Origin of the sequence: Maribrevibacterium harenarium (genome assembly GCF_006385675.1) — a bacterium.
GTDB classification, from domain to species: domain Bacteria; phylum Pseudomonadota; class Gammaproteobacteria; order Pseudomonadales; family Marinomonadaceae; genus Marinomonas; species Marinomonas harenarium.
This window is the reverse complement of the sequence record NZ_VFRR01000006.1, coordinates 1-57,671: the sequence shown is the minus strand read 5'-3', so window position 1 is coordinate 57,671 and position 57,671 is coordinate 1. Positions and strand designations below refer to the sequence as shown.

54 protein-coding genes (1 of these 54 running past the window's edge) are annotated in these 57,671 nt (G+C 45.6%); 30 read left to right on the top strand and 24 right to left on the bottom strand.

The window, feature by feature from the left end; all coding sequences use genetic code 11:
- The 6 genes in view from FJM67_RS05010 to FJM67_RS04985 are tightly spaced (at most 51 nt apart) and all read left to right on the top strand, a layout consistent with a single transcriptional unit that may run on beyond the window.
- Positions 1-1,192: the 3' portion of an HlyD family secretion protein gene (locus tag FJM67_RS05010; protein WP_181161432.1), read on the top strand. The gene continues 44 nt to the left of window position 1, outside the view; only the last 1,192 of its 1,236 coding nucleotides appear in the window; the start codon falls outside the window, past its left edge; it ends in the stop codon at positions 1,190-1,192.
- Positions 1,193-1,195: 3 nt separating this feature from the next.
- Positions 1,196-1,615, top strand: a complete 420-nt coding sequence (locus tag FJM67_RS05005) for a hypothetical protein (RefSeq protein ID WP_140587578.1) — start codon at positions 1,196-1,198, stop codon at positions 1,613-1,615.
- A gap of 10 nt (positions 1,616-1,625) precedes the next feature.
- Positions 1,626-2,084, top strand: coding sequence for a hypothetical protein (locus tag FJM67_RS05000; RefSeq protein ID WP_140587577.1), 459 nt, complete (start codon positions 1,626-1,628; stop codon positions 2,082-2,084).
- 39 nt (positions 2,085-2,123) lie between these two features.
- The gene (locus FJM67_RS04995; RefSeq protein ID WP_140587576.1) at positions 2,124-3,977 is read left to right on the top strand and encodes an EAL domain-containing protein; all 1,854 of its coding nucleotides are present in this window, start codon (positions 2,124-2,126) and stop codon (positions 3,975-3,977) included.
- On the top strand, positions 3,970-4,863 hold the full coding sequence (locus FJM67_RS04990) for a hypothetical protein (protein WP_140587575.1): 894 nt from the start codon (positions 3,970-3,972) through the stop codon (positions 4,861-4,863). Before FJM67_RS04995 ends, FJM67_RS04990 begins: the two co-directional genes overlap by 8 nt.
- Positions 4,864-4,914: 51 nt before the next feature.
- Positions 4,915-6,858: an ATP-binding cassette domain-containing protein gene (locus tag FJM67_RS04985; protein ID WP_140587574.1), complete on the top strand. Its 1,944-nt coding sequence runs from the start codon at positions 4,915-4,917 to the stop codon at positions 6,856-6,858.
- A 73-nt stretch (positions 6,859-6,931) separates the two neighbouring features.
- Here the strand turns inward: FJM67_RS04985 and FJM67_RS04980 are convergent, their stop codons facing one another.
- Both FJM67_RS04980 and FJM67_RS04975 read right to left on the bottom strand, forming a co-directional pair.
- Positions 6,932-8,434 (bottom strand): hypothetical protein, encoded by a 1,503-nt coding sequence (locus tag FJM67_RS04980; RefSeq protein WP_140587573.1) that lies wholly within the window; start codon positions 8,432-8,434, stop codon positions 6,932-6,934.
- Positions 8,435-8,635: 201 nt separating this feature from the next.
- On the bottom strand, positions 8,636-9,238 hold the full coding sequence (locus tag FJM67_RS04975) for a transposase (protein WP_140587572.1): 603 nt from the start codon (positions 9,236-9,238) through the stop codon (positions 8,636-8,638).
- A gap of 315 nt (positions 9,239-9,553) precedes the next feature.
- Here FJM67_RS04975 and FJM67_RS04970 point away from each other — a divergent pair, with 315 nt between their 5' ends.
- Both FJM67_RS04970 and FJM67_RS04965 read left to right on the top strand, forming a co-directional pair.
- A complete protein-coding gene (locus tag FJM67_RS04970; protein WP_219845892.1) occupies positions 9,554-9,886 on the top strand; it encodes a nucleotidyltransferase domain-containing protein in 333 nt (110 codons plus the stop codon).
- Positions 9,883-10,374: a hypothetical protein gene (locus FJM67_RS04965; protein WP_219845890.1), complete on the top strand. Its 492-nt coding sequence runs from the start codon at positions 9,883-9,885 to the stop codon at positions 10,372-10,374. Before FJM67_RS04970 ends, FJM67_RS04965 begins: the two co-directional genes overlap by 4 nt.
- A 111-nt stretch (positions 10,375-10,485) precedes the next feature.
- Here the strand turns inward: FJM67_RS04965 and FJM67_RS04960 are convergent, their stop codons facing one another.
- Positions 10,486-10,908, bottom strand: a complete 423-nt coding sequence (locus FJM67_RS04960) for a type II toxin-antitoxin system HicB family antitoxin (RefSeq protein ID WP_140587571.1) — start codon at positions 10,906-10,908, stop codon at positions 10,486-10,488.
- 372 nt (positions 10,909-11,280) lie between these two features.
- Positions 11,281-13,095: an MBL fold metallo-hydrolase gene (locus FJM67_RS04955; protein ID WP_235889987.1), complete on the bottom strand. Its 1,815-nt coding sequence runs from the start codon at positions 13,093-13,095 to the stop codon at positions 11,281-11,283.
- Positions 13,096-13,554: 459 nt separating this feature from the next.
- Between FJM67_RS04955 and FJM67_RS04950 the strand changes: the two genes are divergently transcribed.
- Genes FJM67_RS04950 through FJM67_RS04855 form a run of 20 tightly spaced genes read left to right on the top strand, consistent with a single transcriptional unit; the run spans position 13,555 to position 34,803 of the window.
- Complete coding sequence (locus FJM67_RS04950; RefSeq protein ID WP_140587570.1) at positions 13,555-13,908, top strand: MarR family EPS-associated transcriptional regulator; 354 nt, start codon at positions 13,555-13,557, stop codon at positions 13,906-13,908.
- Between the two features lie 7 nt (positions 13,909-13,915).
- Positions 13,916-15,034, top strand: a complete 1,119-nt coding sequence (wecB, locus tag FJM67_RS04945; protein ID WP_140587569.1) for a non-hydrolyzing UDP-N-acetylglucosamine 2-epimerase — start codon at positions 13,916-13,918, stop codon at positions 15,032-15,034.
- A gap of 33 nt (positions 15,035-15,067) precedes the next feature.
- Complete coding sequence (wecC, locus tag FJM67_RS04940; protein ID WP_140587568.1) at positions 15,068-16,333, top strand: UDP-N-acetyl-D-mannosamine dehydrogenase; 1,266 nt, start codon at positions 15,068-15,070, stop codon at positions 16,331-16,333.
- Complete coding sequence (rfbB, locus tag FJM67_RS04935) at positions 16,333-17,403, top strand: dTDP-glucose 4,6-dehydratase (RefSeq protein WP_140587567.1); 1,071 nt, start codon at positions 16,333-16,335, stop codon at positions 17,401-17,403. Before wecC ends, rfbB begins: the two co-directional genes overlap by 1 nt.
- Before the next feature lie 3 nt (positions 17,404-17,406).
- The gene (rfbA, locus tag FJM67_RS04930; RefSeq protein ID WP_140587566.1) at positions 17,407-18,282 is read left to right on the top strand and encodes a glucose-1-phosphate thymidylyltransferase RfbA; all 876 of its coding nucleotides are present in this window, start codon (positions 17,407-17,409) and stop codon (positions 18,280-18,282) included.
- Positions 18,273-19,163, top strand: coding sequence for a dTDP-4-dehydrorhamnose reductase (gene rfbD, locus FJM67_RS04925; RefSeq protein WP_140587565.1), 891 nt, complete (start codon positions 18,273-18,275; stop codon positions 19,161-19,163). Before rfbA ends, rfbD begins: the two co-directional genes overlap by 10 nt.
- Before the next feature lie 5 nt (positions 19,164-19,168).
- Entirely contained in the window at positions 19,169-19,702 is a 534-nt protein-coding gene (gene rfbC / locus FJM67_RS04920; RefSeq protein ID WP_140587564.1) for a dTDP-4-dehydrorhamnose 3,5-epimerase, read from the top strand.
- A complete protein-coding gene (locus FJM67_RS04915) occupies positions 19,699-21,000 on the top strand; it encodes a flippase (protein WP_140587563.1) in 1,302 nt (433 codons plus the stop codon). Before rfbC ends, FJM67_RS04915 begins: the two co-directional genes overlap by 4 nt.
- On the top strand, positions 20,997-22,076 hold the full coding sequence (locus FJM67_RS04910) for an EpsG family protein (protein ID WP_140587562.1): 1,080 nt from the start codon (positions 20,997-20,999) through the stop codon (positions 22,074-22,076). The genes FJM67_RS04915 and FJM67_RS04910 overlap by 4 nt, the downstream gene beginning before the upstream one ends.
- Entirely contained in the window at positions 22,073-23,032 is a 960-nt protein-coding gene (locus tag FJM67_RS04905) for a glycosyltransferase family 2 protein (RefSeq protein WP_140587561.1), read from the top strand. The genes FJM67_RS04910 and FJM67_RS04905 overlap by 4 nt, the downstream gene beginning before the upstream one ends.
- Positions 23,002-23,847, top strand: coding sequence for a glycosyltransferase family 2 protein (locus FJM67_RS04900; RefSeq protein WP_140587560.1), 846 nt, complete (start codon positions 23,002-23,004; stop codon positions 23,845-23,847). The genes FJM67_RS04905 and FJM67_RS04900 overlap by 31 nt, the downstream gene beginning before the upstream one ends.
- Before the next feature lie 12 nt (positions 23,848-23,859).
- Positions 23,860-24,993, top strand: a complete 1,134-nt coding sequence (locus tag FJM67_RS04895; protein WP_140587559.1) for an N-acetyl sugar amidotransferase — start codon at positions 23,860-23,862, stop codon at positions 24,991-24,993.
- Entirely contained in the window at positions 24,990-25,604 is a 615-nt protein-coding gene (hisH, locus tag FJM67_RS04890) for an imidazole glycerol phosphate synthase subunit HisH (RefSeq protein ID WP_140587558.1), read from the top strand. Before FJM67_RS04895 ends, hisH begins: the two co-directional genes overlap by 4 nt.
- A gap of 2 nt (positions 25,605-25,606) precedes the next feature.
- On the top strand, positions 25,607-26,371 hold the full coding sequence (locus tag FJM67_RS04885) for an AglZ/HisF2 family acetamidino modification protein (RefSeq protein WP_140587557.1): 765 nt from the start codon (positions 25,607-25,609) through the stop codon (positions 26,369-26,371).
- Between the two features lie 40 nt (positions 26,372-26,411).
- A complete protein-coding gene (locus FJM67_RS04880; protein WP_140587556.1) occupies positions 26,412-28,544 on the top strand; it encodes a bi-domain-containing oxidoreductase in 2,133 nt (710 codons plus the stop codon).
- 2 nt (positions 28,545-28,546) lie between these two features.
- Positions 28,547-30,193, top strand: coding sequence for a heparinase II/III family protein (locus FJM67_RS04875; protein WP_140587555.1), 1,647 nt, complete (start codon positions 28,547-28,549; stop codon positions 30,191-30,193).
- A 4-nt stretch (positions 30,194-30,197) separates the two neighbouring features.
- Positions 30,198-31,370 carry a glycosyltransferase family 4 protein gene (locus FJM67_RS04870; RefSeq protein WP_140587554.1) on the top strand — a complete coding sequence of 391 codons (1,173 nt, stop codon included), beginning with the start codon at positions 30,198-30,200 and terminating at the stop codon, positions 31,368-31,370.
- Complete coding sequence (locus FJM67_RS04865; protein ID WP_235889986.1) at positions 31,360-32,304, top strand: UDP-glucose 4-epimerase family protein; 945 nt, start codon at positions 31,360-31,362, stop codon at positions 32,302-32,304. The genes FJM67_RS04870 and FJM67_RS04865 overlap by 11 nt, the downstream gene beginning before the upstream one ends.
- Positions 32,305-32,319: 15 nt before the next feature.
- Positions 32,320-32,871, top strand: a complete 552-nt coding sequence (locus FJM67_RS04860) for a sugar transferase (protein ID WP_140587553.1) — start codon at positions 32,320-32,322, stop codon at positions 32,869-32,871.
- A gap of 3 nt (positions 32,872-32,874) precedes the next feature.
- The gene (locus FJM67_RS04855) at positions 32,875-34,803 is read left to right on the top strand and encodes a nucleoside-diphosphate sugar epimerase/dehydratase (protein ID WP_140587552.1); all 1,929 of its coding nucleotides are present in this window, start codon (positions 32,875-32,877) and stop codon (positions 34,801-34,803) included.
- A 103-nt stretch (positions 34,804-34,906) separates the two neighbouring features.
- On the opposite strand, the gene FJM67_RS04850 is transcribed toward FJM67_RS04855, so the two are convergent.
- The 11 genes from FJM67_RS04850 to FJM67_RS04800 form a co-directional block, all read right to left on the bottom strand.
- Positions 34,907-36,049 carry a glycosyltransferase gene (locus tag FJM67_RS04850; protein WP_140587551.1) on the bottom strand — a complete coding sequence of 381 codons (1,143 nt, stop codon included), beginning with the start codon at positions 36,047-36,049 and terminating at the stop codon, positions 34,907-34,909.
- A 162-nt stretch (positions 36,050-36,211) separates the two neighbouring features.
- Positions 36,212-37,528, bottom strand: a complete 1,317-nt coding sequence (locus FJM67_RS04845) for an O-antigen ligase family protein (RefSeq protein WP_140587550.1) — start codon at positions 37,526-37,528, stop codon at positions 36,212-36,214.
- A gap of 10 nt (positions 37,529-37,538) precedes the next feature.
- Positions 37,539-38,585, bottom strand: a complete 1,047-nt coding sequence (locus tag FJM67_RS04840; RefSeq protein ID WP_140587549.1) for a glycosyltransferase family 32 protein — start codon at positions 38,583-38,585, stop codon at positions 37,539-37,541.
- Positions 38,586-38,727: 142 nt separating this feature from the next.
- Positions 38,728-39,045 carry a hypothetical protein gene (locus FJM67_RS04835; protein WP_140587548.1) on the bottom strand — a complete coding sequence of 106 codons (318 nt, stop codon included), beginning with the start codon at positions 39,043-39,045 and terminating at the stop codon, positions 38,728-38,730.
- 203 nt (positions 39,046-39,248) lie between these two features.
- A complete protein-coding gene (locus FJM67_RS04830; protein WP_140587547.1) occupies positions 39,249-39,845 on the bottom strand; it encodes a Wzz/FepE/Etk N-terminal domain-containing protein in 597 nt (198 codons plus the stop codon).
- A 266-nt stretch (positions 39,846-40,111) separates the two neighbouring features.
- Complete coding sequence (locus tag FJM67_RS04825; protein WP_140587546.1) at positions 40,112-40,408, bottom strand: HigA family addiction module antitoxin; 297 nt, start codon at positions 40,406-40,408, stop codon at positions 40,112-40,114.
- Positions 40,408-40,686, bottom strand: coding sequence for a type II toxin-antitoxin system RelE/ParE family toxin (locus FJM67_RS04820; RefSeq protein WP_140587545.1), 279 nt, complete (start codon positions 40,684-40,686; stop codon positions 40,408-40,410). The genes FJM67_RS04825 and FJM67_RS04820 overlap by 1 nt, the downstream gene beginning before the upstream one ends.
- A 199-nt stretch (positions 40,687-40,885) precedes the next feature.
- The gene (gene mntA, locus FJM67_RS04815; RefSeq protein ID WP_219845888.1) at positions 40,886-41,287 is read right to left on the bottom strand and encodes a type VII toxin-antitoxin system MntA family adenylyltransferase antitoxin; all 402 of its coding nucleotides are present in this window, start codon (positions 41,285-41,287) and stop codon (positions 40,886-40,888) included.
- A gap of 191 nt (positions 41,288-41,478) precedes the next feature.
- Entirely contained in the window at positions 41,479-41,748 is a 270-nt protein-coding gene (locus FJM67_RS04810) for a type II toxin-antitoxin system prevent-host-death family antitoxin (protein ID WP_140587544.1), read from the bottom strand.
- A gap of 110 nt (positions 41,749-41,858) precedes the next feature.
- The gene (gene fic / locus FJM67_RS04805) at positions 41,859-42,962 is read right to left on the bottom strand and encodes a protein adenylyltransferase Fic (RefSeq protein ID WP_140587543.1); all 1,104 of its coding nucleotides are present in this window, start codon (positions 42,960-42,962) and stop codon (positions 41,859-41,861) included.
- 210 nt (positions 42,963-43,172) lie between these two features.
- On the bottom strand, positions 43,173-43,874 hold the full coding sequence (locus FJM67_RS04800) for an FKBP-type peptidyl-prolyl cis-trans isomerase (protein WP_140587542.1): 702 nt from the start codon (positions 43,872-43,874) through the stop codon (positions 43,173-43,175).
- 277 nt (positions 43,875-44,151) lie between these two features.
- On the opposite strand from FJM67_RS04800, the gene FJM67_RS04795 reads away from it, so the two are divergent.
- The gene (locus FJM67_RS04795; RefSeq protein ID WP_140587541.1) at positions 44,152-44,334 is read left to right on the top strand and encodes a type II toxin-antitoxin system HicA family toxin; all 183 of its coding nucleotides are present in this window, start codon (positions 44,152-44,154) and stop codon (positions 44,332-44,334) included.
- 46 nt (positions 44,335-44,380) lie between these two features.
- Positions 44,381-44,785, top strand: a complete 405-nt coding sequence (locus FJM67_RS04790) for a type II toxin-antitoxin system HicB family antitoxin (protein WP_140587540.1) — start codon at positions 44,381-44,383, stop codon at positions 44,783-44,785.
- Positions 44,786-45,282: 497 nt separating this feature from the next.
- Here FJM67_RS04790 and FJM67_RS04785 read toward each other — a convergent pair whose 3' ends face one another.
- The 9 genes from FJM67_RS04785 to galE all read right to left on the bottom strand — a co-directional run bounded on the left by FJM67_RS04785 (position 45,283) and on the right by galE (position 57,475).
- The gene (locus FJM67_RS04785; protein ID WP_140587539.1) at positions 45,283-46,839 is read right to left on the bottom strand and encodes a TnsD family Tn7-like transposition protein; all 1,557 of its coding nucleotides are present in this window, start codon (positions 46,837-46,839) and stop codon (positions 45,283-45,285) included.
- Between the two features lie 30 nt (positions 46,840-46,869).
- Complete coding sequence (locus FJM67_RS04780) at positions 46,870-47,190, bottom strand: helix-turn-helix domain-containing protein (protein WP_140587538.1); 321 nt, start codon at positions 47,188-47,190, stop codon at positions 46,870-46,872.
- Positions 47,191-47,512: 322 nt separating this feature from the next.
- On the bottom strand, positions 47,513-49,108 hold the full coding sequence (locus tag FJM67_RS04775; RefSeq protein ID WP_140587537.1) for an ATP-binding protein: 1,596 nt from the start codon (positions 49,106-49,108) through the stop codon (positions 47,513-47,515).
- Positions 49,109-49,119: 11 nt separating this feature from the next.
- Positions 49,120-51,180 carry a Mu transposase C-terminal domain-containing protein gene (locus tag FJM67_RS04770; protein WP_140587536.1) on the bottom strand — a complete coding sequence of 687 codons (2,061 nt, stop codon included), beginning with the start codon at positions 51,178-51,180 and terminating at the stop codon, positions 49,120-49,122.
- Entirely contained in the window at positions 51,170-51,988 is an 819-nt protein-coding gene (locus FJM67_RS04765) for a TnsA endonuclease N-terminal domain-containing protein (protein WP_140587535.1), read from the bottom strand. Before FJM67_RS04765 ends, FJM67_RS04770 begins: the two co-directional genes overlap by 11 nt.
- A gap of 135 nt (positions 51,989-52,123) precedes the next feature.
- Complete coding sequence (glmS, locus tag FJM67_RS04760; protein ID WP_140587534.1) at positions 52,124-53,953, bottom strand: glutamine--fructose-6-phosphate transaminase (isomerizing); 1,830 nt, start codon at positions 53,951-53,953, stop codon at positions 52,124-52,126.
- A 483-nt stretch (positions 53,954-54,436) separates the two neighbouring features.
- Positions 54,437-55,798 (bottom strand): bifunctional UDP-N-acetylglucosamine diphosphorylase/glucosamine-1-phosphate N-acetyltransferase GlmU, encoded by a 1,362-nt coding sequence (gene glmU, locus FJM67_RS04755; RefSeq protein ID WP_140587533.1) that lies wholly within the window; start codon positions 55,796-55,798, stop codon positions 54,437-54,439.
- Between the two features lie 193 nt (positions 55,799-55,991).
- Complete coding sequence (locus FJM67_RS17940) at positions 55,992-56,318, bottom strand: DUF3800 domain-containing protein (RefSeq protein ID WP_407943568.1); 327 nt, start codon at positions 56,316-56,318, stop codon at positions 55,992-55,994.
- Positions 56,319-56,455: 137 nt separating this feature from the next.
- A complete protein-coding gene (gene galE, locus FJM67_RS04745) occupies positions 56,456-57,475 on the bottom strand; it encodes a UDP-glucose 4-epimerase GalE (protein WP_140587531.1) in 1,020 nt (339 codons plus the stop codon).
- Between the last annotated feature and the right edge of the window lie 196 nt (positions 57,476-57,671).

Here is a 57,671-nt window from a genome sequence, read left to right as displayed (position 1 = left end):
TCTGTACCTGATCTTTGTGCAGCGTATCGAAGTCGTGGCACCGGGGCAGGGACTAACCGGCATTCGGGAAAGTAACGTTGCCCTCAAGAGCCCATCTAACGGCTATGTGGTACAAATGTTCGCCTCTGTCGGAGCCGACGTCAAACAAGGGGACCCGCTACTGGAGTTTCGCAATTTGCAGGACGAGTACCAACTGCAAGAAGTTTCGGAGAGTTTGGAGCTAGATCGGGCACTCTTGTATGGCTACCGAGAAGAAAAGTGCTTTCTTACCAGCGCGACCTTTAACGACGGCAACAACGCCAGCGACAAACAGTATCACCAACAAGAGTGTGCTAACCAAGGCACGCCCGTAGGCAGCGGCGGCCAATACATCCTGAACTTTTACCAAGACTATTTGCAGGAAAAAGGCTACATCCTGCAATTAGAGCGGGAACAAAAACGCCGCCAAGAAGAGCTACTCAACAAAAAAGAAGTACTCAGCAAAAAACGCGGTATCCTAATCCGTGGTGGTGGCGAAACCCTACGCCTGTATGATCTGGATACCGAGTTGACTGACCTCAATAGCGAAATTATTTCCTTTGAAATCAGTAAAATAGACACCCAGAAAAAGCTAAACGATAAGTTTATGACGTTCCAACTGCGACGTTCGGAACGGATGCTGACATTGGATGAAAAAATTCGTGAACTCAGTAGTGACATCGTCCAGAAGAAATACCAAAAAGAACTGTTAGAAGAGAAGAAAAAGAACGCTATTATGCGATCGCCGGTGGATGGTAGTGTGTTGGAGCTTACCGAAGGCATCTCTATCGGTACCTTTGTACAGGAAGGCACACCGATTTATACCCTTAAAAAACAAGGGGCGTCCCAAGAGGTGGTGGCGAAATTCGACTCCCGCTATCGCTACTTTTTGCAGCTTGATCGGCAGGTCAAAATCATGACCAACTCCACGGGCTTTAGTAAAGTCTTTACGGGCACGATCCAAGATATCAGCTCGGACTCATTACCCTACGAGCCAGGACAAGAAAACAGTAAACGCTACTACCGTGTGACCATAACCCCCAACCAGCAATTCCTAGATTTGCAATTGAACTTGGGTATCGATGTGAATGTGATGGTCGTAGAAAATGAAATCACCGCTTTTCAATATATGCTAAGCGTGATCCCTGATGTCTTTAATTTTAAAGTCTGGTAACACATGATTGGATTCGTATCAGCCATATCCGCTTCCCTAGCGATCATTATTTTGGTGGTTATATCTTCATTGATTGGCTATGTTCAGTCTATTATGCCAGCTAAGGGTTTAATTAAAGTCGATGAACTAAAGTACCGCTATGTGATGGAAGGTAAATTTATCGAAGATAAACTTATCGAAGAAGTGGTGGTGCAAATTGAAAATGCCGGTCTTGCTAGTCGAGTGGTTTCCTATCAGACTGGCTGTAACTATGGATTTAATACTGTCGAGCGGGAAATGCTGGAAGTCTCTACCTATAACTATTTAGTGTTGAATCAATATTTCCAAGATTCCATGAAAATCGAAAAAACCAACAACTATGTAGCAATTGAAGTCATCAACACTTGCTACATCGATATTAACCTACGCCCACTGATTAACTAGAGGTAACACTATGGATGACGATACGTTAGCCCCCTTTGTGGATGCCTTGGCCTCCGCTTTGATTATGATGGTACTGGTGTCTATTTTCTTTTTGGTGCAGACCGCGACTTCTATAACAGCAGCAGCGAAGCTAACCACCATTAGTGATAAAGAGGTTGATGAGCAGAAGCCCCTGTTTACCCCGATTATTTACCGGGATGTAGTGGAATATCAGCTTGATAATAATCGCTTTCGCTATATCGTTAACTTTAAACTGGATGACGTACACAAAGATATTATTAAAGATCGATTGAAAGATGCAAAAGAAATCAAAGTGACGATAAACAGTAACGATAGTCAAAAGAAAAGTGTGGTGAACATTATCGCCTTTATTAACGCCATGAAACTCGGTGAAAAAGTAAAGGTGAACAGTGAAATATTACCCTCTGAATCAGTGCTCTCTAGTCTGAGTTGGACGGTTGTAAAATAAAATTAAATAGCAGTAAATTAGAAACAAAGGGAACCTAAAATGTATATCATCGGTTTGCTATTTTATATTGGTATTCCAATATTTGCATACTACCTAGAATCAGCGTGGGAATTTATTGTTACCTCGTTCAACCTATCCCCAGAAATTACAGTGTTGATCGGTATCGCTTATATTTACCCCTTGTCAGTGTTCTTAATGTCCGTGGTGTTTAAAAGCAAGGGCTTTGCCAATATTACCTATTTCCGTTCCCAGGTAACCTTATCTTCCACCTTGTCGGTATCTTTCGGTCTGATCGGTACCTTTATCGGTCTATCACAAATGATCGCCGGTATCGCCGCCGGTATGGGGGCGGATGGGGACTTCACCAGCAAAATGGCGTCCTTGCTAGGGGCCATCAGTACCGCCTTGGATTCCATGTCCCTCGCCTTCTTGACCTCGATTTTGGGGGTAGGGGCATCGGTCGCCATCTTATTCTCCTCTAACTACTTAGCCTCTTTCTTCCGGGAAAATGACCAGCTGAAGCAGAACGAAGGCCAAACCGGTGGCGCTGGGGTAACCGGCTTTAGCCCCACGGAAGAACAAGCAGCGGGCTTTGACAGTATCAAAGAGCACCTAGACAAAACCTACGAGCTCACCGCCGATAAAGAAAAAGTTTGGTCGGACTTATACCTATTGCTAGAAAACAGCACCGGTAACGAATTGGTGCAGGGCATTAATAACACCCTGAATGCCAACACGGGTGCCATGTCGGCGGTGAAAGAAGAAATCAACAGCCTACGTGCCGCCCAAGAAAAACAAGCCAAAGCCCAAGAACAACAAACCGCTGCCACCCAAGCTAGCTTGCAAACCATGTCTGACCAAGTGGCGGACAGTATGCAAAGCATGTCCGAGCAAGTGGCTCAGAGCCTACAAACCATGGCCAACCATGTGGCGGATAGCATGGATAGCAACAACCAATCCATGTCAGAAATGCGTCACGCCATTATGCTGATGGCGGAAACCAACCAGCAAGGTCATGAAGCCCTACGTACTACCATTAATGAAACCACCAGTCAGCTCACCGCCATTGCCCGCATCTTGCACGACCTACGTATCCAAATGGCAATTCCATTAGAAGAGTCGTTAAGCAACGCCCTGCGGGATAACGCCCTAGACTTGGTTTACCAAGTGAAGAAAAACCTAGAGGGCGAAGTGGCCGGTGCGGAAGCCTATGTGCGTTGGAATGAGCCAGTGCGCGGCTTAGTGCCTAACTCAGTGCTGTTCGATATTGCCGAAAAACACGACATGCTAGTTCCCCTAGACCGTTGGGTGATGAAAACCACCTTTGCCCAAGTAAGCGCATGGCACAAACAAGGCAAATGGCAAGATGACCAAGTGATGTCCATCAACATTAGCCATAAGAGCCTAGTTGATCCCGGCTTCCTCAACCATGTGGAAGTTCTACTGGAAGACCACGAGCTGAAACCGGAGTACTTCGCCTTCGAAGTCACCGAAAACACCATCATGAACTATCCCGAAGAGTCCCGGGACAAAATCCGTCAGATCGCAAGACTTGGAATTCGCGTGTACATCGACGATTTTGGCACCGGCTACTCTTCTTTGATGAACCTGAAAAACTTCAAGATCAACCAGCTTAAAATCGATAAAGAAATCGTACAGGATGTGTTGGAATACTCTGATCAAAGCGAATCCATCATTCGCTCGATCATGAATATTGCCCGCGAACTGAAAATCCAAGTGTCCGCCGAGGGCATTGAAACTCAAGAGCAAATGGACTTGTTATCTAGTGTCGGTTGTACCCTGTTCCAAGGTTACTTCCTAGGCCGCCCAGAAAGTGCAGAACAATTCCAAACGCTATATTTCCAAACTGATAGCGAAGACCTAGATGCATAGACTGATACACAAACTTGAGCGTCGGGTAGGCCTGTTCTGGGCTTACCTATTGCTGTTTATGATTACCTGGATGTTGATGGCGGTGGTGTGGTCCTTTTTGGAAGTGAACAGCACCGTCAAACAGTACCGCAAGCAGACCCAGGGTTGGCAACAACACTGGCAAGATGGACTGGTGCAAGAGCTACAAGGCTACCAACAGTCCCCTTGGCATATTGACGCCATGGAAAGCTGGTTTAAACAACAGGCGTCCCCATTACTGGTGGGCATTGGGCGCATTGGTGGTGCAGGTAAACCCCTATTGAGCGTCACCACCCACGATAGCTACCCCAATTTAAATGTCTTTACGTCCAGTCGTGGCGGGCAACAACGCACCGTCACTGAAATTTACCCCCATACCGGCATGGGAACGCTATTTTTTGGTGCTGATTTCAACCAGCTCAAAACCCAACCGATGCAAACCGCCAATGGCGCTTTATCGGATCACCGCTATAGCATCCTATATACCGAAGAGCGCTATTTCTTATTGGTCACGGCACCCATGGGGGGCATATACCAACGGCTTTACCTCTATAACTTAGATGACCTGTTTAGCCAATTTATACAGTCCACCTTTGCCCAGCGGGCCCAGTATATCCTGCGGGAAAGTCGCTTTGCCGAGCAAGTGCTACTCGACAAGCTGACCCATAATCTCTCGTTAACGGAACACAGCTTCGATTTTAGCGGCATGGATATTCCAGTGCGTTATCAGGTACGTGTTCCCGTGCTGATTAAACACCTGGATTGGATAGGAGTATTCTGGCGAGCCACCATGACCAGCCTGATGCTCTACCTATTTTTATTTTTCTATAACCGCATGGAAGTGCGTAAACTACGCCCCCAAGGGTAAGATACAGCCAATACACACCAGCGGGACGTTGCGCCAAGGGTTCAAACACAGATGAAAGACAAACTCACGTACTATATCCAGCAGTCAGGTAGCGAGTTTGATTGGCACAGCTACCAATACATTAAAGAGCACGCCATCGACAAACTGTTGTCGGAGGTGAACCCGCTCTTTAATGACCCGCTATTTAGCGTGAGCCTGCACCGGGGACAGCTAGCCGACCTACGCCACGTGCCCGATATTTTCTTGATCAAAACGGACGAGTGGCACTTTGTACGCCGGGCCGATGACAATTACCTACTAGACGACAAAACCCCGGTTAAAGCGGCGGAACTGGCCCAGCATGAAGTGATTTACCTAGAAGAAGTGCCCAAGAAACTCGCCTCCCGCGACTTTATGCTGGTGCTGCTCAGCTTCTTCCCAAGGGTGAATGCGCTGTTATTGTTGGCGGCCCCCTTTGCCTTGATCCCAGCCTTTTATGCCAACCTGTTCAACACCCGCATGATCTACAACGACTCCGCTTACACTCTGGTCTTTTTGACCGTGTGTTTCAGCGTGCTATGGAGTGGCGAGTTTTTCCTAAAAAAATGGGTCAAATTCCAACATATTCGCCAAGTTGACCAAAAAGCCATCAAAATAGAAAAATACCTCTTTGCTCTGATGCCCTTTAGCCGCTTGCCGGATAACCTGATCAAAATGCGCCAAATAGAAAGCAACCGCCGGGGCATTTGGGATAACGGCGCTAGCCTGATTGCAGACATCGCCATCTTCTTTATCGCCTACTTGGCACTGGCTGCCGTATTGGGACTAGCCTCGGTTTACTTGCTGGTGTTTTACCTAGTGATGGGGGTGATCTTGGTGTGGGCCCGCTACCGCAATTACAAAGCCTACCTGGAGCACGAAGCGGCACAGCAAGAAATGCTTACCGAGCGCTTATCCATCTGTGGCAATGGCCAACAACTGCGCTTCTATGACTTTGAATCCTCCTTCTCTCAATTCGAAGGGGCCAGCAAAGCCATCTTCCTAGCGGATAAGAAAATCTCCCATGTGAACTTCAACTGGGATGAATTAGTGCGCTACAGCTCCTTCTTAGCGAGCTTTAGCCTCTTTATCGTGATGTTTTACCAAGCCAAAATCGACGTAGCGATCTTTTCCGTATTAATCGCCTTACTGGTACTAAACGGGCGCATCTCCGCCGCCGTTACCGCCATCGTGAGCAAGGGCTTCCAACTGCTAATTGCCCGTTACCATCTGCAACAGTCGGTAGAACCTTTCTTAGACAGCATTACCGGCAACTGCTATACCCGTGGCGTGAGCTTGGACGAAATCGATGCCATCGAACTGAAAAACACCAACATTCTGGTGGGGGAAACGCCACTGCTACAAAACGTCAACCTGACTCTACGAAAAGGGGAAACCTACGGCATCACCGGAGGCATTGGCGCGGGTAAATCCACCTTGGTCAAAACACTCGTTTCCCTAAACGACGCCTACCAAGGCAGCATTCTCTTTAACCGCCTGTATGAAGCTAACAACCTGGACCGCCACGTCTTTGCCGACTGCGTGGGGTACCTTGACATGAACTCCCAGTTTATCCGTGGCAGCCTATTCCACAACTTCTACATCCGTGGGGTACGGGACAAAGACACCATCATCCGCCTCGTGCGCTCCGTCTTCCCCAACATCAACCTAGACTACGAATTTCTCTACAAAACCGACATACACCACATCCCTATGTCATCCGGCCAGCGCCGCAAACTGCAGCTCTACATGACCATCACCCCCAACAAATCCCTACTGGTACTCGACGAAGCCCTGACCAACCTATCCCTAGAAGAAATAATGGCGGTACGCAAATACATCGCCATGACCGCACCCAGAGCCATCCTACTCATCGTCACCCACGACCGCACCCTAATAAACATGATGCCCAACATCATCAAAGTTGACCAAGGCACCGTCACCCTCGCCAAAACCGCCACCGTCAAAATCTCATAACATCTTCGGTATTGGGGTCAGACCCCTCACCCCCCTCGGGGGGAGAGGGGTCTGACCCCATTAGTTTCGGTGGTTATTTACGCACTACCGCTAGCATTAGGGCGGCAAATAAACCGATAAACAATCCAGCCACTAAGCCAAGGCCAGCGAATTTCACTAGGGCTTTGACCTGTGCCATAAAGTTATTCACTACAACTGGCTCGCTGTTAAGCGCATACAAGCTAGAAGATTGTCCCAAGATACGATCAGCACGCAGTGCGGCGATGCGCTCGATGGATGCTTTAGTGGACTGAAGTTTTTCAGAAACGTAGCTAATTTCTTTACGTACGCGGGCTTCATCTATATCTGACGTAGTCTGGTTCTTAGCTTGATCAAACTGGGCTAAGTTGCGTTTTAAGCGGGAGATATCGGTAGAGATATTTTCTGCTTCCAAACGCAATTCAAGAGAGCGGTTCAATAACGCTTGCTTGAATTTGGCATCGGATAACTGATCACCAATAGACATCAAGCGAGTCAAAAACTCATCGCCGTATTGGGCGGTTATATTTTGACTCGCAGAAGAAGCCGCGCCAGGCATTTTTAAGTCCTGCTCGCCATTAATGTAGCGATTGTAAGCATCTTGCAACACCACCGCGCGGCGTTGGGTTTCGTCTAGCTGCTCTTCTTTGGAAAGGATTTCGTTGTTCAGGTAGAACTTGGCTTCGTTCAAATCCTTCGCCACTGGGCTAATAGAAAAAGCACGAGTTAATACATCTAGGTGGAATGCTTTGACATCACCTAAATCATTTTCCAAGGTGGAGACAGTAGCACCAGTCTCTGGGTCGACCTGCAACCGAGCAACATCATCTGCTGCTAGCGTTTTTAAAATGCCTTTCAACATGTCCAAATAGTCGGCTAGGTAGCGAGTGCTAATAAGATATTCATAACCCTCAACAAGACCGCTATCGAATTCATTTGGCTTGGCATTAGAGATATTTAATACGCCGTAGCTCTCTACCGCTTCGTTAGCCCAAGTCTGTGGAATCGCCCCGAGAATATCGACTTGAGTTGACGTAGAAATAGCAACGGAAGCAGGCAAAGATAAACTCAACTTAGCAAAGCGACGAGTCGAAGCATTCAACTCACGACTGTAGTTATCATTTAGCTCTGCAATTTCCGCCGGCGTAATATTTTTGGCAGATAGGGCATCTTTAAAACGTGCTTCAATAAACTCACGGTTGGTAGAGAAGGGCGCAATAGACACCGCCGAAGCAAAGTCCTGTTGCGTCAAACCGTACTGAGCCAAGTTCTTCTGCTCGAAAACCTTGTTCAACACATTGGTAGAGATAATATCGTTGATCGAAAACGGCTGCCCGTTCGGGTAGCGGCCATCTTGCACGCCGTTGAAGTTAAAACGCAACTCCACCGCCGCCTGATTCTCTAGCGGTTGAGCCATCCAACTTTTCAGGAATACCGCCCCACCGGCTAAAAAGCCCAACAGCGCAACCAACACCACCACCAAGCGCTTACGCCACAACTTGGCAAACAACTCCGCTAAATCGATCTCATCATCCCGCGTCTGAGGAAACTGCTCCATTACACATACCTTTTGTTAAAAGTGACTAAGTACAAAACTGCCCGTAATGCTAACAAAAATACCCGCAAAAAGTTACAAAAATAATGGGGTCGGCTACATGGGGTCAGACCCTCCTAAGTGAGGTAATCCCAAAAGGGGTCAGACCCCCATCACCACGATAAAGCGCCAAAACCAGCGGTAACCCAAGGGGGTCTGACCCCTTTACTCCAGCTCGCCTTTTCTCATGGCCAAGCGGATCGCGTTGAGATCATCATCGGGTAGGGCGTCGGCAAACAGGCGCTGATAGCGCTCGGTGCGGCTTGCGTGGTCTTTACCTAATGCTTCGTACAGTGGGTGAGGGGTGACAAAAGTCAGGGGCTTGATCCCGGTATTATGACGGTAGCTAGACCACCGATAGAGGGCTGGGTCCTGCACCATATGCGCCCGCACTGGGTTCAGCTCGATATAGCGCATCACCGTGAGAAAATGCCGATCAGACTTGATCAAGCTGCTGCGAAAACGCCCTTCCCAAAGGGTGCCGCTGCGCTCGTACTTCTTATTAATATAAGGCACATAATGGCGCCCGATATGCTGCATAAACTGGCTAAAACACGCTCCTTCGGCCGCTGATGCCAAAATATGCACATGATTCGTCATCAGCACAAAGGCGTGAATATCCACCTGATACTGGGCTGCGGACTCCTTCATCCAATAGCCATAGGCCTTATAATCCGCATCCTCAAAAAACACTGCCTGGCGACCCACGCCACGCTGCACCAAATGAACCGGTACACCCGGCAAAAACAAACGTTTTCTTCTTGGCATCCTTGCCTCCTTCCTTGTTGGGGGTCAGACCCTCCCTTGTTGGGGGGCAGACCCTCCGATAATGGGGTCTGACCCCTTGATATAATTGATAAATATTACACATTGCTGTTTATATGTACAGTTTTTATCCATGTCGGGGTCAGACCCCTTGACCCCGAGGGTCAGCAGACCCCATCAGTGGTGTTCTTTAAAGCGTTATGGGTTCATGTTATCTTGATGGTTGTTTAGCAATGCTCGGGGTCAGACCCCCGCCATCGAGATAAACCGCCAAAACCAGCGGTAACCCAAGGGGGTCTGACCCCTTGAGTGGACCCCTTGAGTGCAGATAATCACAGCGAGACAACCAAAGTGAGATTGACTGACAAACAACTGCAAGCGATTAAACAAGTTGTGGCCGCCGTAGTCGGCGAAGAGGCAACGATCACGCTATTTGGATCTCGTGTTGATGATAGCCAAAAAGGCGGAGATGTAGATTTGCTAATTAGCCTAAACTATGAAGTGGAGCGCCCTGCTTTAGTGTCAGCAAAAATAAGCGCACGCCTTGTTCGAGTGTTTCAAGGTCGTAAGGTAGATGTTCTGCTTTCTGCCCCAAACCTGCAAAGCCTACCCATACATCAGATAGCGAAAAGCAAAGGAGTTGCCTTGTGAAACGGAAGACCAACGCCATCGATAAACTAGAAAGATTGGCCTTTTTAAGGCGAGTGGTCGACAGGGAAATACATCATTTAAACTATTCAGCTGGTAAAATGTTCAGTCAGCCTTTCACTATTGAGTCGGCCGAGCAATTAAGTAGCAATGAAGAGTTAGCGGAGCAACTAGAGGCCTTTATTAGTCGGTTTTGTCGCCTGCAAGATACGGTCGGCGATAAGCTGCTGCCTGCTTGGTTGGACTTTTTGGAAGAGAAAACCAACGTAGCAATCGATAACTTGGATAAAGCCGAAAAAATTGGTGTATTACCCTCTGTGGATAGATGGCTGGAGTTGCGTCAACTCAGAAATCAGATGATCCACGAATATATCGAAGACCTGAATATACTCGTAGACGCTCTACAGACAGCGCATGACAATCTCGATTTCTTGATCAGCGTAGCTGAGGCGATAAATACAGATCTAGATAATAGAGGATTGCCAAGATAACACTCACCAAGGGTCAGACCCTCCCTTGCCCGGGGTCAGACCCCCGCCACCTCGGTAAGCCGCCAAAACCAGCGGTAACCCAAGGGGGTCTGACCCCCTGACCCTCTTAACCTAACTATTCTGCATAAAGCGATCCGCTGCTTTGGCTAAGAAGTCGGATCGATCTTTAAACTCATTATGAAATCCGACATAGGCATCCACTCGCGCCAGCAATGGCTCTGGAAGGGTAATGTTCACCCGTTTCTGTTTCCCTTTTAGCCCCTCGACGGGTACCTCTACTGCCAACCATCGTTCAAAACTAGGGTAATCCGCTTGATAATCGGCGAATCCACGATCCAAAGCCGAGATCATATGGCCATCAGCGATGACTTCCTCGGCCATCGTCAAAATCGCTTCCTTGGCGCGGTACAACAACTCAGCTTGACTGTCTGCCGCGGAAACACAGCCATAACCTAACTCTTCAAAAACGGGAACAACAATGCCCCAGGCACTGTTTTTATTCTCAGGTTTTTCGATACCAACCATAAACAACATAACCACCTCACGTAAGTACCGTCCGGGGTCAGACCCCCACCACCAGGGTAAACCGCCAAAACCTGCGATAAGCCAAGGGGGTCTGACCCCTAGCCCACTTGCCGTGGCGGACGAAAACACACCCGTTGGCAAGCAAAAGCTTGATCAGATCTTTTGAGTTCATAACGATATCCTTCTCGTTGAACAAATAAATTATACACACGCGTAAGTATATGTCGAGGTTGGCTACAGTTTATGCGTGGGGTCAGACCCCCGCCACCACGGTAAACCGCCGTTACCCGGGGTCAGACCCTCCTAGGTGATGTAATCAGCCATCACCAACTTATCTAGCTGGAGGGTCTGACCCCATGAGTGGAGGGTCTGACCCCTTGTTTACACCACCACCTCTGTCCCCGGCAACTCCCGTTGCAACACCCCCTGCAACGCCCGCTTAGCCTCACCATCCCCATGTACCAGTTTCACCTGCACCGGCTTATACCGAATGCGCTTCACAAAGTTGACCAGATCTTTCTGCCCCGCATGGGCGGAGTACCCACCCATTTGCCACACTTTGGCGTTGATGGTGTACTTCTCCCCATCCAGCATCACATAGCCCCCAGGCCGATCGTGGTATTTGAGAATATCCCGCCCCGGCGTGCCCTGAGCCTGATACCCCACAAACACCACATCGTTGCGGGCATCCCCCAGTAGGGCCTTTAGGTAATTCACCATACGCCCACCGGCACACATGCCCGATGCGGCGATAACAATGGCCGGGCGCTTTTGCTTCGCCAAATACGCCACCGTCTGCAAGTGCAGCTCGTGGCTGTCGATGGTGGTCAACTGCTCGAAACTCAGCGGATGCCGCCCACCTTCCACCCGCCGCTTGGCTTCCTTATCCCAATAGGGCTTTAGCTCCCGATATACCTCGGTAAACTCGCTCGCCAACGGCGAATCAATAATAATATCCAACTCCGACCAATTCACCGCCCGCCCATAGGCCGTATGGCTGATATCCTTCTCCGCATTGGCATGAATAATCGCCTCGATCTCGTACAGTAACTCCTGAGTACGACCAATAGAAAACGCCGGCACCAGCACCACACCCCCATCCGCCAACGCCCGCTCCATACAGCCTTGTAAACGCTTGCGCCGGGAACGGCGATCCTCATGATTCTTGTCCCCGTAGGTACTCTCCAACACCAACTGATCCGCCCGATAGGGCGACCGCGGCGCAGACAACAAAGGCGCATACGGTGCCCCCAAATCCCCCGAAAACACCACATCCCATCTCTTGGGCGATTCTCTCAATCCATCGGCTACATCATTGTACGAGCCCAATCCCTTGGGCGACTCTCCCAATCCATCAGCCACATCATTGTACGAGCCCAATCCTTTGGGCGACTCTCCCAATCCATCAGCCACATCATTGTACGAGCCCAATCCCTTGGGCGATTCCCCCAATCCATCGGCCATAGAATGGCCTCGTACGAGCTCAATCCCTTGAGCGATAGATCCATCGGCCATAGAATGGCCTCGTACGAGCTCAATCCTTTGAGCGATAGATCCATCGGCCATAGAATGGCCTCGTACGAGCTCAATCCCTTGAGCGATAGATCCATCGGCCATAGAATGGCCTCCTACATCGTACGAGCCCAATCCCTTGGGCGATAAACCCAATCCTTTGGGCGATAAATCCCTTCTAACCCGACAAGTCACATAAGCCGACCCCAATATATGCCCCGCCGGGCTCAACCGAACTTGCAAACGATAGGGTGACTCAACCAACCCCACCTCAACCCACTCATAATATTCCACCGGCACCAACTGCTCCGCCAGCCGCGCCAAGCAGGCATCAATAATCCCTTGATTGCGCGTCACCCCTACCTTTAGGGCATCCTCGATCACCAACGGCAACAACCTAGCACTCGGCACACTACAAATAATCGGCCCCGCAAACCCCGCCGCCAGCAAATAGGGCAGCCGCCCCACATGGTCGATATGCACATGGGTGATCACCAACGCCCGCACCGTCGCAATATCAAACTCCACCGCCAACTGCGCCGCACCCGCCCCAGAGCCAGACACCTCCGCCCCCTGGAACAACCCAATATCCACCAACACACTATTCCCAGCATCCACCACCAACTCATGGCAAGACCCAGTCACACCGTCTACCGCACCATGGTGCTTAACCTCAAACATCATCCTTCTCCTTCTTCCTCGCGCGGGGTCAGACCCCCGCCACACGCTCGGGGTCAGACCCTCCTAAATGAGGCAATCAGCCAAAACCAACCCAACTTGCAGGAGGGTCTGACCCCATTACCCCTTAGCAAAAATACCCAACCCTCCCCACTTTTCCTTGCCCCCAATCAAAACTCCCCCCATATCCACAAAAATCCCTTGCGCTTTATTTACACAACATTACCTCCTGTAATATCATTGTTCACCTCTTGAACACACAGCAAGTAGCAAACACAACCGCCAACTGGCAAGGAAGTACCCCGTGGCCCGCGTTTTTGACACAACCGTTACCCATCTGCCCACCACTCCGGCAGCATCTGCGCGCGTTCACCAAACTGTCACATTCGCCATTTACTCTTCTACGCTTTTTACACAGCCACACCAGCACAGCCAACCGCCAGCCCAATACTGCAAAGGCCAACTATGCTAACGGAAGAGTACCGCTACAAAATTTTAAAAGAACTAGAAGCCGACCCGCAGCTAAGCCAGCGGGAGCTAGCCAAGCGCCTTGGCATCAGCCTAGGCAAGGCCAACTACTGCCTAAAAGCCCTAATGGAAAAGGGCCTAGTCAAAGCCGAAAACTTCAAAAACAACCCACAAAAAAGCGGCTATTTATACCTCCTGACCCTACATGGCTTAGAAGAAAAGGCAGTACTAACAAAACGCTTTTTAAAGCGAAAAATAAAAGAACACGAAGAACTGACTGCCGAGATAGAAATGCTTAGGCGGGAAGTGCAGGATAACACTAAAGATACTGGAACTATTAGTTACCGATAAGGCAAGCATGAGAAAAGTACTCACTGTATTTGGCACACGCCCAGAAGCTATCAAAATGGCTCCGCTAGTTCACGCGCTAGCCGCTGACGAGCGTTTCGAGGCAAAAGTATGTGTAACAGCACAGCATAGGGAAATGTTAGATCAGGTTTTAGAACTATTTGAGATTACTCCTGATTATGATCTAAACCTAATGAAGGCTGGGCAAACATTGCCAGAAGTGACCAGTCGAATCCTTAGGGAGTTAACGCCTGTACTGAAGGAATTTAAACCAGACGTAGTTTTGGTGCATGGAGATACTGCTACGACATTTGCAGCGAGCTTAGCCGCTTACTACGAGCAAATTGCAGTAGGTCACGTAGAAGCAGGTTTGCGAACCGGAAACATCTACTCACCTTGGCCAGAAGAAGCTAATCGTAAGCTTACAGGAGCACTAACTAAGTATCACTTTGCTCCCACCGAAACGTCCAAACAAAACCTCCTCAAAGAAAACTACTCTGAAGACAGCATATTCGTTACTGGCAATACCGTAATAGATGCGTTGCTAATGGTGAAGTCCAAGATAGACGCTAATCCAAGCCTAAAGGCAGAACTAGCAAGTCTATTCCCATTTTTAGATGAGTCTAAAAAGCTCATACTAGTTACGGGGCATCGCCGTGAGAGTTTCGGTGGTGGTTTTGAGCGTATATGTGAAGCGCTTGCTCAGACTGCAAAGCATCATCCAGATGTTCAGATATTGTATCCAATGCATCTTAACCCAAATGTGCGTGAGCCAGTAAATCGTATATTGGGTGATATAGATAACATTATTTTAATTGAGCCACAGACCTACCTGCCGTTTATCTATTTAATGGATAGAGCTTATGTCATTTTGACTGACTCAGGTGGTATTCAAGAGGAAGCGCCTTCACTCGGCAAACCGGTGTTAGTTATGCGCGATACTACGGAACGGCCCGAGGCAGTTTCGGCTGGTACGGTTAAATTAGTTGGAACAAATATTCAAGCTATAGTTTCCCAATTAGATACGTTACTCACTGATAACGCAGCATATACAGAAATGAGCTTTGCACATAACCCTTATGGTGACGGGCAAGCGTGTAAGCGTATTTTGGATTCTTTAGAGCTTTAAACTATTAAAATTTAATTAGGGTTATATTCAATAATGTCATTTGAAACTATTTCAGTTATTGGTCTAGGTTACATAGGCTTACCAACAGCAGCAATGTTTGCTTCACGTAAAAAGAACGTTATAGGTGTCGATGTCAACCAAAAAGCAGTTGATACTATTAATCGAGGTGAAATTCATATTATTGAGCCAGATTTAGATATGATGGTTCATGCAGCTGTAACGGAAGGCTATTTAAAGGCAACGACCAAACCTGAGTCAGCTGATGCATTCTTGATTGCTGTACCGACACCATTTTTACCTAACGAGGAAGGTAATATCCCAGAGCCCGATCTTTCTTATATAGAAGCAGCAAGCAGAGCGATCGCGCCAGTACTTAAAAAAGGCGATTTAGTTATTTTAGAATCGACTTCTCCTGTTGGCGCAACCGAGAAAATGGCCGAATGGCTATCTGCTGCACGCCCTGATTTAACTTTCCCGCAATCAGCAGGAGAAAATGCAGATATCAATATCGCCCACTGTCCAGAACGTGTTTTGCCAGGTCATGTGGTACGTGAATTGGTAGAGAATGATCGCGTAATAGGTGGTATGACGGCAAAATGCTCTGCTCGCGCTGTTGAATTATATAAAACCTTTGTTCAAGGTGAATGCGTTATTACCAATGCTCGCACTGCAGAAATGGCAAAGCTAACGGAAAACTCATGCCGTGACGTGCAAATTGCCTTTGCTAATGAGCTTTCTATTATTTGTGACAAGCTTGATATTGATGTGTGGGAATTGATTTCACTCGCGAACCGTCATCCACGAATCAACATTTTACAGCCAGGGCCTGGCGTAGGTGGTCATTGTATCGCGGTTGATCCTTGGTTTATTGTTAGCAAAACCCCAGATGAAGCCAAACTTATTCATACCGCCCGCAAGGTAAACGATGCCAAGCCAGACTGGGTGATTAATAAGGTTAAGATTACGATTGCAGACTTTCTACAAGCGAATCCAGATAAAACAGCTAAGGATGTAACGATAGCTTGCTACGGCCTAGCGTTTAAACCAGATATTGATGATTTGCGGGAAAGCCCTGCTATGGCCATTGCACAGCAACTTATTGCGCTGCATAACGGTAATGTGCTGCTTGTTGAACCGAATATCACACAATTACCAGCAAAACTGGCTGGGCAAATGTTGTTCAGTGCTGAACAAGCTTTTTCGGAGGCTGATATTCATGTCTTGCTGGTAGACCATAAAATGTTCAAGTCCATCAAGCCTACCGCTGGACTAGTAGTTGATAGTAGAGGGATCTGGTAATGAAATTGTTAGTAACAGGAGGTGCTGGCTTTATTGGTTCGGCGGTTGTACGGCACATTATAAAAAATACCGCTGACTCGGTAGTGAATGTCGATAAACTTACCTATGCTGGTAACTTAAATTCGGTTGCCGATGTTGCGCAAGATAGCCGCTATGTGTTTGAAAAAGCAGATATTTGTAATGCTGAAGCAATGACAGAGTTATTTGCTAAACACCAGCCAGATGCGGTTATGCATTTAGCGGCTGAAAGCCACGTAGACCGATCAATCGATGGTCCTGCGGCCTTTATTGAGACCAATGTCATTGGCACTTACACACTACTGGAAACTGCGCGAAATTACTGGAAAGGTTTACCCGAAGCACATAAGCAGGCATTTCGCTTTCACCATATCTCTACTGACGAAGTGTATGGCGATCTTCACGGCACTGATGATTTGTTTACTGAAACTACGCCTTATGCCCCCAGCAGCCCCTATTCGGCTAGTAAAGCTAGTTCAGACCATTTAGTGCGTGCCTGGCAGCGCACCTACGGTTTGCCGGTTATCGTCACTAACTGCTCTAATAATTATGGCCCTTACCATTTCCCTGAAAAATTAATACCGCTGATGATCTTAAATGCTCTGGCAGGTAAGCCGCTTCCAGTATACGGCAAAGGCAACCAGATTCGCGATTGGCTGTATGTAGAAGATCACGCCCGCGCCTTATATAAGGTAGTAACCAAAGGTGTGGTCGGCGAAACCTACAATATTGGCGGTCATAATGAAAAACAAAATATTGATGTGGTAAAAACCCTCTGCGCCATCTTGGAAGAGCTTGCGCCTATTTCTCACTCAACTCTGAATATCTCAAACTACGAGAGCTTAATCACTTACGTACAGGATCGGCCGGGTCACGACCTGCGCTACGCCATTGATGCCAGTAAAATAGAGCGTGAATTAGGTTGGAAACCAGAAGAAACCTTTGAAACAGGTTTACGCAAAACGGTGCAGTGGTTTTTAAACAATAAAGATTGGTGGCAAGCCGTGCTGGATGGCAGCTACAAATTGGAACGTTTAGGGCAGGGAGCTTAAAGTATGGCATATAAAGGTATTGTATTGGCAGGCGGATCAGGTACACGGTTGTACCCCATTACCCGCGGTGTATCTAAGCAACTACTGCCTATTTACGATAAACCCATGGTGTATTACCCAATATCAACATTAATGCTGGCGGGTGTCCGTGACATTTTAATTATTTCCACCCCCAATGATATAGACGGTTTTAAGCGTTTGCTGGGTGACGGTAGTGCTTTTGGTGTCAATTTTAGTTATGCAGTACAACCCAGCCCGGATGGCCTGGCGCAGGCATTTTTAATTGGTGAAGGATTTATTGGTAACGATAATGTCTGTTTGGTACTGGGCGATAACATCTATTACGGTCAATCATTTTCAAAAACACTAAAAAATGCTGTGGAGCGTGATAGCGGTGCAACAGTATTTGGTTATATGGTCAAAGACCCTGAGCGCTTTGGTGTGGTCGAGTTTGACAAAGACATGAAAGCCGTCTCTATTGAAGAAAAGCCAGCTAGACCTAGGTCTAATTATGCCGTTACTGGCTTGTATTTCTATGATAATGATGTAGTGGAGATGGCAAAACAGGTTAAACCTTCTGTCCGTGGCGAGTTGGAAATAACCGCGCTTAACCAAATGTATTTAGAAGCTGGCAAGCTAAATGTCGAAATTTTGGGGCGTGGTTTCGCTTGGTTAGATACCGGCACCCACGAAAGTCTGCACGAGGCCTCGTCTTTTGTACAAACCATCGAGCATGTACAAGGCCTTAAAATTGCTTGCTTGGAAGAAATTGCCTGGCGTAATGGTTGGTTAACCACCGAGCAGGTGCTGCAGTTAGCCAAACCGATGCTAAAGAACGAATACGGTCAGTATCTAACCCGGTTAGTATCATGCAGCTAACGCCACAGTTAAAAGTTGCGCTAACAGGCGCGAACGGCCAGTTGGGTTATCAGTTAGTTAAAAAGCTTGTTGATAAGGTTACCTTATTAGCGTTAGATCGTGCAGCTCTTGATATTGCCAATAATGCACAGGTTGAACAAACCCTGTTAGCTTTTGCCCCTGATGTCATAATCAATGCCGCCGCTTATACCGCGGTAGATAAAGCTGAGCAAGAGCAAGAACTCGCCAAGGCGATCAACGAAACAGGCCCACAAAACTTGGCGAAAGTCGCAGCTAAGTTAGATGCAGTGTTAATACATGTGTCTACCGATTATGTGTTCGATGGCCAAAGCGATAAACCCTATGTAGAAACTGACGCCACTAACCCGCAAAGCATCTATGGCAAAACCAAATTAAATGCCGAACAGGCAGTTGTAAAATATTGTGCAAAACACATTATTCTGCGCACCGCCTGGGTATTTGCCGAGCATGGCAACAACTTTGTCAAAACCATGCTGCGCCTGGCGCAAAGTCGCCCGGAGCTTGCTGTTGTTGCCGACCAAGTAGGTGGGCCAACTTATGCAGGCGATATTGCTGATGCCATTATCAGCATTGTGTGTCAACTGAGTGCTGAAAATGAACCACGCTTTGGTGTTTACCATTACAGCGGTGCGCCTTATGTAAGCTGGCATCAGTTTGCCTGCAGTATTTTTCAGCAAGCGGCTGACCAGCAGCTTGTCGCACATGCGCCGAGGGTAAATGCAATAACCACATCCCAATACCCAACGCCTGCTAAGCGCCCGGCATTTTCTAAGCTTAACTGCAGTAAAATAGAGCAAGCCTTTGGCGTTATGCCGTCCAATTGGCAAGCAGCTTTAAACAACTTAACGTTATACAAGTGAACGCTATGAAAATTATAGATACAGAAATTGCAGAGGTAAAAATTATTGAGCCTGCTGTTTTCGGAGATGAGCGTGGATTTTTTCTTGAAACTTTTCATCTAAAACGTTACCAGGAAATGTTGGGAATAGATCTAGATTTTGTTCAAGATAATCATTCTCGTTCATGTAAGGGTGTTTTGCGTGGTCTACATTTTCAAAAAACTAAACCACAAGGAAAACTAGTAAGGGTTGTACGTGGTGAGGTGTTTGATGTTGCTGTAGACATTAGAAAAGGATCGCCCACATTCGGTAAATGGGAGAGCGTTATACTATCTGAAGAAAATAGAAAGCAGTTCTGGGTGCCCCCGGGATTTGCACACGGATTCTTAGTTTTGTCGGATACTGCAGACTTCGAATATAAGTGCACAGATTACTATGATGCAGCGGATGAAGGTTCAGTACTTTGGTCAGATCCTGAGCTAAATATAAATTGGCCTAATATTTCTGAAATTAAAACGTCACCAAAAGACTCTGCTGCAGGTTTAGTGTCAGATTTATGAGTATATGGTTGAAGGCAAAAGAGGTTGGTAGGCATAGGCTAATAAATAGTTTAATCTGGAATTTTTCTGGCCAAATACTACCTTTGTTAGCCGCATTGATTTGTATTCCGATACTCGTAGAGCAGCTCGGAGATGAAAGGTTCGGTTTTCTTTCTATTGCCTGGGTTGTTATTGGTTATTTTAGTTTATTCGATTTAGGTTTAGGTCGAGCGATTACGTTTATAGTTGCAAAGAGAAATGCTGAGAAACTATCTTCTATTAAGATAATAAATACAGCTTTAAAGTTTTTACTTTATATAAGTTGTTTTGTGCTGTTGATTTTTTTTATAGCTTCAGATGTCCTAACCAAAGATGTATTGTTGGTATCAGTTGAGCTTAAAAGTGAAGCATCATTGGCAATAAAAGTGCTTAGTGTAGGTCTGCCATTCGTAATACTATCGATAGGATTGAGAGGAGTATTGGAAGCTTATCAGTTATTCAAGAGGATAAGTTTCGTGACAATTCCAAGTGGAATCTTGCTTTTTGTGGTTCCGGCAATTGTTTCCTATTTTACAAATTCACTTGTTTTGATTTTTGGCTCCCTAGTTTTTATAAGGTTTTTGCAGTTTTTATTGTTCTTTATATCAGTTAATCTAGTTGTAAAGATTAGCTTCTTTGAAACTATAGATAAAAACGAACTTAAGCTGCTGTTGTCATTTGGTGGCTGGATGACAGCGACAAATATCATTAGTCCAATAATGGTAAATATGGATAGATTTTTCATTGGAGCGAAAGTGGCAGTAAGTGCAGTAACAAATTATGTTGTACCTTTTGATCTGATTACAAAAGCACTGGTTTTGCCTTCTGCAATTAGTGGTGTGCTATTTCCGGAGTTTTCTAAGCTGCAAGCCACAGGCAAAACACAGTCAGCATTTAAACTGTTGATTAAATCTCTACTATTACTTGCAATGGTTTTTTCAATCCCATTAATCATAGTCTTTATTTTTTCATACGAGCTTTTGTCGATTTGGGTTTCAGTTAGTTTTGCATTATCAAGTTATGAAATTTTAAAAATTCTTTGTGTAGGTGTTTTTTTTAATGGTCTGGCTTATTTGCCATTTTCCTATGTCCAGGGCTTTGGTAGATCAGATGTAACTGCTAAGTTACATCTGATTGAGTTAGTCGTATATCTGCCGTTATTATATGGGATGATAACGTCATATGGTGTTATTGGAGCAGCTTATTCTTGGGTTTTTCGTGTTTTTATGGATTTTTTATTGTTGATATTTATGTCATTTCGGCTAGGACGAGAAAGATGATTTTTTTCAATTTGCCAGTGTTTTTTGTCTGTCTTTCTTTTTTTGCTGATTTTTTTAAAAGTTCAAAATTGGTAATCTCTTTATTGATTTTTCTTGCAACAACTCTAGTTGCCGGTACTAGATATTATGCGGATGTTGATTATGGCCCTTATGTTGATTTGTTTAATGAAACACCCTCAATTTCAGATCTAAGTTTAACTGATGTTTTTGTTTTGTATGGTGAGCCTGGTTATCTTTTGTTTACCTCGTTGATAAAAGCAACTGGATTTGAATTTGTAGCGGTTACTGTTTTGTTCTCGATTTTTTCGGTTGGCATTAAAGTATATGTCTGCTCTCGTTTGGTGAGTAATTATGTATTTGCGTTCTCTTTATTTCTATGTCTACACTTCATAACAGTAGAGTTTATAGAGCTAAGGTGGGCACTATCATCTGCATTTGTAATGCTGGCAGTGTATTTTGAATTGAAAAATAAAAGGAATCATTTCTACTTCTTTATTATCTTCGCTTCGTTTTTTCAATATTTTAGTTTGATTTTTTTAATTGTGGTGTTTTTTAGGTTTTTCAGTTTTAGAGCTGGTGTGCTTTTTTTTCTAGTGTCAATTGTAATTGCGCTTTCTTACAAGGTGTTATCTCCGTCTATAAGTTATTCAGTTGATTCTGATATATATATCGTAAAGAGATTGTTTAGGTATTTAAATGATCCTGATTCATCAATAGGGCTTTTTTCTTATCTTAGGGTGTTGATGTATTTCACTATTGTTGTTCTGATATTATGTTTTAAGGAAAGCTTTAGTGAGTTTGATGTAGTTCTCGCAATGTATTCGAGTTTGTTAGTGTCTATTTCGCTTATTATTTCCTTTGTCCCTCTTTTGTATTATAGGTCCATGGTTGTTTCAGATTTTTTTATGCTTGTTACTATGACTTTGTTTTTCTATAGATTTGGTGTTTTTATAAGGTTGTTTTGTATGCTTTTTGTTGTTTTTCTTTTTAGTACCTGGAATATTCTTGATATGAAAAATTACGAAGCAGAAGGGTACATTTTTGAATATAGTAGTTGGTTGGGCTACTTAATATGAAAAATAAAAGAGTTGCTGTGTTAATGTCTACGTATAATGGCTCTGTTTTTCTTGAGGAACAGTTGCGTTCATTGGTAGAGCAAACTTATTCAAATTTTACGGTATACGTAAGGGATGATGGTTCTTCTGATGAGACATTAAATATGATTGCATCTTATGATGGCTTAGATGTGGAAGTAATAAGTGATGATGCGGGAAACGTAGGTCCGGCATCTTCTTTTTTAAGACTACTGACCGCGATTCAGGCAGACTATTATTTATTCTGCGATCAAGATGATGTTTGGTTTAATGATAAAATAGAAAAAGCAATATTGTGCATCGATAGTCTCACTTGTCAAAAGGGAACTCCTGTTTTATATCACAGCGATCTTACCTTGGTAGACAGCAAGCTGAATATTATTGGTGATTCTTTTCATAAGTTTGATAATGTTAAACCGGATGAGTTTTTTCAGAATAATTCATTGCTAATACAAAATTGTGTTGTAGGTTGTACTTCTGCATTCAATCGGGAACTAAGAGATCTTGCAATTAATAACCTTCAAGGAAGATATGACTGTATTGCAATGCATGATTGGTGGCTTGCACTATTTGCTAGATATTTTGGAACTATTGTTTATGATGATTGCTCGACGATATATTACAGACAGCATCAATCTAACGTATCTGGTTCTGCAATAAGAAGTAAAGGTTTGTTGTTTAGAGTTTTCAAGCTTAGTTCTTATGGCAAGGTGCTTAATATGATAGCTAAAAGTGAAAAACAGATGAGGTTGTTTCTTTCCATTGTTAAGGATAGTAGATTGAAATTGCCGAGTAGTGTGTTTTTGCAAGTTGAAATGGCTGCGCGTGGTAGTGCTTTATCTTACCTTTCGCTTTATTTTCATCATGTTCGGTTTTCTAATGTTAAGCTTACCTTTTCAGTTTTAGTATGCTGTTTATTATATTGGCGGATATTTTGATATATTTTATAGTTACAAATTTTAATAACGCACATTTTTCTAAAAAGATGTATGATTCCATAAGTCGGAGTAATTCAGCTGATTTTACTTTTGTTATCGTAGATAATAACTCGATGCCAGAAGATTTAGATGGGCTCGATGAGCTTTCGTCTAGAAGTAATGTTGTTGTTATAAAAAATAAAAAGAATGTTGGTTATTTTTCTGGTTTAAACATAGGTATTAATTATGTTCGAAAGTATTTTAAAGATGCCAAGTATCTTGTAGTTGGTAATAACGATATTGTTGTCCCGTCAGATTTTTTCGAGAGGGTTGCTAGTTGTGAAACGGTATTGAAAAAATACCCAGTAGTGGCACCAAATATTAGAATGTTAGATGGTACTCCACAAAACCCTCATGTTATCTCCGGTATCAGCAAAAAGCGTGAATTTATCTACGATCTCTATCACTCAAGTTATCTAATGGCTGGTTTAATCGTTCGATTGGCGAAGCTAACACATAAATTCACCGATCGTAAAGATGAGCAACAGCATGAGGTTGCTCAAGAAATACACCAAGGTTATGGTGCTTGCTACATTTTAACACCAAAGTTTTTTGAGTATTTTGACGAACTTTGGGCGCCAACATTCCTTATGTATGAGGAGTATTTCTTGGCAAAACAGCTTGAGGAAAAAGGTTTCAAAACGTACTATGAGCCGCGTATCTCAGTTACTCACCATTGTCACGCATCAACAGGAATGCTACCTGGGAAGTTAAAATGGCAGTACTCTCGCGAAGCTCATAAAGAGTATCGTAAGTATGTTAAGGTTTGGAGTTAAGGGGAGTCATTTATGAGAAGTTATCAGATATGCACACGTTGTGTGATGGACACGACGGATTCAAAGATTACCTTCGATGAAAACGGTGTCTGTGATCATTGTTTAACATTTGATAAAGATATAAAACCCAACTGGCATACAGATGAAAAGGGAGTAGCCCAGATTACAGCGATAGCTGATAAAATTAAAGCTGAAGGTAAAGGTAAAGACTTTGACTGCATCATCGGTATGAGTGGTGGTATAGATAGTTCTTATCTTACATATTTAGCTAAAGAAAAACTGGGGCTCCGACCCTTAGTATTTCATGTTGATGCTGGCTGGAATTCTCAAACTGCTGTTAATAACATTGAGAAAATTGTCGATAATTTAGGTCTTGATCTTTATACAGAAGTAATCGATTGGGAAGAAATGAAAGATTTGCAATTAGCTTTTATCAAGTCTGGAGTCTCGCATATTGATAGTCCGCAGGACCATGCTTTCTTTGCTACTATGTATAAATTTGCTTCAAAGTACAAAGTCAATTACATATTAACTGGCGGTAACTATTCCACAGAGTGTGTTCGTAATCCTTTGGAGTGGATGTATTACCAATCCGATGCTACACAGCTAGTAGATATCCATAAAAAGTTCGGCACCATTCCCTTAAAGAACTACCCTGTTACCAATATTCTTTGGCATAAGGTTTATTTACCATATATCCGTGGTATTAAGTTAATTCGCCCTCTCGACTATATGCCATACCATAAAGAAGATGCGACACGGTTTCTGGTTGATAATTTCGGTTATCAGCGCTATGCGCAAAAACATTTTGAATCTCGTTTTACAAAGTTTTATGAGGCTTATTGGCTTCCAAAAAAATTTGGATATGACACTCGTAAGGTACAGTACTCAAGCCTAATTTTGACTGGGCAAATGACTCGTGAGGAAGCATTAGAAAAACTTCAACAGCCTGCCTATGATGAAGAAAGTATCGCAAATGAATTTGAGTATATCGCTACTAAGTTGGGTATTACCGTTCAAGAATTGCAAGGTTACATGGATGCGCCTAATAAAACGTATAAAGATTATAAAAATCAACAGAGTATCTACGATTTGGGTGCTAAAGTAATGAGAGCCTTCGGACTTGAGAAAGGAGGCAAACGTTGATCGGCATAATTGATTATGGCTTAGGTAATATTAGCGCTTTTGCTAATATATTTAAGCAGTTAAACATTCCTTTTAAACAGGTTAAAAATATTAATGATTTTGAATCTGTCACTAAATTGATTTTACCTGGTGTTGGCGCTTTTGATTATGCGATGCAGTTACTGAATGATTCTGGCATGCGTGAAAAACTTGATCATTTGATTTTGAGCGAGAAGGTTCCTGTATTAGGTGTGTGTGTAGGCATGCAGATCATGGCTAACTCCAGCGAGGAAGGCTCAGTGCCGGGGTTAGGCTGGATTGGAGGGAAAGTTAAGAAGATCGATGCCAGTAAGCTAAATCACAAACCTACAATTCCTCACATGGGCTGGAATCAGGTGCGCGCTAAAAAGGATGTGGACATTTTTTCAGGTATTGATTATGAGCAGGGTTTTTACTTCCTGCATTCTTACTATTTTGATGCTGATAATCCTCAGGATGTACTTGCGGTATCTGAGTATGCAGGTGAGTTTGTTTGTGCTGTGCATAAAGAGAATATCTACGGATTTCAGTTTCACCCTGAAAAAAGTTTGTTAAACGGAGTTTTACTCCTTAAAAATTTTGCGAATTTATAAATATGCTGCGCTCAAGAATCATTCCATGTTTGCTTGTTAAAAATAAAGGACTGGTTAAAACGGTCAATTTTAAAGATCCTAAGTATGTCGGCGACCCGATTAACGCAGTAAAAATTTTCAATGAAAAGCTAGTCGATGAGCTTGTCGTTTTGGATATTGATGCGTCTAAAGACAATCGTGAACCTGACTACAAGATGATTGAGAATCTTGCCACTGAATGTCGGATGCCATTTTGTTATGGCGGTGGCATTAAAACTGTAGAACAGGCAGTGAAGATTAGTAATTTGGGTGTCGAAAAGGTAGCGTTAAGTTCCTCTGCACTTGAGAACCCAATGTTGATATCAGAGATCGCCAGTGCCATCGGCAGACAGAGTGTAGTTGTTGTTCTGGACGTTAAGAAAACACTTTTTGGGGGCTATGATTGTTATGTTTACAACGGCACAAAGAAAGTTAAAGGTGATTTAGTAGAACTTGCTAAAAAAGCTCAGCAATTAGGCGCAGGTGAGATCGTCGTTAACTCTATTGATAATGACGGTAAAATGGCTGGCTATGATCATAAATTGATCAGAATAATTCGTGCAGCAATAGATATTCCACTCACTGTACTTGGAGGGGCTGGTTCTCTAAGCGACATCAAGTCGGTAATTGATGAACATAAAATTATAGGCGTTGCTGCGGGTAGTTTGTTTGTATTTAAAGGTACCTACAAGGCAGTTTTGATCAATTACCCTTCTGTAGAAGACAAAAAATCACTCAATAAGTGCTGACCCCAGCTCGTTAGCTCAATATTTATCGAAAGGCTTAACAATGAAGCAAATTCTCCAAGACCTTGCAAAAGGCGCAACGACAGTTGTTCAAGCTCCTACACCCTCTGTGAGTTCCGGGCATCTGCTGATCAATACGACCTGCAGCCTGATTTCTGCGGGGACGGAGCGTATGCTTGTCGATTTCGGCAAGGCGTCTTTAATTGACAAAGCCAGACAACAACCCGAAAAAGTAAAAATGGTACTCGAGAAAGTACAAACTGATGGATTATTGACCACTGTAGATGCTGTTCGCTCGAAGTTAGGGCAGCCACTGCCTTTGGGTTACTGTAATGTAGGTGTTGTAGAAGCCGTTGGTAAAGGCGCCGAGCAGTTTAAGGCTGGTGAACGTGTGCTTTCTAATGGTCCGCATGCAGACGTGGCAAGAGTGCCAAAAAATTTATGCGCCAAAATCCCGAATAACGTCAGTGACGAAGCTGCTGCCTTTACTGTAGTCGCCAGCATAGGCTTACAAGGTATACGTTTAGCTGAACCAACTTTAGGCGAGTCGGTAGTAGTCACAGGTGTGGGGCTAATTGGTCTATTAACAGTACAGTTGTTACGCGCCCAGGGGTGTCGGGTACTGGCTATAGATTTTGATCAACGTAAACTTGAGCTTGCCAAACAATTTGGTGCCGAAATTTGTAACCCAGGTGTTGGCGAAGACCCAGTCGCAGCTGGTATGGCCTTTAGCCGGGGTCATGGTGTTGATGCCGTTATTATTACGGCATCAACCAAATCCAATGATCCTGTAACCCAAGCTGCCCGAATGAGCCGTAAACGTGGCCGTATTGTGTTAGTTGGTGTCACAGGCCTTGAACTAAATCGGGCTGATTTTTATGAAAAAGAATTAAGCTTTCAGGTTTCTTGTTCTTACGGCCCTGGCCGCTACGAACCAGATTATGAGAAGAAAGGCTTAGATTACCCGTTGCCTTTTGTGCGCTGGACTGAGCAACGTAACTTTGAGGCTGTGCTTGATATGTTGGCTGCAGGTGCGCTAGATGTCGAAGCCTTGATTACACATAGGTTTATATTCGAAAATGCTGCTGATGCTTACTCAGTGTTAACCGAAGATAAAACAGCACTAGGTATTTTATTAAAGTACCCTAGCGAGTTTAAGCAGCGCCACGTTCGTACAGTTAACTTGTTACAAACTTCTTTTGCCCCAGATAAGCCAACGTTGGGCTTTGTCGGTGCTGGAAATTACGCTTCCAGAGTTCTGATCCCTGCCTTTAAAGCTGCAGGTGCTCAGCTTCATACTATTAGCACCTCTGGGGGGATCAATAGTGTTGTCCATGGTGAAAAATCAGGTTTTGCGAACGCTTCTACTGATACACAAGCTCTACTAGAAAACCAGCAAATAAACACTGCAGTTATTGTTACTCAACATAACAGTCATGCTTATTTCACAGAACAAGCTTTAAAACATGGCAAACACGTATTTGTAGAAAAGCCACTGGCGATCACCCAAGAAGAACTGGCGAAAGTAGAAGCTGCGTATCGTCAAACTGAGGGCAAGCAGTTGTTGATGCTTGGTTTTAACCGTCGTTTTTCTCCGCAAATACAAAAGATGAAGTCGTTGCTCAATGCGGTGAAAGAGCCTAAGTCTTTTATTATGACCATGAACGCTGGCGCCATTCCTGAAGATCACTGGACTCAGGATAATGCGGTGGGTGGTGGTCGAATCATAGGTGAAGCTTGCCACTTCATCGACTTAATGCGTTATCTGGCAGGCTCAGAAATTATATCTGTTCAGGCTCGACGTATGGGTGACAACTCACATCAGGCCATAACTGAAGACAAAGCTGCCATTATTTTAGGTTTTGCAGATGGATCCTTTGGTACCATTCATTACTTTGCAAATGGCTCATCAAGCTTTCCGAAAGAGAGAATAGAAGTGTTTACAGCTGGACGAGTGCTGCAACTGGATAATTTCCTGAAACTAAAAGGTTTCGGTTGGCCTCGTTTCTCGAAAATGAATTTGTGGCGTCAGGACAAAGGACAAGTCGCTTGTTGTCAGGCCTTTTTAGCTGCTATCAATGAAGGCAAAGAGTGCCCAATTCCAGCTGATGAAGTGTTTGAAGTGGCAAGAGTGTCTATTGAAATAGCAGAACAATTAAGAATACAACAGGGCTAAGGATGCAGCTGCTCACTAAATTTCAGCGGCTTTACCATACAGTAAGGCCGCTACGCTTTGAACAAATAGCTTATAGAGTTCTCTATAAGCTATTTCCATTGCGGCACGTTTCGTCTGATTCGACCTCCTTCAGTTCAGCCGATTGGATCTGGTATGGGCCAGAGGTCGTTGAGCCGTCATTTTTAGGCGGTAACCAGGTTTGTTTTCTGAACCTGTCCGGTCAGGTTCAGTCAGCTCAGGACTGGAATAGTCCTGCCTTTGAAAAACTCTGGCTGTATAACCTGCACTATTTCGATGACTTGAATGCCCGAGGCAGTCAGCAAAGAACCGCAACACAACTTGCTCTGGTAGAGCGTTGGATAGAGGAAAATCCTGCAGTATCAGGCAATGGTTGGGAGCCTTATCCTTTATCTTTGCGGTTGGTGAATTGGGTTAAGTGGTACAACAGATCAAAACTGAATAAGCCCGAAATTATCCGAAGTATAGATCTTCAGGCAAAAGCTCTGAGTAAACAGCTTGAATATCATATTTTAGGAAACCACTTGTTTGCCAATGGCAAAGCACTGGTATTCTCCGGTTGTTTCCTTAAAGGGATTGCCGCCGATAAATACCTTGATTCAGGATTAAAAATCCTTGATCGCGAAATACCAGAGCAGTTTCTGAAAGACGGCGGGCATTTTGAACTTAGCCCTATGTATCATTGTATTTTACTTTGGGATTTACTTGAGTTACTGCATTTAGCTCAGTTGTCCGGAAATACTAAGTTGAATACAAGGGTAGAGTCTTGGTCAGATTTTGCACGAAAGGGTTTGATCTGGCTCAAGACGATGCTTCATCCGGACGGCGAGGTTAGTTTTTTTAACGACAGTGCCATAGGTATAGCTGCTACACCGCAGCAAATATTTGTTTATGCTCAGTCACTAGGTCTATTTGTTAGCGAATCTGTACCAAGGCCACTGCACACTTTATCGGAGAGCGGCTATAGCAAAATCACTATGCCTGATCATAGCTTGATTTTTGATCACGCTCAGGTAGGGCCTGACTACTTGCCTGGCCATGCTCATGCTGATAGTTTAAGTTTCGAATGGTCGTTGGGTCTGCAGCGTGTATTCGTGAATTCGGGAACTTCGATTTATGGTGTCGGTGCCGAACGTTTAAGGCAACGCCAAACCGCCGCACACAATACAGTTGTTGTGAATGGAGTTGACTCTTCCGAAGTTTGGAGTGGCTTCAGAGTTGCACGCCGTGCTAAAGCAACCTTAGAGAGTAGCAGTGTTTCATCTGAAGTAGTGACTCTTACGGCATCCCATGACGGATATTGCAGATTATCAGACAAAGTAGTGCACAGACGCTCTGTGTCTATGATGCCAAAAAAACTGCAGGTTAAAGACATTTTGATCGGACGTTTCCATAGTGCGGTAGCTCACTTTCATTTGCATCCGGACATCACAGCAGTACAAAAAGACGATACGAATATCATGTTAACTTTACCAAAAGGTCAAGTCGTTCAATTTAAATCAGCCTTTGGCTGCCGGATCATAAAAACCACTTGGCATCCTCGTTTTGGTCAGTCCGTGCCTTCTTTAAAAATTGAAGTTCAGTTCAAAGCGAATGAGTTGGCTACCTCTGTTACATTAGTGAAGGTATAAGCTTTTGAAAGTTCTTGTGTTGTCGTTTTATTACCAGCCTGATTTATGTGCGGGTTCATTCCGTTGCACAGCATTAGTTGAACAGTTGAATCAACAAAAAGATGTGGAACTGGAAGTGATCACCACTTTGCCCAATCGTTATGCATCTTTTTCTGCTCAGGCGCCAGAACATGAAGTAACAGGCGGTGTTGAGATTCATCGTGTTGCTTTGCCTTCTCATAAAAGTGGCATGCTGGATCAGATCAAAGCCTTTACCGCTTTTTACAGGCAAGCTTTAAAAATTTCCAAAGATAAGCAGTATGATTTAGTGTTTGCAACTTCATCCAGATTATTTACCGCATTTCTTGGCGCACGCATAGCCTCTGCTAAGAAGTTGCCTTTGTATCTGGATATAAGAGATATCTTTGTGGATACCATTAAAGACGTATTGCCGACTAAAATTACCTGGCTGGCAAAACCGGTATTTTCCTGGGTTGAATCTTATGCTTTTGGTCGGGCTAAACGTATTAATTTAGTTTCCAAAGGTTTTGCCGACTATTTTTCCAGTCGTTATCCTAAGGCTGAATACCGATGGTTTACCAATGGTATTGATAATGAATTTCTGGCTGTTGCTCCACAATCTTCGGTGGTTTCTGAAGTTTCAGGTCTGGTGACTGTGCTTTATGCCGGTAATATTGGCGAAGGGCAGGGGTTACACACTATACTGCCTGCATTAGCGAAACGTCTGGAAGGAAAAGCCAGGTTCAGAGTCATTGGCGATGGTGGGCGCAAGGCTGTTCTTCAGCAGCATTTAATAGATATCTCTAATGTTGAGTTATTACCCCCCGTTAGTCGTAATGAATTAATTCGCGAATATCAAAACGCTGATATTTTATTTTTACATTTAAATGACTATCCCGCTTTTCGTAAAGTGTTGCCATCAAAGATATTTGAGTATGCCGCTTTAGGTAAGCCTGTGTGGGCTGGTGTTTCTGGTTATGCTGCTGACTTTCTGAAAGAAGAAGTAAGTAATTCCTCTGTTTTTTATCCCGGGAATGACGAAGAAGCCTATCGCTCTTTTGATACTTTGGAATTAGGGGTAAGTCCAAGAACAGAATTTATTACCAGGTTCTCCCGCCAGCAAATTATGGCTGAAATGGCTAAGGACATAGTGAGTTTGGTGAGGCATGATGCTTAATAAAACAATACTCCTTACTGGGGCTACTGGCTTTGTTGGCAAGGCCCTGGTGTCTGCTTTGCACACCAAAGAGCTTCGTTTGTTGAGCCGGAAAGATCCGCAGCAGACTCAAGGTATATTTTGCCAGGCAGAGATAGACAGAACTACAGATTACTCAGCTTACCTGCATAATGTTGATGTTGTCATTCATACAGCGGCTCGCGTTCATGTGATGGATGAAAGCAGCTGTGATCCTTTAAGTACTTTTAGGGATGTGAATACCGCTGGCACTGCTAATCTGGCACGCCAGGCCGCCGAGGCGGGTGTGAAACGGTTTATCTTTTTGAGTTCGATCAAGGTAAACGGTGAATCTACTTCGGATCGTAAACCCTTTATGGCTTCTGATATGCGTAGGCCTGAAGACCCTTACGGCATATCTAAATCCGAAGCCGAAGAACTGCTTTTGGCGTTAGGCAAAGAAACGGGCATGGAGATTGTGATTATCCGCCCTCCTTTGGTTTACGGTGAAGGGGTAAAGGCCAATTTTGCGTCTTTGATGAAACTGGTTGGTAAAGGTTTTCCCTTGCCATTTCGAGCTATTAATCAGAATAAACGTAGTTTGGTTTCTGTGTATAATTTGGTGGATTTGATTAAGGTGTGTATTGATCACTCCAACGCGGCAAACCAAGTGTTTTTAGTATCGGATGATCATGATTTATCCACGGCTCAAATGGTTGCTTTGATGGCCAAGGTTCAGGGTAAAGCAAACTTATCGCTTCCTGTGCCAGTGTGGTGTTTCAAATTGGCGGGCAAACTTTTTAAGAAAGAGGCCGTAGTGGATCGCTTGGTTGGGTCTTTGCAGCTCGACATCGAGCACACTAAAAAAATGCTTGATTGGGTTCCCCCTTATACAGTTGAGCATGGTTTTCAATTGGCGGCTAAAAAAAACTCGTGATGATCGGATAATAAAATGTTTCGTGTATTAGATTTTGTGTTTGCCTTTTTAGGCCTGGTGTGTGGCTTCCCTGTTTTGTTGATTATTTTTATCATTGGGTTATTTGACACAGGTTCGCCTATTTTTCGTCAAGAACGAGTAGGGCGTAACAAAAAGCCGTTTGTTTTGGTGAAGTTCCGTACTATGTCGGTGGACACGGCGTCTGTAGCGAGTCATTTGGCCTCTACCAGCTCCATCACGCCTTTGGGCGGCTTTTTACGTAAAACCAAGCTGGATGAGTTGCCCCAGCTCTGGAACGTGTTAAAAGGTGAGATGAGCCTAGTAGGCCCACGTCCAAATTTGTACAACCAAGAAGAGTTGATCGCTGCGCGCGATAAGTGTGGCGTCTATGATGTGCGTCCTGGTATTACCGGCCTAGCGCAAGTTAACGAGATTGATATGTCTACCCCAGAGTTGTTGGCGCAGACCGATGCCAAAATGATCGCTAGCCTTACCTTAGCAAATTACTTTACTTATATAATTCAAACCGTCTCTGGCAAAGGCTCTGGTGACAGAGTGAAAGGATAATATATGGACAAGCTTCTTGAAGGGCTGTTCCGGCTACCTAGGCACTGGAAACGTGCGATTTCTCTGCTTATAGATGTATGCGCCATTTCTATCGCCTTCTGGGGAGCTTGGGTTATTCGCATTGATAGCCCCTCGGTATTTTACCAAGAAGGCAACTGGGTCATGCTAGCGGTAGTATTGCCTGTCACCATACTTGCCTTTATTAAATTTGGCTTGTACCGCGCCGTATTGCGCTATATGGGGGTAAAAGTTGCCGGCGCAATCCTAGCTGGTATCGGTATTTCCACTTTTACCTTAGTGATGACAGGTTTCTTTACGGGGTACCCATTGCCTCGCACTGTACCCCTGTTGTTCGCCATGTTGTTGCTGATCTTTATCGCTGGTAGCCGCTTTGCTGTTCGGGCTATAGTGGCAACCGCTGGGCGCAAAAGTCGGGAAAGGGTAGTAATTTACGGTGCAGGGTCTGCTGGCCGACAGTTAGCCCAAGCACTAATTCACGGTAACGAATACGATCCGTTTGCTTTTATCGATGACGATGAAAACCTGCACAATACCTTTGTGATTGGTCGCCCGGTTTATAGCTTTGGGCACTTAAAACACATGCTGAATGATACGGATATCAAGCAAGTGCTGCTGGCTATGCCAAACATCCCCCGTTCCCAAAAGAGCTTAATCCTCGCCAAGCTAGAGCCACTTAAAGTAGAGGTTAAGTCCATCCCGGCTATGTCGGACTTGGTTTCGGGCGATGCCGCTATCGACCAATTGCGGGATGTGGCTATTGAGGATCTATTAGGCCGTGAACCTGTTACCCCTCGTGAAGATTTAATGGGGCAAAATATCACCGGTAAAGTGGTCATGGTGACCGGTGCGGGTGGTTCTATCGGTTCCGAGCTGTGTCGGCAGATTCTGCTACAAAAGCCTAAAGTATTAGTCCTGTTTGAGCTGTCCGAGTTTGCTTTGTACAGCATTGATGGGGAGTTAAATAAGCTAGCCCTAAAACACGGTTTACAGGTTGAGATAAAACCCATTATCGGCACCGTACAAAAGCCTAATCGGGTTGAAACCGTGATGCGCAGTTTTGGTGTGCAGACGGTTTACCATGCTGCGGCTTACAAACATGTACCCTTGGTGGAGTACAACATCGTCGAAGGAGTGCGCAATAACGTATTTGGTACCTTTTATACCGCCCAAGCTGCTGCCAATGTTGGGGTTGAGCGCTTTGTCTTGGTATCTACCGACAAGGCCGTACGCCCAACCAATATTATGGGGACCTCGAAGCGGGTAGCCGAGTTAGCTTTGCAAGCTCTGGCGAAGCGCTATGACAAGACGACTTTCTGCATGGTGCGCTTTGGTAACGTATTGGGTTCGTCGGGGTCAGTGGTGCCGTTATTTCGTGAACAAATCCGCAAAGGCGGCCCGGTTACCGTTACCCATAAGGATATTACCCGCTACTTTATGACCATACCGGAGGCTTCCCAATTGGTGATTCAAGCTGGGGCTATGGGTAAAGGTGGTGATGTCTTTGTACTGGATATGGGGGAGTCGGTGAAAATCGCCGACCTAGCCCGCAAGATGATCCATCTAATGGGCCTAGAGGTGAAAGATCTGAATAACCCAGAAGGGGATATCGAAATCCAATTTACCGGCCTGCGTCCTGGGGAAAAACTCTACGAAGAGCTTTTGATCGGCGACAATGTAGAGGCGACCGAACACCCGCGCATTATGACCGCCCAAGAAGTGTCCTTGGAGTGGGAAGATTTTCAGCTATTGCTTAATGCCTTGGATGAAAGCTGTCATCGCTTTGATATACCGGCGGTGCAGAAACTGCTACTGGATGCCCCTACCGGATATAAGCCGAGCAGCGCTTTGTGTGACCTAGTGTGGCAACAGCGAGGGGAAGATGGTGCTGGTGATAGTGTGGCGGTGCATTGAGATTGTCGCTCAAAGGATTGAGCTCTTACAAAGGGGTCAGACCCTCCAAGCAGTTCGGTTGTGCTCCGCTATTTTTCTTTGTTAGGAGGGTCTGACCCCGGTACTAAGACAGGAAGGCGTTGACGACGTTTTCAGGTTTGAAGTCATCAATCCATTCTTCTTTTACCGGGTAGCCTCCTTGGGCGATTAAACTGTCCATTTTCTCTGCGAGGGCCTGCGGGGTGCGTTCACACAGGTATTGTTCCAGTTCCCCTTTAAACACGTCCCTTACGCCCCCTTGGCAGTCTACCGATAGGATAGGTGTACCGCAGGCCAGTGCTTCAAATAGGACGATGCCTAACCCCTCGAATTCTGAACTAAGCACAAATAGGCTAGCGTGTTTCATCCACACATAGGGGTTGGCTTGGTTGCCAACGAAATGCACTTTATCGGCTATGCCTAGGTCTTTGGCTTGTTGTTTTAACGTTTGTTCTAGCTTGCCGCTGCCGACGATCACCAGAGGTAGGGTTTGTTGGCTTTGGGCGTAGGCTTCTAGTAATAGGTTTTGGCCTTTTTGTGGTACTAGCCGGGCTACGTTTACTAGGTATGGGCCACTTGGCATCGTCGCTGGTTTTTCCGCTTCCGCCTGTTGGCGGATTTGTACGATCGGACAGGGGTTGGTGATCACCTTTAGGCTTTTGGGTGTGATGCCATATTGGGTAAAGGTTTGCTCCGCCGCGGTTTGCACCCCATGGGAGACACTGACCAAATCCCGCCCGGCAAAGAGTTTGTTATAGCGTAGTTTGGTTTGTAGGCTACCTTTGCCTGCTGGGGCGCTGACTACGTTTTCCAGTACGTAACAGGATTTTTCATGGCGAAAACCCCAGACAATTTCGTAGGTGCCTTCCCCCCGAAAGATAATGCGGTCAAAGGTGCCGTATTCCGCTTTCAATTGGGCGACTTTCTTGGCTAGGCGCATGCCACCGAACCATCCGGCAATCAAAAAGTAAGACTTACGCCAGATTAGGTTACTTAACCGGGCGCTGAGCTCCGTTAGGATGCTAAGAGGATTTGCTAGGCTGATGCGGTTAACATTGAATTCATGTAGCTTGACTGATGGGTGGGTTGGGTACAGGGCGTCTTTACGTTTTTTGTAAAACAGCAAATGGCTTTCATGGCCTTGCTCCGCAAAAGCATCGGCTAGATTCACTGCCACCCGCTCCATACCGCCGGTTTTTAGGGCTCTTACAATGATCAAAGTGCGCATGGTTGTCCTTTGGTTACAAATATCACCCAGAGACTGGGTTCGTACAAATGTCACCCAGAGACTGGGTTCGTACAAATGTCACCCAGAGACTGGGTTCGTACAAATGTCACCCAGAGACTGGGTTCGTACAAATATCACCCAGAGACTGGGTTCGTACAAATGTCACCCAGAGACTGGGTTCGTACATGTATTATCCTCTCTGGCGGGGTTTAGCCAGGTAAAGGCGAGGAAGCCGGCAAATAGGGTTTGGATGCAGAATACTCCGGTCCAGAAGAACAGGTAAGATTCCGCCAAGCTAATGACCGACCAAAAGGTAAAGGTGCCTATGGCAAAGTAACCGATATCCGGTTGTTGTCGGGTGGCGTTGAGTAGGCTTTTTAGTATCCAACCAACCCACACAAGGTAAAAACCAAAACCGATAATGCCGTAGTTTACTAGCAGGGCTAGGTAGATATTATGCAGATGCCCAAAGCCATTACGAATATACTCGGGTAGCCATGCAGAGCGACGTATAGAGATGCTTTGCCCTGTTCCTCCCCAACCTGTTAAAGGGCGCTCGGCGATATGTTGTGCTGCTCCTATCCAGGTGTTGGCCCTTACACCCCAACTGTTATAAGGGATGTTATCAAACTCACCGCTTAGGATTTGTAGCGCGACCTTGTTGTCACCACTGTTTGCTAAACGATTTTTTACCACTGGCCATGCGGTGTGCTGTAGGGTGATGCCGATAGTGATAATGGCGAATGCTCCCAGTGCTAACCAGCGTTTTTGGATCTGCATTTTCCCTTTTGCCAGTGACCAAACAAATACCAATGCACATACTAGGGCAGTTGCGACCAATGCCAGCCAAGATGCGCGAGTCTGGGCACCGATGATTGCGCTAATGGTCAGCGCCAAGGCTGGAAGCCACAGCAGCATAGTCAGCTTTTGCCACTTAAATAATCGCGGTGCAAAGACAACTAGCCCGACCAGCACCAATCCAAAGAACAAGCTAGTATGCTGTGCGTTGCGCAAGTTAAAGCCTATTCGTGCACCATTTAAGCCCCGCTCGATTTCCGCCAAACCATGACCACTAATCCAAGGAGAGGCAAGTACGGTGAGTGCTGCTAGTCCCCAGAAGATAAAGATATGTCTGCTGCTATTCTTCAGCCACCACGCCAATGGGATAAAGACAAATAGACGAGCTAGCTTTTCTAACTGGGGAGAGGGCCGCGCCCAATCTGGCTCGGCAAAGTGTACTAGTGTCCAGCTGAGCAGTGGAATCAATATCGAAGCCGCCAATAACAACATCGGGATCTTCAGTTTGATATCGCTACCGTAGCGGTACATACTGAAAAAGCCTAATAGCACAACAATCGGCTCCAATACCCGTTCCAGTGACTGCATGTGTATCTTACTAGCGATCAGCAAGAGTGCTAACGCCAAGCCAAGTAGGCGTAGCCATTGGGGTTCATTGTCAGTGGTTAAACGCTTAAGCATCCATTCGTCCTTACGTTACATTAATGGGGTCAGACCCCTCTTCGTTGGGGGTCTGACCCTCGATGAGGGTGTCGCTCAATGCAACCCGTTCGCGGTACATGTCACTTTGTTGGTAATCTTTTTTGTAGGTTTGTTTGCTGACCAAGGCATGACGCGTCATCTCTAGCGGTGTGCCATGGTTGGCATGTTGGTTATTCATTTGGGTAAAGGTTTCCCATAACCCCGGTTGGCGTTGAAATGCTTGGTTAAAGAAGTAACCAACCGAGAAATACGGCATAAAGCCTTTGCGTTCAGCGTGGTAAACCACATCCGCAAAAAAACGGGTGTTTTCAGTGTCGCTGCGGCCTATGGTTTTAATTCGGTTCGATACTTTTAAGGCCATTTTTCGCGGTTTAAATAAGTGTTCTAAAAACAGTGCCAGTGTTTGGGTGATCACTGGGTGCCCTTGTTGCGCGGCGATAAACCAAGCTTCCACAGGGCGAGTCTGGTTTTGCTCGTGTCTAAAGGTAAATATCCCTGTTTGTTGGGTTTCCTGTGCCAACCACTTATCTAAGGGGTTCAGACAAAAGGTGGTGGTATCTGCCCATATGCCGCCATACTGGCTTAGCAGATAAAGCCGCAGGATATCGGCTTTCATGGCATAACCAAGGTTCACCGTCGCCAGTTTGAATACGGCGTTGAAATCAAACCCAAGAGTGTCGTTTAGATTTTGATCTGTCAGAAAAACAACCTTGTGGTTGGGGTTTAGATATCGCCAAGTTTTTAAGCTTTGCTGTACCACATGGGGAGCTTGCTCTAGTGGCGTGTTCCAATATAGCCAAATGGTATGAGGGATGGGGTTGTTGCTATCGTAGTTGGCTTGGGCGGCTGCTTTTAATTGCTCCAATGCCTGCTCGGCGGCACTCCGTTGTTCTGTTGTAAAAGCACCTGCATAAGGCACCGTCGGGAGGTTAATACCATAATGAAGATGAAACCGATGCCGCAAAGCAGGGATCAGCTTAACCAGCCCACGGCCTTCCCGGTCGCAAAATTTACTGGCGATAAATTTCTTCAACATGCCCTAAATGCCCTTTTCACAAGAGCACGGATAGTACCCAAATTCCCCCACCAAGTCGACCACCCACATCAAGGGGGTCAGACCCCCGCACATGAAGGGGTCAGACCCCCTAGGGGTGCCGTTGGTCTTGGCGGGTTGCTTCCTATACGGGGGTCTGACCCCGTATAACGCGTTTGCGGTAGGCGCTTTGGATAAGTACGTAGAAAACACCGATCATGCTGCCAATCAGGATGGCGGCAATCAGGGCGATGAGGCTCTTCTTGTCGCTTTTTACATCCAGTAGTTCAAGGCGGTAGGTTACCCAGTTTTGGCCGTTGTTGTTGACGATGTTTTGTACCGCCCGTTGGATCTGTTGGGCGGTTACGTCGTTTTCTAGGTCAAACAGTTCCTGTTGTAAGCTGATGTAGTCATCGTTTTGCAGGTAGTTGTCGTTATCCTTGCGGTTGCTCAGTAATTCCATTTCCTTTTCGATGGCTTTGTAACCGCGCAGGTATAGGGGGGATTCAGCGGCTTGGAGGCTGACTTCGATTCCGTTGTTGGTGATTCGGCTACCTAATTGATTGTTTTCCAGTCCTAGCGCCCGCGCGATTTGTGCTTGTTCGCTTAGGTGTTGCTGTTGCCGTTGTAGGTCCAGGTTAACCTTTCGCTCTATTGATTGTAGTTCTAAGCGTTTTTTCTCGATGGCGAGTTGCTTGCTTCCAGCCCTTTGGCGAACTGTTCCGTGCGGCTGACGATGGACTTTTTCACATTGCCGACGATGGCATTGAGCGCATCCGCGAGGATAAGCTTCGCTTCCGCTTCATCGTACCATTTAAAGCGTATCTGCCATTGGCTGTCGTTTTTACCGGGTTCGGCTAGTTCAAACTGCTTGGCGAGTTGGATCAGTAATTCCCGCTGTTCTTGTTCGCTACCGGCAAAGTTTTGGTATTGGCTGCTATGGCTGGCGACGGCGTTGATGATTTCGTCGTAGTCTCTAAATTCGCTAACAAATTCATTGAAAACGTTTTTTGCATCGAATATCAGCTCGGCGTCGTTTTCCGCTAGCTGCTGGTTGAGGGAGACGTATTGGTAAAATACCTCAGCACGGCCTTCGCCGATGTTCATATTGCCTGACAAGGACGGCGGAGCTATCAGCACATAGCCTAGGCCCACTAGGCTGGTAATGGCGGTGATTAGTGCTATTTTCCATTTGCCTTCCCAGATTGACTCGAACAGCTCGAATAAATCGATCTCATCATCACGTTGGCTGATGGGTTCCATTAATACTCCTAAACTTGACTACGGCATTCATACCCTATTGATGCGGTCATTATCGCCCAAAGGATTGGGCTCGTACAGGGTAAAGGGGTCAGACCCTCCCCTAAGGGGGTCTGACCCTCCGTAGGAACCCGATGCGCGGGTGAAGATTTCGCTCAAAGGATTGGGCTCGTACAAGGCTATTCCATGGCCGATAGATGCTGGGTTCGCCCAAAGGATTGAGCTCGTACGAGGCCATTCCATGGCCGATAAACAAAGATTGAGCAAATCTATCCAAAAGCAAGCTGATATGGTTGAACTTGTAGCCGTGCTTTTTGAGTTCTTAGAATGGCGAGATCATAGGCGCTTTGTAGGCGTAACCAGTGATCGGCAGAGGGTTTGGTAAAGGTCAATTCCAGTCGGACAGCCATTTCCGGTGTTATTGGACTACGGCCATTTAATATTTTAGACAGGGTTTTGCGGCTTACGTTTAAGTGTTCCGCTACATCGGTAATCGTTAACTCCAATGGCTCGATTACCAACTCTTTTAAAATCTCACCCGGGTGAGCAGGGTTGTGAATACTCATTAGTGATAATCCTCGTAGTTAACTATCTCGGCGTCTCGCCCGTTAAATCTAAATGTAATGCGCCAATTCCCATTGACGGTAACTGACCAAGTGCCTTTTCGTGCACCAGACAATTCATGAAGCCGTAAGCCTGGTAAGTCCATATCATCGACTATCTCGGCTTGGTCAAGGTTTGACAGAATCAATCGAAGTCGCTTGACATGGCTAGCCTGCACGCCAGATGTACTACCAGTCCGATAAAACCTCTCAAGGCCTTTGTGTTTAAAGCTCGTAATCATTTAAATATTGTAACCTGTAGGGTTACAAAGTAAAGAAGAGGGTAGGTTCGCTCAAAGGATTGAGCTCGTACGAGGCCATTCCATGGCCGATAGATATCGGATTCGCTCAAAGGATTGGGCTCGTACGAGGCCATTCCATGGCCGATAGATATCGGATTCGCTCAAAGGATTGAGCTCGTACATTAGTCCTTTGCTATCACTAGGTTCGGTCATAGATTCTGTTCTCGATTTGCTGGTGTTCGAATTGGCTGTAAATGCGGTCTTGTTCGTGCCAAACCCGTGCGTCACCTTGGTGATAAAGCAATTTGCCTGTTTCGATTATATTGTAGCAAAGATAAATCGGGGCCTGGTTGATGTCGACGATGCTGAGTTTGTCACTAGGAATTTTGAGTATGTCGCTCCATTCGAGTGCCAATTCATTGGGGCGCAGGTATTTATCAGTGGGGCTTAATTTGAAGTTATTGAACGCTACTGCAAAGTCGAAGTCGCTGTGGGGTAAGGCGGTTCCTTTGCTCTGAGAACCGTACAGCCATAGGGCGGCAATGTCTTCATGATGGGCCGCGAGTTCTGTAACTGCCTTGATGATATCTGCCGATTGCACTGGAGGTTCCTGCCGAGAATATAAGTACCAATATACGGTTTGTAGCACCAGAGTCAACGCAGCATACAGTGATGGGGTCAGACCCCAAGCAGGAGGGTCTGACCCCTGGGAACCGGAAAAGTGGCGTATTGCAATTAGATCAGCTTTGGCGTCCTGCGTAAGGCTGTACTTATTCATCATTAAATCTAAGATTAAATTGTGTTGTCGTATTTACCTGATACTAGGGCGTCCATGAATTCACCGCCATCGATCAGTTTACTCTCTTCGATATCGTCGTTGGCCCTGCTAAATCTTGCTTTAACAAACTGTAGCTTCATTGCCTCAAGATTGCTGAATTCCTCTGGAGAGATAACAACCGCAAGAGTTTTGCCATTTTCGCATATTTCGATTGGTGTGCTTTGAGCCTTCTTAAGTACATCATGAAAATGATGTTGTGCATCCTGTGTGCTGAATGAGTCCATGGAAGTAACCTGCGATGTTTAGAATTACTACAAGTATATACCACAACCTAAAACAAGTAAGGGGTCTGACCCCCTAGGGTTGGGGGTCTGACCCTGCATAACGAATTACCCTAAAAGGACGCAATGCTATTGCTATCTGTTGTCATGAGCGTCATCAATCGTGGGTGTACAAATAACTTTTCTTTTCCTGAATCGAGTTCATGCAGCACGCCAATATCCGCTAGCTGTTTTAAATAAATTGACGCAGTTTGGCGTTTGGCAATGTTACGCTCAACTAAGTTGATGATACGGCAGTAGGGTTGTTCAAAAATAAGCTCTACAAGCTCATAGCTGTATATTTTAGGTAGCTGTGCTTTGACGTAATTGGTTGTGCTTTCCATCAGAGCTCTAATCGCGGTAATTTTCTCGCAGGTCCACAGAGCCGTCTGCTCGACTCCTTTTAGCATAAATAGCAGCCAATCTTCCCAGTTCTGTTCCTTGGTCACTTGGTTCAAAAGGTGGTAATAGTCTTGTTTGTTGTGAACTATGAAACGACTTAGATACAAAATAGGCAGAGTCAATAACCCACATTCAATTAGGTATAGAACATTTAAAATACGACCAGTTCGCCCATTTCCATCATAGAATGGGTGTATGGCTTCAAATTGATAATGGCTCACCGCCATCTTGATCAATGGATCTAGATCATGGTCACCGTGAATAAATTGTTCCCAGTTAGTTAGTAAATCGCGGATAACCTTTTCGCCTGCTGGCGGAGTATAGATAACTTCCCCTGTCGTTTGGTTGCCAATAAATGTCCCAGGCACCTTCCGAATCTCCATTTCAGTGTTTTTTAACGTACTGCACACTTCAATAGCAGTAGCTGTGCAAAGTGGCTTTCTTTCAAGCTGTACGTAGCCTTGGTATAGCGCCGTTCTGTAACGTAATGCTTCCTTGGTCGCATGATCTGCGCCTTTATCTTCGAGTGCATACTGAAAAAGCTTATCGGTGGTGGTGACTATATTTTCAATTTCAGAGCTATCTTTGGCTTCAAGTAACGGTAGGAGGTTTATCAGCATGCTTTGGTTCGGAATCAGTTCCCCTGCCTTTTTTAACTCTGCTACCGCTGCACGGGCAGCAATGCACGCTTTTAGCACCGCTCTAGTTTCTATGGCATCTGGGTTTGGCGGCAACGCGGGTAAGTGGTTGTAAGGCTGCTCTGCTTGCCAAGTCATGTTGAAATTTCCGGTTTAAATCGACATAAATAAACTGTTGAGTAAGTTTATGTCGATCGGATCGACACATCAACATTATGTGTTGATTTTTTGTTGTTTTTTCGACGTATCCGCCTCTTGGGGGTCAGACCCTCCCCTAAAGGGGTCAGACCCCCTAGGGTTGGGGGTCAGACCCCCAAGAGTCAAAGGCCTTCCATGGCCGATGTTGTGTTATTGCGCTGCTTGCGCCGCTTCGATATCCAGTAATTCTACGGTGAATTGTAGTGCTGCGTGTGGTGGAATCGGGCCGGTACCGCCAGGGCCGTAGGCGAGTTCAGATGGGATGTAGAGCTCGTATTTAGAGCCAACGCTCATCAGTTGTAGGCCTTCTGTCCAGCCTTCGATAACTTGGTTCAGCGGGAAGGAGATCGGCTCGCCACGCTCGTAAGAGCTGTCAAATACGGTGCCGTCGGCAAGTTTGCCTTCGTAGTGAACTTTCACGGTGTCTTCTGCGGCAGGTTTAGCACCATCCCCTTGGGTGATGACCTTGTACATTAGACCAGACTCGGTTTTCTCGACGCCATCTTCTTTGGCTTTTTCCGCTAGCCAGTCTTCAGAGGCTTGTTTAGCCGCTTCGGCTTGTTTCGCTTGTTCCCGTTGCATTTCTTCCATTTGCTTTTGTTGGAAGGCTTGGATGGTGCCGACGATTTCTTCTTGGGTCATTTTTGGTTCAGCGCCGGTGTAGGCGTCTTCAAAACCGGCTTTGAAGGCTTCTAGGTCGAGGTCTTTGAAATCTCCAGACATGCGGCCACCGAACATAGAGCCGATGGAGTAACCTAGCTTGGCTGCGTCGGTTTCGAGCGCTGCGCCGTGGTTGTCGGCAAAGGTAAAAGTAGAAGAGACAACCGCCGCTGCAACCAGCGTTTTTTTCATGATGTGTTTCATATGGAAAAGTGTTCCTTTTCGCTGTGTATTTTCAGGTGTAAGCGACCGCCGCCGCTTTAAATGCGTGTGCTGGTTGTACCATGGATTGACCATACAGGCAAAAGGGGAATGTGGGCTTGCGCTATTTTGCCCTAATTCCTGTGGGGGTAGGGGTCAGACCCCCTGGGACTAGTATTATAGGGTTATTGGGGTTATATTTATGTTTGCTCGGTGATATGTCTGATTAGATATAGATTTCTGGTAAGGATTCATATGGGGGATAAATATGAAGAGCCGAGAAGTGATTCAGATGTTAAAGGAAGACGGTTGGTATTTGGTGCGGGTAAAAGGTGACCATCACCATTTTAAACATCCGAAAAAGGCGGGGTTAGTCACTGTACCGCACCCAACTAAGGACATAAAACTCGGAACCTTGAAAAGCATTAAGAAGCAGGCTCAGTTGAGCTGAACCATGCGTTTCTGGTTTTTTTAGCTCGATGTACGAGGTTAATAATATGAAATATCCCGTTGTGTTACACACTGATGATGATATGAGCTATAGCGTGACCGTGCCTGATGTGCCGGGTTGTTTTTCAGCGGGCTACAGCTTTGATGAGGCGCTTGATATGGTGGCTGAAGCTATCTTTGGACACCTGGAAATTTTGTTGGAAGACGGCGAAGATATCCCGAAAGCATCGCCCATAGCTTTTCACAAAGACAACCCTGATTATGCTGATGGTGTATGGGCCGTGGTGGATGTTGACATTAATCCCTTGCTTGGGAAAAGTGAAAAGATCAATGTCACCTTGCCGCACCTGTTAATCACTAAGATTGATAAGGTGGTCGCCACTAACCCAAAATATAAAACTCGCTCTGGTTTCTTGGCAGAAGCATCTAAAAAAATTTTGGAACTGGCTTGAGTCTTCTGATCCCCCGATGATGATGTTGGTGCCCTGAAAAATACCCGCTCTCCTACGTAGGAACCCGCTGTAGGGTCGGGGTCAGACCCCCTTGGGTTATCGCTGGTTTTGGCGATTTACCTCGGTGGCGGGGTCTGACCCCCCTAGAGTATGAAGCTGTACGGTGACATTAAAGTTCGATACGAAACTAAGGAATTACAGAGCTAATTAGAGGTAAAGTTTGATAATTTTTGACTTTGCCTCTTTTAAACATACAACATTAAAGTTTGATGCTTTTGCCTTCAGGCCTATTAACCCAAAGCCAAAAACGACCTTTTGAGTATAGCATTTTTTTAATCTACCGCATCTGAATCAAAAACAAGTCTTGTTTGGTGTCCACTACAAACAAACTAGCCATTTCGATAGGTAGGGATGATGTGACGCCATCTTTCCATTCCACAGCAACAAAGACGTCTTTATTTTTTAGCAAGTTTTTGGATTGAAATACACCGTGGATTTTAACCAGCTCTTTGTTCCTTGGGAGGTAGCTTAAAGCCGGGAACCATTTTGAGATATTCTCGGATAATTTGTCGCGGAGCTTCTCTAATACGGTTTTTGCTGAGTCCAGTAGAACGTTCAATTTCATAAGCCTGAGGTATAGGTTTGCCCTTGTCGATACACTCAGTGATTATAGCGATAATTCTGCGTACTTGGTATTCTTCAATCGTCTCAGCATATTTGACAAAAAACTGTCTACATAATGGCAGCTTGGCCAAATGTTTTTCTATCCCCCAACGTACTTGAAGCTGTGAGATGAACCAGTTTTGAGTCATTCGAGGCAACTCTAAATTGTCTTCGTGCTCTCTGCGAATATTAATAAGGTGTCTAACTAGAGCCCGATCACGCTGCTTCCAGTTTACGACTCTACCAACATTGTTTCTTAAAGGAGACGGCAAATTGCTTTTTAGCCAATCGTGATCGAAGCGATAAAGCCATGAGTAAACCCTAGCTCCCTCCCTCGTTGCTCTGATATCTTTGAGGGATGCATACGTTTTGTTAAGCTCATACCAAACCGTTCGGTATTCCGGCGCTCTAAGATCAGCTCGAGAAGAGCTATATATTTGTTTACTTTTTTTAATTTGAATATCTTGGGCAACTCTAAAAACATCATCAAGCCTCCATTCAGGGAGTAGTGCTTGTATACACAGCAGGTGATGAAGGTAAGAGAAATGCTTTCGCTGCTTGCGGAAGAAGGTTTGTAACCATGTCACTCCTTCATCAATTTCTAACCCACATTCCGTTAGAAAACTATTGCCCCAGCATTGAATTAAACGACTTTTCACTAGCTCATGATCAACCCCTTTAGAGCTTTTCAATCCAACTTCCCGAAGTCGCGCATCATAGAATACCGTCCACTGATTCGGTGCTATATATGGGAACGATTGGTGAAGCAATCGATCAATATTACGAGCAAGTTCCAATAATGCCGGGTTCTGACAAACTTCAGCAACGAAAGGTATCGGCATACTTGATAGAGCCGATGCCTCGATAAACGCATGACGGCGGCTAGGCTTAAGCTCAAAGTGTGAATCCATCAACATGCAACGGTGCTGTAGGCATACGCAAACTCCAGGTAGTTGAAACTGCCTTCGCCAATAGCTATATGCGAATTGTTTCATATCTTCATTAAAACAAACAGGACAGAAGCGAAAGTATGCAGGAAACACGAGTGATGACGCATTGATTCCAACCTTCAGCATGGAATGGCTTTTGACATCGAGTGTCAAGTCAGTGCATATCGAAGTATACCGATCAAACTCAACGAAGGGCTTGAAAATAGGGAGTATAGAATGGTTTTCTATCATCTCATTAGGAGTGATCGGCCATAAATTTTGCACATTATTAGCTAAACAAGATAAGTGGCCTTGGAGCAAAGCTGAAGGAACTATATTTCGGCTTCCAAAAAGCAGTGCAAGTGCCACTTTATCCTCGCGTATGCCTTGCCTAGAAATGAAACGAGCTAAGACACTGCCTAGTAGCTCATCATCGTGTGGTACTGGGAATTGGTAGATCATCTATCACCCTATGATGAAAGATGAATACAACTAAGCACTGCTGTTGCTTCTGGTCGCCAATAATTCTGCTATTATTGATTTCTTACCTTCTTCATCAAGCTTGGATATCAAGCAAACCAACTCAGCACTTAACTCATCTTCACAAAAGAAATAATTCAGTGGCACATTAAGTTCCGCTGCAATTTTACGAAGCGTTTCGACATCAGGGACGTGTCTGCCTTTTTCGTAGTGATTCATACGACTACTAGCAGAACCTTCGTCCATACCGATTCTTATTCCTAGCTCTTTCTGGGAAATTCCAACAAGCTTGCGAACTTGCTTGAGCCGCAAGGGGATAGGATTAACAGCCAAAGTATTTTCATCTTTAAAAGTCTCACATACTTAGATTGTCTAAGTTTTACTTATTTTTAGATACTTAGCAATACTAAGTTTTTACTTTTTAAGATCCATTTATGACCCGTGACTGACAATAACGAAACAATTTCTTTGAACGAGAAATTCAACGACCAATTGCGTGTGAACGGCGATGCAAAAATGAGCTGCTGAGTATCATTACAATTATTTGGATCGCGTAATTATGTTGACTGCATATTTTGGAGCATTCCGACCAGCCGGTTAAGGCGATTGTCTACTGCCTACCCCAATTATAGATCTGGTAGTCAGTTATATTTACTTACAAATAATCAGAAATGTGGAGCACAACTCCTTCTGATTTCATGGTCTTGTAAGTACCACCTTTGCTGTTTACCATTAACCTTAGGTCGTTCTCAACATACTTAGGCACAAGCTTAAAGACTGTTGACTTCTCTTTGACGGGGGGGGCTTGCTCCTTATCCTGCAGGTTATTAATATGAGCAAGTAATTGAAATAAGTTGGCATCAGGATGCTCTGACACAGCTTGTTCTGCCACTGTAGGTGCAATGTCTCCACCAATGCCTGCTTGCTCAAGCATACCGATCAGCTTTGATAGTTTGCTCTGCTCAGGGGAAGCGTATTCCTCACTAGTATCATTCTCTGCGACGTCATTTGCTGTGGCAGTAGCTACTGCGATTTGAACGATGCTTGCCCTGGGTATTTCTAGATCATCGTACTTTTGTATTTCGGCATCACGACCACTTTGAAGTGCTCTGATCATGGGTTTGATCATATGAAGCTCTTCATTGAATACGGTTTCTACTAAATCTCTAGATATCACTTCTCTACCAACAGTTACCGCTCTTGTCTGACACAAGTAAAAAAGAGTGACTGCCACATGAGCAATCCCTTGTGAGTAATCCCAGAACAGGGTTTTCACTTCGTCCGTAAGAGGCTGAGGGGACTTAAACCACTGTAGCACCCACAACTGAGAGAAAAATCTATCCCAATCAGAACCCTTACCGGATCTGTCTGTAGTATTGAAACGATTCCAATTAATACTACCAAACTGTGATGCACGTCTTGCAGAGCGCATGCTTGTAGCAAGTAGTTCGTAGGCTTTAGGTGTCCCGACAAACAATATTGGTAGTTTGATTGTGTTGGTTAACTGTACAAAGAATCGAAGAATTCGATCAGATACATTACTGGAGCTCGAACGCTCTAAATGCTGAATCTCATCTATTACTAACAAGCCTATCGAATGCAATGCGGCGATTCTCGCAAAATCACCAAGTAACATTTCGGTATTTGCTCGCGGCTTTACGTATTGCTTTTCATATAGTCCGTTGTTGTCTAATGCCTCGTCTAGAGCACGAAAGAAGTTGATACACAGACTTTTCACAGAGGCATCATGAGGGCACTCTACTTTAAGCCAGACTATCTGAACATGCTGGTAAGTTGGATGGGTGATGACTTGAGGATATCCAGACAAGACTGCTTCAACGGCTGTTGATTTACCAGCCCCAGAGCAGCCAATAACAGAGCTCACTAAAGCTTCATTTCCAGCATTACGAGTGTCATCTGTTAGCTTCTCTGTTCGATTTAGTGTCTCTTGATAACTTTTATTGGCTATATTTCGACTCAAGTAGCCTTGACGAATCATGGTAGAGATAGTTTGCTCTAGCTGTAGATGTGCTTTCGTCGGGTATAAGAAGCCATCCATAATTCGCAACATGGCATGTCGACGAATATGGGCCGGCAGAGCTACTTCCTCAGGACTAACAACCGGAATACGTCTTATTAATTCTGCTGTATCTTTTGGAGAATTAATCGGTGGCAACGCATTGATTAATGGATGACCTTGGTACTCCTTGATCTCTGCATCAATGTATTGCGCTGTTTCGAATGTGTGCATATGATTATCTCTCAAAAATCGTCCAAATCTGGGTAATCAAATCCCTGATCAACTTGTTTGCCTGAATTGATACAGGTAACCGTTGCAGTATCCTTCTCCTTAGTCGGCTTGGAAGCCTCTCTCATTTTCTGTCGTTCGCTTTCTCTTTCCTGGTTACGATTGTCACGAATACCACTTAGACGCTTGGAGTTGTTTGATAATTCTGAAGAGCTTTGTCTCTTCTGTGCAATATGGGCGATCATTTCCAGCTCATTTTGAAGATCTGGCGCTTTATAGTCAGCTTCTTGCTTGGCTTTAGCATAAGTTGACCTTGATTCAGATCGAATTGACATTGCTTCAACTAGGCACATATCTTGATATCTTCGACTTCGGCTCTGTAATGTACATTCCCATACGCTATCAAACTTTTTATCTGGTCTGACATATAGAGCATTGGTATTTAGTGGGTCATAAGCTACCTCTATGCTTTTTGGACGAGGCACGGATCTATTTTTGTGAAACCAGCCAAGCTCAACGGCTTCTGCGCAGGTGTAATACATCCCTTTAAAACATATGCCTGAGGGCGATATCGTCGCCTTACTATGGGGCAGCATATTCACATAGGTTAACTTTGGATCAACCTCTCTCAAAACCCCCGTTCTATTTTTCACTCCCCAATGCCAGAGTCTTACTGGTATCGCTGGCAAATCTGTAGGCATATCAGATTCAAAGTCGTAGCCCTCTAGGGGGCTAGATGTATTGCGGTTGATTTCAGAGATGATTACCATTTTTGTAAAATCATAAAGCGTTAGATTTGCTGATAGCTCTGTCCTTTTTCCCGCTTTTTTCTTTCCATTTATAGGCTCTACCCTTCCTTCAACATAAGGAAGGATATCCACATGCATCATATGGAATGACTTTTCAACGATTCCTTTGTCATCACCTCGGTAGGCTCGGGTGTTGGATAACGTGATACCGAATCGATTGACTAAAATATCTCCGTGTTTACCAAGTAATTCACCTCGGTCAGCTGTAATCGTTGCAGGAGTACCAATACTTGGCCAATCACTTTCAGTTATCTCTATGCCGAACTTGCGGCAGTACTCAACTTTGTCACAGAAAGCATGGGCGAGAGCGATTGATGCTGTTGCCCAAGAAGGGTTTTCTAGCCCCACATATAAGCCAACAGTCATGCGACTAAATACATCTTTGACTTTATATACGATTGGGCGTCCTACGATCCGGTCTGGGTCATGTTCAGATACAAGGTGCAAGTCAGCTATGGTCGCGTCAATTTCATACCGAGCACCCGGTCCAAAGTTATTTGAAGCAGAGGTGCTGTAGCTAGGTGCAACGTCTTTTGCATATTGAATAGATGGAGTACGAGCTTTAACAACAAGAGGTTTGGCGTAGTATTTGTTATAGAAGTATCTGAACTGTCTCTCTGACGGAAGATCTTCTTGTTTGATTGTTGGATACTTTGATCTAAGGAAGCCATTTGCCTTTGTTCTGGCCTCTTCAAGGTCGATGTTGCCTTTGACAAGATAAAAGCCTTCGATCGCTAATCTAAAGAAATTAGCAACTTCCTCTGTTATTGGAACCCCGTTCCCGGGGGATATAGTGCGTTTACTACCTGGCTTTTGCATCCCTATTCGATCTTGGCCGGGAGCGCCGCATTTTGTGTAATCTGGAGCAAGGGCATCAGGAGACATGCCTCTCTGCCAGTACCGACGCAGCTGTCGTGTGACATAAAGTCTAGGCTCCTCCGTTGCTTTTAAAACAGATTTAATCTTCTGGTTCCTAAGCTTTTTATCAAATAAGGCAAAGTAGTCTGTTAACAATAACGAGACCGAACGATAAGCTCGATTTCTTATCTCCTCAGCTTTAGAGCCGACATCGGGGGGGACCAACGAAATCGGATCAGGTATCGCTTCTAATGATAAACTTTCGAATTCATCAATATTGACTCGATATGGCCACGCCTTTTCATCGTGTATGTCGATCAGCATTAGGAAGTCGATATGCTCGTAGACAACTCGAATCGTTGTTTGGTGATCTGAATGAGGGTCGAGAAATACTTTGTTAAGATACATCAGACAATCTGGCGTTAAATGAATCTAGGCCGATAATCATAGAGACATCCTTTGCTCGCCAATTCCTAAATACAATGTTTAAGGGGACATCAATCAAATTTGCAGCGGCAGCATTACGAATCACGCCTATGTGAAAACCTGCCTTGCATTCGTATTTATCATCCATAGCAGCACATACCGTAGAGAGCGTTTTATCTGAGTTTGATAAACGGCTAATCACTGTCGCGATGTCGTCAAAAGACAGTTCTTTGTATAGGTCAGGAGAATTTTGGCTGGCGGCATGAAGCCATTCTAGATTCTCTTTTACGATCGCAGGGATTTCCTGTTCTGTGAAAAGCTTCCATTCATAACCAAGTTCTTCCCAATACAGCTTTTCAATTTGCAGTTTTTCTACAGTACGCACATTGTCTAAATTGCTAGAGTAATTAACTGATATCGCAATAGAGGGTTTACCTTTAAGCTCAACAACTAAGTCTGTGGTAACGACTTTCAGTTTATTGCGTATTTGTGGGTGCTTGATTCCTAGACGGGCACAAATACTCAAGGTATCAATTATCGGTAAGGGAAATTGCTCCTTGATATCGTAGGTAAGGTGGAAGCGGTCAAATACAAGAAAGGCAGAAAACTCAAGTCGAGATAGGAGATGGTGAGCTCTAGAGGTATTTCTTCCTCGGATACGATAGCTCTCGCCTTTACTATTTATTTCGTGGATTTTTATAAAAGGCTCATAGCATATCCCTGAGCCAATACCTCTAGTATTCAGTTTCTTTTCATCTTTAGGATCAAGTGGTTTATCTGTGTCTAACATATCTAGCCTCCTGCGCACTCTTTGAGCATAGCAGGAGGTTAGAAAATATCAAACATTATTGTAAAATATCAAACTATAATGTCTTTTGTCAAACTATAATGTCGCCGTACAGCTTTACAAGTTTGCTGCTGAATATTATTCCACCGTAACCGATTTTGCGAGGTTTCTTGGTTGGTCCACGTCGGTGCCTTTCACCACTGCTACGTGGTAAGACAGCAGTTGTAGCGGGATGGTGTGGACAATCGGCTCTAGAATTTCATCCACTTTCGGCACTTTGGTGAAGATCACGCCCGGCTCGTTGTGCAGTTCGGTATCTTGGTCGGCAAAGACATACAGTTCGCCACCGCGTGCGGCCACTTCTTGTAGGTTGGATTTGAGTTTATCCAACATGTTGTTGTGGGGCACCATGGTGATGATGGGCATGTCTTCATCCACCAATGCCAGCGGGCCGTGTTTGAGTTCCCCTGCTGGGTAGGCTTCCGCGTGGATGTAGGAGATTTCTTTCAGTTTCAATGAACCCTCCAAGGCGATTGGGAACATGGGGCCACGGCCGAGGAATAGGGCGTTGTGCTTGTTAGCGAAGCGGTCAGCTACTTGTTTGATGTACTCGTCTTCTTTCAGTGCTTCGTCGATGTAAGCCGGTAGCGAACGCAGTGAGTTCACTAGGTTTTGTTGCTGCTCGGCACTAAGTTGGCCTTTTTGATCGGCAATGGCGATCGCCGTGATCAGCAATGCGGTGAGCTGTGTGGTGAAGGCCTTGGTTGAAGCGACGCCAATTTCTGCACCGGCATTGGTGAGCAATGTCAGGTCGGATTCACGCACCAAGGTAGAAGACGGTACGTTGCAGATTGCCAAGGTAGTTAGGTAGCCTTGCTCTTTTGCCTTACGAAGTGCCGCCAACGTGTCCGCCGTTTCGCCAGATTGGGATAAGGTGAGGAACAGGGTGTTTTTCGGCACGGCAACTTTGCGATAGCGGTATTCGCTAGCCACTTCTACCGTACAAGGCAGGTTAGCTAAGTCTTCGATCCAGTATTTCGCTACCATGCCGGCGTGGTAGCTAGTACCACAGGCGACAATATGCACGTTGTCGATTTCTTTTAAGAAGTCCGAGTTAGCGCCAAAGCAGCTGGTCAGTACTTTATTGTGGCTGATGCGGCCCTCTAAGCAGGCAGAGATCACCGCTGGCTGCTCGTAGATTTCCTTCATCATGTAATGACGGAACTCGCCTTTGTCGGTGGCATCGATGTTGTGGTTAAAGACGCTAATTGGGCGCTCTTGAACTTGGTCTTTGCTATCGAAAATGGTTACGCCATCGCGGGTTAGCTCCACCACATCCCCTTCTTCGAGGAAGATAAATTGATCGGTAACGTGCAGCAATGCCAACTGGTCAGAAGCGACGAAGTTTTCTTCAATACCCACACCGACTACTAGGGGGCTACCTTTGCGGGCGGCGATCAAGCGGTGGTTTTGATCATTAAGAGTAACGGCGATAGCGAAGGCACCTTCTAGGTGCTTCAGACTGTTTTTTACCGCTTGTAGGAAGTCTGGCTCGGTTTTCAGCTCGTTGTGAATTAAATGAACGATGACTTCGGTGTCGGTTTCCGATTTAAATTCATAGCCGAGTTCTTTTAACTGGCGGCGCAGTACTTCGTGGTTTTCGATGATGCCGTTGTGTACCAATGCTAAATCCGGCCCGGAAAAGTGCGGGTGGGCGTTGGTTTCAGTGGGTTTACCGTGGGTTGCCCAGCGGGTGTGGGCGATACCGATTTTGCCGTCTAGGGGCGTGGCTTCGAATTTGTCTTTAAGGGCTTGAACCTTGCCCACGGCACGGTGGGCGCGAACGCCGACTTCATTGTTGATGGCGACACCGGAAGAGTCATAGCCGCGATATTCTAGACGAGATAAGCCTTCGAGTAAGATTTTTGCTACGTTGCGTTGGGCGATAGCGCCGACGATTCCACACATATTGTTTGTCCTTTAAATTAAATTTATTTGTACGAGGCCATTCTATGGCCGATTTTGCATCGATCGCCCAAAGGATTGGGCTCGTACAGCGCCATTCAATGGCTGATTTAGTTTTTATCGCCCAAAGGATTGGGCTCGTACAGGGCCATTCTATGGCTGATTTAGTTTTTATCGCCCAAAGGATTGGGCTCGTACGAGGCCATTCTATGGCCGATTTAGTTTTTATCGCCCAAAGGATTGGGCTCGTACAGTGCCATTCAATGGCTGATTTAGTTTTTATCGCCCAAAGGATTGGGCTCGTACAGCGCCATTCTATGGCTGATTTAGTTTTTATCGCCCAAAGGATTGGGCTAGTACGAGGCCATTCTATGGCCGATTTAGTACTTATCGCCCAAAGGATTGGGCTCGTACAGTGCCATTTAATGGCCGATTTAGTTCTTATCGCCCAAAGGATTGGGCTCGTACAGTGCCATTTTGTCCTTCCTACTTTTTGGTAGGGCGGGCCCAGCCGTCTTTGTTCATTTGTTTGGCGCGGCCGAAGGCCAGTTGGTGTTCACCTACGGTTTTGGTAATGGTGGAACCCGCTGCAATGGTTGCGCCAGTTTGTACTTCTACCGGTGCCACGAGGGAGGTATTTGAGCCCACAAATACGTTGTCACCGATGATGGTTTGGAATTTGTTCACTCCGTCGTAGTTGCAGGTGATGGTGCCCGCACCCACGTTAACGCCCGCTCCCATTTGGGTGTCGCCCACGTAGCTTAGGTGGTTGACCTTGCTGCCTACGCCGATATGAGCTTTTTTGGTTTCGACGAAGTTGCCGATTTTGGCTTTGTTTTCTAACACTGTGCCGGGGCGTAAACGGGCGAAGGGGCCAAGGTCGCAGTCGGCACCGACGGTGCTGTCTTCGATCATGGTGTTGGCTTTGATGACAGTATTATCGCCCACGGTGCAGTTTTTAAGCACACAGTTGGGGCCGATCTCGACATTTTCACCAAGGGTAACCGTGCCTTCAAATACGCAGTTCACATCGATGATGCAGTCTTGACCAGTGGTGAGTTCGCCACGAACATCAATCCGGCTTGGGTCTAACAAAGTCGCGCCATTGCGCATGAGGGTATCGGCCTGTTGCTGTTGCCAAACTCGCTCCAATGCCGACAACTGAACACGGTCGTTCACGCCGGTGACTTCCCATTCTGCTTCTGGGTGAGCGGTGACGATGTTGACTCCGTCATTGGCCGCCATGGCGATAATGTCCGTGAGGTAGTATTCCCCTTGGGCATTGTTATTGGTTAGGGCTTCTAACCAGCCTTTTAGCTTGGCGTTCGGTGCAAGTAGGATGCCGGTATTGACTTCTTGGATCTTGAGTTGCTCGGCATTGGCGTCTTTTTGCTCGACGATAGCGACCACTTTGTCTTGTGCGTTACGTACGATTCGACCATAGCCAAATGGGTTATCCAGTTTTATCGTCAGCAACACAAGGGTATTTGGTGTCGACAGGGCGAGCATATTTTCCAAGGTACTTTGCTGAATTAACGGCACATCCCCATACAGGGTCAAAGTGGCGCCGTCTTCACTCAATGAAGGAGCCGCCCGACGGAGGGCATCACCGGTGCCTTGGGGGTTATTTTGCCAAACAATATTGGCATAAAAGTCCTGACAGGCTGCTTCCACCTGCTCCCCTTGGTGACCAACGATAAGATGTAATTTGGTATTGGTTAGCTTGCTGGCGGTGCTAAGAACGCGACGTACCATCGCCGTGCCACCGATCTTGTGTAGCACTTTCGAAAACTGAGATTTCATGCGGCTGCCCTTGCCCGCCGCGAGGATTACGATGTCCTGAGTCATGGGACTGTCCTTGTTCTTTGAGTGGGTGTGTAAGTGTATTAAGGGGTATTAGACATTGTGACGGGATTGTGAACAACCGTTATTGTCACAGATAAAATGACAAGTTAGTGTTTATGTGTTGAGAAAGAATGCATTTGCGCTCCTTTGTTCAAGGGCATCATGGATGGTTATTCCTCCACGGTGGCGTGCTCCATCAAAGTAGCGATAGGACAGCGCTTTTAGCTGATTGGCATATCGATTTCTTAGATCTTCGTCGCTTATTGCGATTCTTTTTTCGTATTGGTTTGCGAAGATCTTCAGCGCCCTTAATTTCATGTCTAACGATATCTAAGTCATGTGTTAGCGAGCGGCAAAGAGCTGGGTTAAACTGGCGTTTTAAAGCAAGGAAGTCGTGTGTCAGGTCTATGATATTTATACTAGGAATAAATAGGCCACAAAGTATAAATATCGGTTGGATATCAGTAGAGTAGCTGGGCAAGTCGCCTGTACAGCCAGCCTCATCAATATAGCAGAAATACATTTTCAATCCCTCGAAAACAACTAAAGCCACACAAAGGTGGCTTTAGGAACTGCCGCCCGTTGCCGGTTCGGCGCGATTCGAACGTTGTTCGATATCTGATTAAAATTTTACCTGCCGATCATATTTTGTCAAGCAAGCTACACATACCCCTCGGGGTTGTTGCTTTGCCAATTCCAAGCATCCCGGCACATGGCGTCTAGGTCTAGGGTGACTTCCCAGTCGAGTTCGGCTTTGGCTTTGTTGGCATCGGCGTAGAATTCGGCGATGTCGCCCGCCCGGCGTGGCGCAATGGTGTAAGCGATGGTTTGGCCGCTGGCGTGTTCGAAGGCTTTGACCACATCGAGAACGCTGTAGCCCTTGCCGGCACCTAGGTTGTAGGCTTCGATGCTGGCTTGTTCTTGTTGGGCGAGTTTTTCCAGCGCTTTGATATGGCCGATGGCTAGGTCGACTACGTGGATATAGTCACGCACGCCGGTGCCGTCGTGGGTTGGGTAGTCACCGCCAAAGACGCTCAATTGCTCCCGCTTGCCCACGGCCACTTGGGTGATAAAGGGCATCAGGTTGTTGGGAATGCCATTTGGGTCTTCGCCAATCAGGCCACTTGGGTGGGCACCCACTGGGTTGAAGTAGCGCAGCAGGGACACATTCCAGCGGTTATCCGCTGCATGGGCGTCTTGCAGGAATTGTTCGATCATGACCTTGGTGCGCCCATATGGGCTGGTGGAGGACAGCGGGAAGTGCTCCACATAAGGGATCGGGTTTTTATCTCCGTAAACAGTAGCGGAGGAGCTAAAAACGAGGTTAAACACGGACGCCTGAGCCATGGACTCCAGCAACATGAGGGTGCCGGTGAGGTTGTTGTGGTAATAGGTAAGCGGGATTTGAGTAGATTCCCCCACGGCTTTTAAGCCGGCAAAATGGATCACCGCATCGATTTCGTGATTGGCAAAAATCTCATCTAGCGCCGGTTTATCGAGCAGGTCCACTTGGTAAAAAGTCACGGCTTTACCGGTAATTTGCTGCACCCGGGCCAAGGATTTTTCACTTGAGTTGCAAAGGTTGTCCACCACGACCACATCATAGCCGCGTTCAAGTAACTCAACACACGTGTGGCTGCCGATAAAACCTGCACCACCGGTTACTAATACTGTCTGCATAGGGCTCTCCTTATTGATGGCGCGAGTTTATCATAGCGAGAGACACCCACGAAGTAGGAAATGAGATGGACCCGCCCTCCTAACTATGTGCCATGCTTAATGTGCAAACCAAGCAAACCGGCATCTAAGTTAAAAGGAGCGAGTCCTATGAAAAATATTAGCATCCTAGGTATTGATTTGGCGAAACATGTTTTCC

Coding starts and splice junctions, on each gene's coding strand:
- FJM67_RS04875 (WP_140587555.1), top strand. CDS start 28,547: ATGCAGCTGCTCACTAAATTTCAGCGGCTTTACCATACAGTAAGGCCG.
- FJM67_RS04810 (WP_140587544.1), bottom strand. CDS start 41,748: ATGGACTCATTCAGCACACAGGATGCACAACATCATTTTCATGATGTA.
- rfbC (WP_140587564.1), top strand. CDS start 19,169: ATGAAAATTATAGATACAGAAATTGCAGAGGTAAAAATTATTGAGCCT.
- FJM67_RS04840 (WP_140587549.1), bottom strand. CDS start 38,585: ATGTTGAAGAAATTTATCGCCAGTAAATTTTGCGACCGGGAAGGCCGT.
- FJM67_RS04775 (WP_140587537.1), bottom strand. CDS start 49,108: ATGCACACATTCGAAACAGCGCAATACATTGATGCAGAGATCAAGGAG.
- FJM67_RS04980 (WP_140587573.1), bottom strand. CDS start 8,434: ATGGAGCAGTTTCCTCAGACGCGGGATGATGAGATCGATTTAGCGGAG.
- FJM67_RS04915 (WP_140587563.1), top strand. CDS start 19,699: ATGAGTATATGGTTGAAGGCAAAAGAGGTTGGTAGGCATAGGCTAATA.
- galE (WP_140587531.1), bottom strand. CDS start 57,475: ATGCAGACAGTATTAGTAACCGGTGGTGCAGGTTTTATCGGCAGCCAC.
- FJM67_RS04905 (WP_140587561.1), top strand. CDS start 22,073: ATGAAAAATAAAAGAGTTGCTGTGTTAATGTCTACGTATAATGGCTCT.
- FJM67_RS04790 (WP_140587540.1), top strand. CDS start 44,381: ATGAAATATCCCGTTGTGTTACACACTGATGATGATATGAGCTATAGC.
- FJM67_RS04860 (WP_140587553.1), top strand. CDS start 32,320: ATGTTTCGTGTATTAGATTTTGTGTTTGCCTTTTTAGGCCTGGTGTGT.
- FJM67_RS04770 (WP_140587536.1), bottom strand. CDS start 51,180: ATGTATCTTAACAAAGTATTTCTCGACCCTCATTCAGATCACCAAACA.
- FJM67_RS04975 (WP_140587572.1), bottom strand. CDS start 9,238: ATGCCAAGAAGAAAACGTTTGTTTTTGCCGGGTGTACCGGTTCATTTG.
- FJM67_RS05005 (WP_140587578.1), top strand. CDS start 1,196: ATGATTGGATTCGTATCAGCCATATCCGCTTCCCTAGCGATCATTATT.
- FJM67_RS04885 (WP_140587557.1), top strand. CDS start 25,607: ATGCTGCGCTCAAGAATCATTCCATGTTTGCTTGTTAAAAATAAAGGA.
- glmS (WP_140587534.1), bottom strand. CDS start 53,953: ATGTGTGGAATCGTCGGCGCTATCGCCCAACGCAACGTAGCAAAAATC.
- FJM67_RS04785 (WP_140587539.1), bottom strand. CDS start 46,839: ATGATCTACCAATTCCCAGTACCACACGATGATGAGCTACTAGGCAGT.
- rfbB (WP_140587567.1), top strand. CDS start 16,333: ATGAAATTGTTAGTAACAGGAGGTGCTGGCTTTATTGGTTCGGCGGTT.
- FJM67_RS04950 (WP_140587570.1), top strand. CDS start 13,555: ATGCTAACGGAAGAGTACCGCTACAAAATTTTAAAAGAACTAGAAGCC.
- FJM67_RS04850 (WP_140587551.1), bottom strand. CDS start 36,049: ATGCGCACTTTGATCATTGTAAGAGCCCTAAAAACCGGCGGTATGGAG.
- FJM67_RS04820 (WP_140587545.1), bottom strand. CDS start 40,686: ATGATTACGAGCTTTAAACACAAAGGCCTTGAGAGGTTTTATCGGACT.
- FJM67_RS04960 (WP_140587571.1), bottom strand. CDS start 10,908: ATGTTGTTTATGGTTGGTATCGAAAAACCTGAGAATAAAAACAGTGCC.
- FJM67_RS04835 (WP_140587548.1), bottom strand. CDS start 39,045: ATGGAATTACTGAGCAACCGCAAGGATAACGACAACTACCTGCAAAAC.
- FJM67_RS04765 (WP_140587535.1), bottom strand. CDS start 51,988: ATGTTAGACACAGATAAACCACTTGATCCTAAAGATGAAAAGAAACTG.
- fic (WP_140587543.1), bottom strand. CDS start 42,962: ATGACTTGGCAAGCAGAGCAGCCTTACAACCACTTACCCGCGTTGCCG.
- FJM67_RS04910 (WP_140587562.1), top strand. CDS start 20,997: ATGATTTTTTTCAATTTGCCAGTGTTTTTTGTCTGTCTTTCTTTTTTT.
- FJM67_RS17940 (WP_407943568.1), bottom strand. CDS start 56,318: ATGTATTTCTGCTATATTGATGAGGCTGGCTGTACAGGCGACTTGCCC.
- glmU (WP_140587533.1), bottom strand. CDS start 55,798: ATGACTCAGGACATCGTAATCCTCGCGGCGGGCAAGGGCAGCCGCATG.
- FJM67_RS04955 (WP_235889987.1), bottom strand. CDS start 13,095: ATGATGTTTGAGGTTAAGCACCATGGTGCGGTAGACGGTGTGACTGGG.
- FJM67_RS04845 (WP_140587550.1), bottom strand. CDS start 37,528: ATGCTTAAGCGTTTAACCACTGACAATGAACCCCAATGGCTACGCCTA.
- FJM67_RS04880 (WP_140587556.1), top strand. CDS start 26,412: ATGAAGCAAATTCTCCAAGACCTTGCAAAAGGCGCAACGACAGTTGTT.
- FJM67_RS05000 (WP_140587577.1), top strand. CDS start 1,626: ATGGATGACGATACGTTAGCCCCCTTTGTGGATGCCTTGGCCTCCGCT.
- FJM67_RS04900 (WP_140587560.1), top strand. CDS start 23,002: ATGCTGTTTATTATATTGGCGGATATTTTGATATATTTTATAGTTACA.
- FJM67_RS04830 (WP_140587547.1), bottom strand. CDS start 39,845: ATGGAACCCATCAGCCAACGTGATGATGAGATCGATTTATTCGAGCTG.
- FJM67_RS04985 (WP_140587574.1), top strand. CDS start 4,915: ATGAAAGACAAACTCACGTACTATATCCAGCAGTCAGGTAGCGAGTTT.
- FJM67_RS04855 (WP_140587552.1), top strand. CDS start 32,875: ATGGACAAGCTTCTTGAAGGGCTGTTCCGGCTACCTAGGCACTGGAAA.
- wecB (WP_140587569.1), top strand. CDS start 13,916: ATGAGAAAAGTACTCACTGTATTTGGCACACGCCCAGAAGCTATCAAA.
- FJM67_RS04800 (WP_140587542.1), bottom strand. CDS start 43,874: ATGAAAAAAACGCTGGTTGCAGCGGCGGTTGTCTCTTCTACTTTTACC.
- FJM67_RS04990 (WP_140587575.1), top strand. CDS start 3,970: ATGCATAGACTGATACACAAACTTGAGCGTCGGGTAGGCCTGTTCTGG.
- rfbA (WP_140587566.1), top strand. CDS start 17,407: ATGGCATATAAAGGTATTGTATTGGCAGGCGGATCAGGTACACGGTTG.
- FJM67_RS04895 (WP_140587559.1), top strand. CDS start 23,860: ATGAGAAGTTATCAGATATGCACACGTTGTGTGATGGACACGACGGAT.
- FJM67_RS04825 (WP_140587546.1), bottom strand. CDS start 40,408: ATGAGTATTCACAACCCTGCTCACCCGGGTGAGATTTTAAAAGAGTTG.
- FJM67_RS04995 (WP_140587576.1), top strand. CDS start 2,124: ATGTATATCATCGGTTTGCTATTTTATATTGGTATTCCAATATTTGCA.
- rfbD (WP_140587565.1), top strand. CDS start 18,273: ATGCAGCTAACGCCACAGTTAAAAGTTGCGCTAACAGGCGCGAACGGC.
- wecC (WP_140587568.1), top strand. CDS start 15,068: ATGTCATTTGAAACTATTTCAGTTATTGGTCTAGGTTACATAGGCTTA.
- FJM67_RS04795 (WP_140587541.1), top strand. CDS start 44,152: ATGAAGAGCCGAGAAGTGATTCAGATGTTAAAGGAAGACGGTTGGTAT.
- FJM67_RS04865 (WP_235889986.1), top strand. CDS start 31,360: ATGATGCTTAATAAAACAATACTCCTTACTGGGGCTACTGGCTTTGTT.